The organism is Micromonospora sp. PRAS1 (assembly GCF_059553435.1).
This window is the reverse complement of record NZ_JCANNB010000001.1, coordinates 112,766-169,148: the sequence shown is the minus strand read 5'-3', so window position 1 is coordinate 169,148 and position 56,383 is coordinate 112,766. Positions and strand designations below refer to the sequence as shown.

The 56,383-nt window shown below is 72.1% G+C and carries 53 protein-coding genes and 1 pseudogene (2 of these 54 cut by a window edge); 30 read left to right on the top strand and 24 right to left on the bottom strand.

Annotated features, from left to right (window positions below):
• A protein-coding gene (locus tag AC507J_RS00775) for a glycosyltransferase family 9 protein (protein ID WP_496287077.1) crosses the window boundary here: on the top strand, positions 1 to 433 show its final stretch. It extends 674 nt beyond the left edge of the window; 433 of the gene's 1,107 nt are visible here — the last part of the coding sequence; its start codon lies off the left edge, out of view; it ends in the stop codon at positions 431 to 433.
• Between the two features lie 104 nt (positions 434 to 537).
• Here the strand turns inward: AC507J_RS00775 and AC507J_RS00770 are convergent, their stop codons facing one another.
• Entirely contained in the window at positions 538 to 1,416 is an 879-nt protein-coding gene (locus AC507J_RS00770) for a glycosyltransferase family 2 protein (RefSeq protein ID WP_496287076.1), read from the bottom strand.
• Positions 1,413 to 3,350 (bottom strand): D-glycero-beta-D-manno-heptose 1-phosphate adenylyltransferase, encoded by a 1,938-nt coding sequence (gene rfaE2, locus AC507J_RS00765; RefSeq protein ID WP_496287075.1) that lies wholly within the window; start codon positions 3,348 to 3,350, stop codon positions 1,413 to 1,415. Before rfaE2 ends, AC507J_RS00770 begins: the two co-directional genes overlap by 4 nt.
• Before the next feature lie 129 nt (positions 3,351 to 3,479).
• On the opposite strand from rfaE2, the gene AC507J_RS00760 reads away from it, so the two are divergent.
• Both AC507J_RS00760 and AC507J_RS00755 read left to right on the top strand, forming a co-directional pair.
• The gene (locus AC507J_RS00760) at positions 3,480 to 4,028 is read left to right on the top strand and encodes a type 1 glutamine amidotransferase domain-containing protein (RefSeq protein WP_496287074.1); all 549 of its coding nucleotides are present in this window, start codon (positions 3,480 to 3,482) and stop codon (positions 4,026 to 4,028) included.
• A gap of 162 nt (positions 4,029 to 4,190) precedes the next feature.
• Positions 4,191 to 5,864 (top strand): MDR family MFS transporter, encoded by a 1,674-nt coding sequence (locus tag AC507J_RS00755; protein WP_496287073.1) that lies wholly within the window; start codon positions 4,191 to 4,193, stop codon positions 5,862 to 5,864.
• A gap of 83 nt (positions 5,865 to 5,947) precedes the next feature.
• Here AC507J_RS00755 and AC507J_RS00750 read toward each other — a convergent pair whose 3' ends face one another.
• The 7 genes from AC507J_RS00750 to ku form a co-directional block, all read right to left on the bottom strand.
• Positions 5,948 to 6,439: an NUDIX domain-containing protein gene (locus AC507J_RS00750; protein WP_496287072.1), complete on the bottom strand. Its 492-nt coding sequence runs from the start codon at positions 6,437 to 6,439 to the stop codon at positions 5,948 to 5,950.
• Positions 6,440 to 6,691: 252 nt separating this feature from the next.
• The gene (locus AC507J_RS00745) at positions 6,692 to 7,702 is read right to left on the bottom strand and encodes an NADPH:quinone reductase (protein ID WP_496287071.1); all 1,011 of its coding nucleotides are present in this window, start codon (positions 7,700 to 7,702) and stop codon (positions 6,692 to 6,694) included.
• Positions 7,703 to 7,789: 87 nt separating this feature from the next.
• Complete coding sequence (locus AC507J_RS00740; protein ID WP_496287070.1) at positions 7,790 to 8,446, bottom strand: HAD family hydrolase; 657 nt, start codon at positions 8,444 to 8,446, stop codon at positions 7,790 to 7,792.
• An 81-nt stretch (positions 8,447 to 8,527) separates the two neighbouring features.
• Positions 8,528 to 9,355 (bottom strand): SCO6745 family protein, encoded by an 828-nt coding sequence (locus tag AC507J_RS00735; protein ID WP_496287357.1) that lies wholly within the window; start codon positions 9,353 to 9,355, stop codon positions 8,528 to 8,530.
• 48 nt (positions 9,356 to 9,403) lie between these two features.
• Positions 9,404 to 10,057 (bottom strand): FKBP-type peptidyl-prolyl cis-trans isomerase, encoded by a 654-nt coding sequence (locus AC507J_RS00730; RefSeq protein WP_496287069.1) that lies wholly within the window; start codon positions 10,055 to 10,057, stop codon positions 9,404 to 9,406.
• Between the two features lie 211 nt (positions 10,058 to 10,268).
• Positions 10,269 to 11,693: a M1 family metallopeptidase gene (locus AC507J_RS00725; protein WP_496287068.1), complete on the bottom strand. Its 1,425-nt coding sequence runs from the start codon at positions 11,691 to 11,693 to the stop codon at positions 10,269 to 10,271.
• A 78-nt stretch (positions 11,694 to 11,771) separates the two neighbouring features.
• On the bottom strand, positions 11,772 to 12,917 hold the full coding sequence (ku, locus tag AC507J_RS00720) for a non-homologous end joining protein Ku (RefSeq protein ID WP_496287067.1): 1,146 nt from the start codon (positions 12,915 to 12,917) through the stop codon (positions 11,772 to 11,774).
• Positions 12,918 to 13,002: 85 nt separating this feature from the next.
• On the opposite strand from ku, the gene ligD (AC507J_RS00715) reads away from it, so the two are divergent.
• Complete coding sequence (ligD, locus tag AC507J_RS00715; protein WP_496287066.1) at positions 13,003 to 13,944, top strand: non-homologous end-joining DNA ligase; 942 nt, start codon at positions 13,003 to 13,005, stop codon at positions 13,942 to 13,944.
• Positions 13,934 to 14,845 (top strand): non-homologous end-joining DNA ligase, encoded by a 912-nt coding sequence (gene ligD, locus AC507J_RS00710; protein WP_496287065.1) that lies wholly within the window; start codon positions 13,934 to 13,936, stop codon positions 14,843 to 14,845. Before ligD (AC507J_RS00715) ends, ligD (AC507J_RS00710) begins: the two co-directional genes overlap by 11 nt.
• Positions 14,846 to 14,857: 12 nt before the next feature.
• Here the strand turns inward: ligD (AC507J_RS00710) and AC507J_RS00705 are convergent, their stop codons facing one another.
• Entirely contained in the window at positions 14,858 to 15,904 is a 1,047-nt protein-coding gene (locus AC507J_RS00705) for a LacI family DNA-binding transcriptional regulator (RefSeq protein ID WP_496287064.1), read from the bottom strand.
• 31 nt (positions 15,905 to 15,935) lie between these two features.
• On the opposite strand from AC507J_RS00705, the gene AC507J_RS00700 reads away from it, so the two are divergent.
• Positions 15,936 to 17,186, top strand: a complete 1,251-nt coding sequence (locus AC507J_RS00700; protein WP_496287063.1) for an MFS transporter — start codon at positions 15,936 to 15,938, stop codon at positions 17,184 to 17,186.
• On the opposite strand, the gene AC507J_RS00695 is transcribed toward AC507J_RS00700, so the two are convergent.
• The gene (locus tag AC507J_RS00695) at positions 17,167 to 18,093 is read right to left on the bottom strand and encodes an aminoglycoside phosphotransferase family protein (protein ID WP_496287062.1); all 927 of its coding nucleotides are present in this window, start codon (positions 18,091 to 18,093) and stop codon (positions 17,167 to 17,169) included. The two genes, AC507J_RS00700 and AC507J_RS00695, sit on opposite strands and share 20 nt — an antisense overlap.
• Positions 18,094 to 18,201: 108 nt before the next feature.
• Between AC507J_RS00695 and AC507J_RS00690 the strand changes: the two genes are divergently transcribed.
• Positions 18,202 to 18,954, top strand: coding sequence for a TIGR03089 family protein (locus tag AC507J_RS00690; protein ID WP_496287061.1), 753 nt, complete (start codon positions 18,202 to 18,204; stop codon positions 18,952 to 18,954).
• Here the strand turns inward: AC507J_RS00690 and AC507J_RS00685 are convergent.
• Positions 18,938 to 19,231, bottom strand: coding sequence for a hypothetical protein (locus AC507J_RS00685; RefSeq protein WP_496287060.1), 294 nt, complete (start codon positions 19,229 to 19,231; stop codon positions 18,938 to 18,940). The genes AC507J_RS00690 and AC507J_RS00685 overlap by 17 nt on opposite strands.
• 427 nt (positions 19,232 to 19,658) lie before the next feature.
• On the opposite strand from AC507J_RS00685, the gene AC507J_RS00680 reads away from it, so the two are divergent.
• The 3 genes from AC507J_RS00680 to AC507J_RS00670 are packed head-to-tail and all read left to right on the top strand — an operon-like array spanning position 19,659 to position 22,293.
• Positions 19,659 to 19,856, top strand: coding sequence for a winged helix-turn-helix domain-containing protein (locus tag AC507J_RS00680; protein ID WP_496287356.1), 198 nt, complete (start codon positions 19,659 to 19,661; stop codon positions 19,854 to 19,856).
• Positions 19,857 to 19,895: 39 nt separating this feature from the next.
• On the top strand, positions 19,896 to 21,623 hold the full coding sequence (locus tag AC507J_RS00675; protein WP_496287059.1) for an Eco57I restriction-modification methylase domain-containing protein: 1,728 nt from the start codon (positions 19,896 to 19,898) through the stop codon (positions 21,621 to 21,623).
• The gene (locus AC507J_RS00670; protein ID WP_496287058.1) at positions 21,589 to 22,293 is read left to right on the top strand and encodes a PaeR7I family type II restriction endonuclease; all 705 of its coding nucleotides are present in this window, start codon (positions 21,589 to 21,591) and stop codon (positions 22,291 to 22,293) included. Before AC507J_RS00675 ends, AC507J_RS00670 begins: the two co-directional genes overlap by 35 nt.
• Before the next feature lie 757 nt (positions 22,294 to 23,050).
• On the opposite strand, the gene AC507J_RS00665 is transcribed toward AC507J_RS00670, so the two are convergent.
• Positions 23,051 to 24,730, bottom strand: coding sequence for a DNA repair helicase XPB (locus AC507J_RS00665; protein ID WP_496287057.1), 1,680 nt, complete (start codon positions 24,728 to 24,730; stop codon positions 23,051 to 23,053).
• A 461-nt stretch (positions 24,731 to 25,191) separates the two neighbouring features.
• Here AC507J_RS00665 and AC507J_RS00660 point away from each other — a divergent pair, with 461 nt between their 5' ends.
• Positions 25,192 to 25,422: a hypothetical protein gene (locus AC507J_RS00660; protein ID WP_496287056.1), complete on the top strand. Its 231-nt coding sequence runs from the start codon at positions 25,192 to 25,194 to the stop codon at positions 25,420 to 25,422.
• 37 nt (positions 25,423 to 25,459) lie between these two features.
• Here AC507J_RS00660 and AC507J_RS00655 read toward each other — a convergent pair whose 3' ends face one another.
• Positions 25,460 to 27,928 carry a helicase-associated domain-containing protein gene (locus AC507J_RS00655; protein WP_496287054.1) on the bottom strand — a complete coding sequence of 823 codons (2,469 nt, stop codon included), beginning with the start codon at positions 27,926 to 27,928 and terminating at the stop codon, positions 25,460 to 25,462.
• Between the two features lie 83 nt (positions 27,929 to 28,011).
• Here AC507J_RS00655 and AC507J_RS00650 point away from each other — a divergent pair.
• A pseudogene (locus AC507J_RS00650) lies at positions 28,012 to 28,634 on the top strand (HAD family hydrolase).
• A gap of 29 nt (positions 28,635 to 28,663) precedes the next feature.
• Complete coding sequence (locus AC507J_RS00645; RefSeq protein ID WP_013731110.1) at positions 28,664 to 29,050, top strand: cold-shock protein; 387 nt, start codon at positions 28,664 to 28,666, stop codon at positions 29,048 to 29,050.
• Here AC507J_RS00645 and AC507J_RS00640 read toward each other — a convergent pair.
• Positions 29,011 to 29,859 carry a 1,4-dihydroxy-6-naphtoate synthase gene (locus tag AC507J_RS00640; RefSeq protein WP_496287053.1) on the bottom strand — a complete coding sequence of 283 codons (849 nt, stop codon included), beginning with the start codon at positions 29,857 to 29,859 and terminating at the stop codon, positions 29,011 to 29,013. The two genes, AC507J_RS00645 and AC507J_RS00640, sit on opposite strands and share 40 nt — an antisense overlap.
• 516 nt (positions 29,860 to 30,375) lie before the next feature.
• Here AC507J_RS00640 and AC507J_RS00635 point away from each other — a divergent pair.
• Positions 30,376 to 31,260, top strand: a complete 885-nt coding sequence (locus AC507J_RS00635; protein WP_496287051.1) for a GNAT family N-acetyltransferase — start codon at positions 30,376 to 30,378, stop codon at positions 31,258 to 31,260.
• Positions 31,261 to 31,267: 7 nt separating this feature from the next.
• On the opposite strand, the gene AC507J_RS00630 is transcribed toward AC507J_RS00635, so the two are convergent.
• Together AC507J_RS00630 and AC507J_RS00625 are read right to left on the bottom strand one after the other, a co-directional pair.
• Positions 31,268 to 31,918, bottom strand: a complete 651-nt coding sequence (locus tag AC507J_RS00630; RefSeq protein WP_496287050.1) for a futalosine hydrolase — start codon at positions 31,916 to 31,918, stop codon at positions 31,268 to 31,270.
• Positions 31,915 to 33,591, bottom strand: a complete 1,677-nt coding sequence (locus AC507J_RS00625) for an MFS transporter (RefSeq protein ID WP_496287048.1) — start codon at positions 33,589 to 33,591, stop codon at positions 31,915 to 31,917. The genes AC507J_RS00630 and AC507J_RS00625 overlap by 4 nt, the downstream gene beginning before the upstream one ends.
• A gap of 88 nt (positions 33,592 to 33,679) precedes the next feature.
• Here AC507J_RS00625 and AC507J_RS00620 point away from each other — a divergent pair, with 88 nt between their 5' ends.
• Positions 33,680 to 34,507 carry a DUF3027 domain-containing protein gene (locus AC507J_RS00620; protein ID WP_496287047.1) on the top strand — a complete coding sequence of 276 codons (828 nt, stop codon included), beginning with the start codon at positions 33,680 to 33,682 and terminating at the stop codon, positions 34,505 to 34,507.
• Between the two features lie 2 nt (positions 34,508 to 34,509).
• Here the strand turns inward: AC507J_RS00620 and AC507J_RS00615 are convergent, their stop codons facing one another.
• Positions 34,510 to 34,752, bottom strand: a complete 243-nt coding sequence (locus AC507J_RS00615; RefSeq protein WP_496287045.1) for a DUF2530 domain-containing protein — start codon at positions 34,750 to 34,752, stop codon at positions 34,510 to 34,512.
• Positions 34,753 to 34,840: 88 nt separating this feature from the next.
• On the opposite strand from AC507J_RS00615, the gene AC507J_RS00610 reads away from it, so the two are divergent.
• From AC507J_RS00610 to AC507J_RS00590, 5 genes are all read left to right on the top strand, one after another.
• Positions 34,841 to 36,319 carry an NCS2 family permease gene (locus AC507J_RS00610; protein ID WP_496287044.1) on the top strand — a complete coding sequence of 493 codons (1,479 nt, stop codon included), beginning with the start codon at positions 34,841 to 34,843 and terminating at the stop codon, positions 36,317 to 36,319.
• A gap of 126 nt (positions 36,320 to 36,445) precedes the next feature.
• Complete coding sequence (locus AC507J_RS00605; protein WP_341718679.1) at positions 36,446 to 36,895, top strand: MarR family winged helix-turn-helix transcriptional regulator; 450 nt, start codon at positions 36,446 to 36,448, stop codon at positions 36,893 to 36,895.
• Between the two features lie 77 nt (positions 36,896 to 36,972).
• Positions 36,973 to 38,250 (top strand): MFS transporter, encoded by a 1,278-nt coding sequence (locus AC507J_RS00600; protein WP_496287042.1) that lies wholly within the window; start codon positions 36,973 to 36,975, stop codon positions 38,248 to 38,250.
• 100 nt (positions 38,251 to 38,350) lie between these two features.
• Positions 38,351 to 38,848, top strand: coding sequence for a hypothetical protein (locus tag AC507J_RS00595; RefSeq protein ID WP_496287041.1), 498 nt, complete (start codon positions 38,351 to 38,353; stop codon positions 38,846 to 38,848).
• 37 nt (positions 38,849 to 38,885) lie between these two features.
• Positions 38,886 to 39,536, top strand: coding sequence for a 2'-5' RNA ligase family protein (locus AC507J_RS00590; RefSeq protein WP_496287039.1), 651 nt, complete (start codon positions 38,886 to 38,888; stop codon positions 39,534 to 39,536).
• A gap of 6 nt (positions 39,537 to 39,542) precedes the next feature.
• Here AC507J_RS00590 and AC507J_RS00585 read toward each other — a convergent pair whose 3' ends face one another.
• The gene (locus AC507J_RS00585; RefSeq protein WP_496287038.1) at positions 39,543 to 40,211 is read right to left on the bottom strand and encodes a response regulator; all 669 of its coding nucleotides are present in this window, start codon (positions 40,209 to 40,211) and stop codon (positions 39,543 to 39,545) included.
• Positions 40,208 to 41,479, bottom strand: a complete 1,272-nt coding sequence (locus AC507J_RS00580; protein ID WP_496287037.1) for a sensor histidine kinase — start codon at positions 41,477 to 41,479, stop codon at positions 40,208 to 40,210. Before AC507J_RS00580 ends, AC507J_RS00585 begins: the two co-directional genes overlap by 4 nt.
• 197 nt (positions 41,480 to 41,676) lie before the next feature.
• Between AC507J_RS00580 and AC507J_RS00575 the strand changes: the two genes are divergently transcribed.
• Both AC507J_RS00575 and AC507J_RS00570 read left to right on the top strand, forming a co-directional pair.
• Positions 41,677 to 42,411 (top strand): ABC transporter ATP-binding protein, encoded by a 735-nt coding sequence (locus tag AC507J_RS00575; protein WP_496287036.1) that lies wholly within the window; start codon positions 41,677 to 41,679, stop codon positions 42,409 to 42,411.
• Positions 42,405 to 44,924 (top strand): ABC transporter permease, encoded by a 2,520-nt coding sequence (locus tag AC507J_RS00570; RefSeq protein WP_496287035.1) that lies wholly within the window; start codon positions 42,405 to 42,407, stop codon positions 44,922 to 44,924. Before AC507J_RS00575 ends, AC507J_RS00570 begins: the two co-directional genes overlap by 7 nt.
• A gap of 121 nt (positions 44,925 to 45,045) precedes the next feature.
• Here AC507J_RS00570 and AC507J_RS00565 read toward each other — a convergent pair whose 3' ends face one another.
• Positions 45,046 to 45,861, bottom strand: coding sequence for a hypothetical protein (locus AC507J_RS00565; protein ID WP_496287033.1), 816 nt, complete (start codon positions 45,859 to 45,861; stop codon positions 45,046 to 45,048).
• Positions 45,862 to 45,920: 59 nt separating this feature from the next.
• On the opposite strand from AC507J_RS00565, the gene AC507J_RS00560 reads away from it, so the two are divergent.
• On the top strand, positions 45,921 to 46,451 hold the full coding sequence (locus AC507J_RS00560) for a peptidylprolyl isomerase (protein ID WP_496287032.1): 531 nt from the start codon (positions 45,921 to 45,923) through the stop codon (positions 46,449 to 46,451).
• Positions 46,452 to 46,578: 127 nt separating this feature from the next.
• Positions 46,579 to 47,487: a rhomboid family intramembrane serine protease gene (locus tag AC507J_RS00555; RefSeq protein ID WP_496287031.1), complete on the top strand. Its 909-nt coding sequence runs from the start codon at positions 46,579 to 46,581 to the stop codon at positions 47,485 to 47,487.
• 61 nt (positions 47,488 to 47,548) lie between these two features.
• On the opposite strand, the gene AC507J_RS00550 is transcribed toward AC507J_RS00555, so the two are convergent.
• Complete coding sequence (locus AC507J_RS00550) at positions 47,549 to 47,983, bottom strand: PH domain-containing protein (RefSeq protein WP_496287030.1); 435 nt, start codon at positions 47,981 to 47,983, stop codon at positions 47,549 to 47,551.
• 159 nt (positions 47,984 to 48,142) lie between these two features.
• Here AC507J_RS00550 and AC507J_RS00545 point away from each other — a divergent pair, with 159 nt between their 5' ends.
• From AC507J_RS00545 to AC507J_RS00525, 5 genes are all read left to right on the top strand, one after another.
• The gene (locus tag AC507J_RS00545) at positions 48,143 to 49,315 is read left to right on the top strand and encodes a thiolase family protein (RefSeq protein WP_496287029.1); all 1,173 of its coding nucleotides are present in this window, start codon (positions 48,143 to 48,145) and stop codon (positions 49,313 to 49,315) included.
• A 131-nt stretch (positions 49,316 to 49,446) separates the two neighbouring features.
• A complete protein-coding gene (locus AC507J_RS00540) occupies positions 49,447 to 49,959 on the top strand; it encodes a hypothetical protein (protein ID WP_496287028.1) in 513 nt (170 codons plus the stop codon).
• 94 nt (positions 49,960 to 50,053) lie between these two features.
• Positions 50,054 to 50,746 carry a response regulator transcription factor gene (locus AC507J_RS00535; RefSeq protein WP_496287027.1) on the top strand — a complete coding sequence of 231 codons (693 nt, stop codon included), beginning with the start codon at positions 50,054 to 50,056 and terminating at the stop codon, positions 50,744 to 50,746.
• On the top strand, positions 50,739 to 52,127 hold the full coding sequence (locus AC507J_RS00530; protein WP_496287025.1) for a sensor histidine kinase: 1,389 nt from the start codon (positions 50,739 to 50,741) through the stop codon (positions 52,125 to 52,127). The genes AC507J_RS00535 and AC507J_RS00530 overlap by 8 nt, the downstream gene beginning before the upstream one ends.
• Positions 52,128 to 52,183: 56 nt before the next feature.
• Positions 52,184 to 52,807 (top strand): hypothetical protein, encoded by a 624-nt coding sequence (locus tag AC507J_RS00525; RefSeq protein WP_496287024.1) that lies wholly within the window; start codon positions 52,184 to 52,186, stop codon positions 52,805 to 52,807.
• A gap of 148 nt (positions 52,808 to 52,955) precedes the next feature.
• On the opposite strand, the gene AC507J_RS00520 is transcribed toward AC507J_RS00525, so the two are convergent.
• A complete protein-coding gene (locus AC507J_RS00520; RefSeq protein ID WP_496287023.1) occupies positions 52,956 to 55,319 on the bottom strand; it encodes a glycosyltransferase family protein in 2,364 nt (787 codons plus the stop codon).
• 124 nt (positions 55,320 to 55,443) lie between these two features.
• Between AC507J_RS00520 and AC507J_RS00515 the strand changes: the two genes are divergently transcribed.
• A complete protein-coding gene (locus AC507J_RS00515) occupies positions 55,444 to 56,148 on the top strand; it encodes a glycosyltransferase family 2 protein (RefSeq protein WP_496287022.1) in 705 nt (234 codons plus the stop codon).
• A gap of 100 nt (positions 56,149 to 56,248) precedes the next feature.
• Here AC507J_RS00515 and AC507J_RS00510 read toward each other — a convergent pair whose 3' ends face one another.
• Positions 56,249 to 56,383: the 3' portion of a transketolase family protein gene (locus AC507J_RS00510; protein WP_496287021.1), read on the bottom strand. It continues 756 nt past the right edge of the window; only the last 135 of its 891 coding nucleotides appear in the window; its start codon lies off the right edge, out of view — the gene reads right to left on this strand; the stop codon is at positions 56,249 to 56,251.

The following is a 56,383-nucleotide window of genomic DNA, read 5'->3' as shown; positions in this document are numbered from 1 at the left end:
CGGGTACGAGGTGCTGGTCACCGGCACCCCCGCCGAACAGGACGTGGTCGACGAGGTGGTGGGGGCCGCCGGGGTGCCGATCCGGCCGCTGGTGGGCACGCTCAGCCTGGGCGGGCTGGCGGCCTGCTACGCCGACTGCGCACTGGTGATCTCCAACGACACCGGCCCGCTGCACCTCGCCGCCGCCGTGGGTGCCCCCACGGTCGGCATCTTCTGGGTCGGCAACCTGATCACCACGGCCACCGCGCTACGCGGCCGGCACCGGCCGATCATCTCCTGGACGGTGCACTGCCCGGTCTGCGGCGTGGACTGCACACCCGGCGTCTATCCGCACCGACCCGGTGATGGCGAGTGCCCGCACCGCGACTCCTTCGTCACCGACGTCCCGCTGGCCGAAGTCCTCGAAGCCGCCCGCGAACTGCTCTTCGTTTGAAGGAAGGGCCCCTTGTTAACGCCTCCTGTATAGGAAGGGACCCCTCTTAACATCCGGCCCCGCGTTGACATCCGGCCCGCGTCGACATCCGGCCCGTGTTGACATCAGGCCCCGCGCCCGACCGGGTTGTCGGTGAGGACGACCTCCCAGGCCTCCACGTCGCGGTCGGTGACCGTGGTCGGTGACTCCAGGTGGTACGCGCCGCTGGGCAGGACGCCGGCGCCGCCGTGGCGCGCCAACACGGCGAGCTGGGCGGCGACGTCCTCGCCTTGGTGGGCCGCCGGCACCCGGCGCCAGAACTCGAAGCCACCGGAGTCGAGCAGCTTGGCGCGGTCGTACAGCACGCAGCCGCCGATCCAGGAGACCTTGTACGCCCGCCAACCACCCGGTGGCAGCGCCAGCGCCTCGGTGACGTGCAGCAGGTTCGCCGCGGAATGGATCTGCGCCCGGTCCCACTCGGGCGTGCCCGGTCGGATCCGTTCCGGCTCGGGCCGACCGGTCCACTCCTGGTAGTGCCGGTGCGTCTGGGGGCGTACGTCGTCCAGGTAGGAGAGCCCGTGCACCGCGTTGCCGACGAATCCGCAGCCCAGCTCCTCGATCGCGGCGACCAGCCGGCGCAGCGTCCCCGGTTCCAGCCAGACGTCGTCGTCGAGGCAGAGCACGTACCGGGCGGCGGAGGCGGCGAGCAGGGCGGCCCGGTGTTCGGCCAGGCCACGCCGGGGCAGTCGGCGGGTCAGCAGCACCGGGTGGCCCCGATGTCGCAAAGCCCGGACCATGGTGGCCGTGGCCGGGTGGGCGTACCCGGGTCCGCCGTCGGACTGGTCGCTGACCACCACCCCGAACCCCGGAACGCCCTCCTGAGCGGCGAGCCCGGCGAGCGTGACGGCCAGTTCGGCGGGCCGGTCGCGGGTCGGCACCAGCACGTCGAGCAGGCGGTCGGCACGGAAGTCGCGGTGCGTGCCACCGTCCAGCGGTCGGTTCACGGCGCCTTGCCGGTCAGCGGCGGCGTGGTCGTGCCGATCGGTGGTGTGGTCGTGCCGATCGGTGGCGCGGTCGCGTCGGGCGGCGGTTCGGTGGCGGCGGAGGGTGCCGCGTCGGGCGTCGGGCTACCGGCCCCGACCTCCACCGCGCCCTGCTGACCGTACGCCCGGATCCGCTCGATGATGGCGGAGGTGGACCGGTCCGGCACGTATCCGAGGGTGCGCACCTGGCCGCCCAGCCGCTGCACCAGCGGGGCCTCCGGCACCAGGTCCGGCGGGTAGTCGCCGCCCTTGACGTAGACGTCGGGACGGATGGCCTCGATCAGCTCGGTCGGCGAGTCCTCCTCGAAGACCACCACGTGGTCCACGCAGGAGAGCGCGGCGAGCAGGGCGGTGCGATCCTCTACGGGGTTGACCGGCCGGTCCGGCCCCTTGAGCCGCCGTACGCTGTCGTCGGAGTTGACCGCCACCACCAGCAGGTCGCCGAGGGCGCGGGCCTGTTCCAGGTAGCGCACGTGTCCCCGGTGCAGCACGTCGAAGCAGCCGTTTGTGAAGACGACGGAGCGGCCCGCACGGCGCTGCTCGTCGATGAGCGAGGTCAGTCCTTCGGCGCCGACCAGCACCTGCCGGCCATCGCTATCGGCTGGCGGTGCGCCCAGCGCGGCCAGCAGGTCCTCCTGATGACAGACGCAGGTACCGGTGCCGGCGACGGTGCTCGTCGCGGCGAGCTGCGCCAGCTGGGCGGCGGTCGACAACGGCGCGTCGGCGGCCAGCGCGAGCGTCATGGCCGCCAGGTACGCGTCCCCGGCGCCGACGGCGTGGCTGGCCGGCACCGGGGTGCTGTGGCTGCGGGCCGGCTGGCCGTCGGTCCCGCCGACCACTGCGCCATCGGTGTCCAGGGTCACCGCGACCACGTCCGCGCCGGTGTGCGCGCGCAACTCGGCCAGCCGGGACTCGGCCAGCACCGCCCGGTCCACCCCGGCGCCGGCGTCGGCGTTCACGGTCACGCCGGTGCCGGTCACGCTGAGCCCGTCCCAGGTCATCGCCACCCGCCCTTCGGCCGGAGTGGGCTCGCCGGTTGGCCCGTCGGTGCGCGGCAGTCCGGAGCCGCCGGGTGCGGCACCGACTGTCAACTCGGACGGGCCGTCGGCCGGGTCGATCTCCGGATGCTCCAGATGCAGGCGGCGGCCACCGCCGGCGCCGTCACCCTCCTGGCGGGCGCTGCCCTGGTCCTCACCGCTTGCGGCGGTGCCGGCGCGGGCGAGCAGCCGGGTCGCCTCCGCGAAACTCGGGGTCACCACGGTCGGGCTCAGGCCACGCCAGTCGGCGAGGTCGTGCGCGTCAAGCGCGACCATGGCGTACCGGGTGCGTTCGGCGACCAGCCAGGCGCGTACCGGCGCGGGCAGCGCACCCAGGCCGTAATCGCAGATCACCAGGGCCGGTGCGGCACCACCGGCGGCGGCCTGCAACTCCTCGGTCGCACATTCGAGCGCGGTCAGCAGGCAGTCCACCCCGAGATCGCTGAGCGGATCGTCCGGTTCGCCGGAGTCCTCCCGCAGCAGGATCTGGTCGCCAGCCAGCATCCGGCGCTTTATCGGGGTGGGACGGCCGGGCTGGCTGACCGTACGGTCCCAGACACCCGCCCGGTCCAGACAGTCGTGCAACTCGTCACCGGCGGCGTCCGCCCCGACCGGTGCCACCAGCACCGACCGCCCGCCCAGGGTGGCGATGTTGACGGCGGTGTTGGCCGCTCCACCCGCTGCGGAGATGCGGCGGCGCAGGGTGAGTACCGGTGCCGGGGCCTCCCGGCACAGCCGGTCCGAGTCGGCGAACCGCCATTCATCGAGCATGGCGTCACCGATAACCAGCACCGGGCGCCCACGCCAGCTCTGCACGACGTCGGCGAGTCGGAGATGGTCCGCTGCTGCTCGTGCCATGCCGGCGGATCCCCCGGGCCGGCGGGGTCAAACCTGCCGCCCGCGAGCGACGCGGACCACGCCAAGAGGTCGTTTCGGGCGTTTCGGGGTCGGGAACCGTTCTGGTGAACCCCGGAGAGGAGAAACAGCATGACAGCGACGTTGCAGGGCAAGCGAGTAGCCTTCCTGGCCACCGACGGCGTGGAGGAGGTCGAGTACGTCCAGCCGCGCCAGGCGGTCGAGCAGGCCGGCGCCACCGCCGAGCTGGTGTCGCTCAAGACTGGGAAGATCACCTCCTTCGAGCATCTGGACCAGTCGACGGCGTACGAGGTGGATGTGAGCGTGGCCGACGCGGACCCGGAGCGGTACGACGCGCTCGTGCTGCCGGGCGGGGTGGCCAACCCGGACTTCCTGCGCGCCGACCCGGACGCCGTACGGTTCGTGCGGTCGTTCTTCGACGCGCGCAAGCCGGTCGGGGTGATCTGCCACGGCCCGTGGACGCTTGTCGAGGCGGACGTGGTGCGCGGTCGGCGCCTGACGAGCTGGCCGAGCCTGCGTACCGACCTGGTCAACGCCGGTGCCGAGTGGGTCGACGAGCAGGTCGTGACCGACAACGGCCTGGTCAGCAGCCGAAACCCGGACGACCTGCCGGCCTTCTGCGCCAAGATCGTCGAGGAGTTCGCCGAGGGCCGACACTGACGCCCCGCCGCGCTCCGGTGACTTCGGTGTCAGCGAGAGCGGCAGCTCATCATTCGAGGATCGCGACCCTCGTCCCGCCACGGGCGAGGGTCGCGCCCTGTCCGGGGTGGTCGTTTCCGGCGCCGACCGGCATGTTTCCGGTGATCCGGGAATGTAGGCGCAATGACCACGGACGGCCCCGCACCGGTGTTGAACCGGGGACAGCTCCGCCTGCTGATGTTCGGTCTGATGACCGGGATGCTGCTGGCCGCGCTCGACCAGACCATCGTCGGCACCGCCCTGCCGACCATCGTCGGCGAACTCGGCGGCATCGACCACTACTCCTGGGTGGTCACGGCGTACCTGCTCGCCTCGACCGCCTCGACCCCGCTCTACGGCAAGATGGCCGACCTGTACGGGCGCCGGCCGGTCTTCCTCTTCTCCATCGGGACGTTCCTGCTCGGATCGCTGTTGGCCGGGTTGTCGCAGGACATGACCCAGCTGATCGTCACCCGGGGGGTGCAGGGCCTGGGTGCGGGCGGCCTCATCACCCTGGCCTTCACCATCATCTCGGACGTGGTGTCACCCCGCGAGCGTGGCCGCTACCAGGGCATCTTCGGGGCTGTGTTCGGGATCGCCTCGGTCGCCGGCCCACTGGCCGGTGGCTACTTCGCGGAGACCAACTGGCGGTGGATCTTCTACGTCAACGTGCCGTTGGCGATCCTCGCCATCGTGGTCTGCTCGCGGGTGCTGCGGTTGGTGCCGTTCACCCGCCGGAAGCACGCCATCGACTGGCTCGGCGCGATGCTGCTCGTCGCCGGGGTGAGCTGCCTGCTGCTCGCGCTGAGCTGGGGTGGCGGCACGTACCCGTGGGGGTCCGGGGTGGTCATCGGGCTGTTCGTGGCCGGCGCCGTGCTGGCGCTGCTCTTCGTGCTCCAGGAGCGTCGGGTCGCCGAGCCGATCCTGCCGCTGCGGCTGTTTCGCAGCGCCACCTTCGCCCTGGCCAACAGCGCCGGGTTCGTGCTGGGTCTGGTGATGTTCGGGTCGATCATCTTCATCCCGCTGTACCTCCAGATCGTCAAGGGCGCCTCACCGACCCGCAGCGGTCTGCTGATGCTGCCGATGATGGCCGGCATCATCGTCACCTCGGTGCTCACCGGCCGGGCGATGAGCCGGATCGGCCGGTACAAGTGGTTCCCGGTGGCCGGGGCGGCGACGCTGCTGGTCGGGATGCTGCTCTTCACCCGGTTGCGGGTGGAGACCTCGATCTGGGTGGCGTTCGGCTTCATGGTCGTCATCGGGGTGGGGCTGGGGCTGTGCATGCAGTCGCTGGTCCTGGCGGTGCAGAACGCCGTCTCCCTGCGTGACCTGGGTGCCGGCACCTCCTCGGCGACCTTCTTCCGCTCCCTCGGTGGCTCCTTCGGAGTGGCCATCCTCGGCGCGGTGCTCTCGTCGCGGCTCAGCGCCGAACTGGCCGACCGGCTACCCGCCGCGCTCGCCCAACTGACCCCCGAGCAGCGGGCCGCAACCGGCGCGACCGGCGGCGCGGGCGTCTCGGCCAACGATCCGGCGACCATCCTGGCCCTGCCCGATCCGGTACGCGCCGCCGTGCAGGCGGCGTTCGTCGAGTCGCTGCACCTGGTCTTCCTGACCACCGGCCTGATCGCCATCGTGGCGCTGCTGGTCACCCTGGCCCTACCGAACGAGAAGCTGCGTGGTGCCGGCCCGCAGGGGGCGACCGGCGGCACGGACGGGCTCGGTGGCGAGGCACCCGCCCCGGGCGGCAAGCCGCTGGACCGCGAGTCGAAGTCGCAGGCCGCCGCCGAGATGGAGGCGAAGTCGCAGACCATGCTCTGAGCGGGCCGCACAGCCGACCGGCCCTGCCTGCGCTGAGCGGGCCGCACAGCCGACCGGCCCTGCCTGCGCTGAGTTGGCCGGCCCTACTTCAGGATCAGGCGGTTGGTCTGCTCGAAGACGTCCAGGTCGGCGAGGGTCTCCGAGACGCTGGCGGAGAGCGGGTACGGCATCGCCTCGCGGTGGAAAAAACCGGCGTTGCTGGTCTCGTCGGTGACCCGGGCCAGCTGGCCGTCCCACTCCTCGACCCGGAACGCGGTGGTGAAGATCTGGTACGTGTGGCCGTACATGTTGGTGTGGGTGCGGTCCGGGCCGGTGTAGAGCGCGAAGGCGCTGACCCGTAGGGCGCGTAGGCCGGTCTCCTCGCGTACCTCCCGCACCGCGCAGTCGGCGATCGACTCGCCGAGTTCCATCGCCCCGGCGGGCATCGCCCACTGCCCGTTGTCGGAGCGACGGATCAGCAGGATCCGGGCCGCGTTGTCGCGGACCACGGCGCGGGCACCGACGAACATCAGCGTCCGGTCGCCGGCCAACGCGCGCAGCTGCCCGACGTACGAATCAGCCCAGGAGATGCTCACCCGGACAAATTTACGGTGGCTGCCCGCGTACGACTGGTCGGATCTGCGAAAACGGGCCCCGGCGTAACGTTTTTCAGCGCATCATCGCCATTAGGGACAGCGGCCTCGCACAGACCTCTCTCCCGGTGGGCGGCCCCGGCGTTCGCACCGCGCCGGGGCCGCCCTTTTCTTTGCGGGCGACCCGCACCGTCAGTATTGCGAAACTTGTTCGGCTGTGTCCCGCCGATGGGGAAATCTGCCCGCTACGGGCCGTTACTCGCTGGCGCTGACCAGCACCTTTCCCACCACCGAGTCCTCCACCGCCTGGTGCGCGGCGGCCGTGGCCGACAGCGGGTACCGGTGCAGCGGCAGGCCGGCCTCCTCGCCCACCCGGATGCCGCCCTGCGCGGCAGCCGCCGCGACGTCCACCACCGCCTGTGCCTTCGCCGCCTTCGGCAGCGTGTAGACAAGCACGAACTGCCAACGGGCGTTCGGCACCACGAGCGGGCCGATCGGCAGCGTCACCTCGCCGCCCCCGTCGTCGGCGTAGACACAGACCACCCCGCCGTGGTGCAGCAGTTGGACGTCGGTGGCCGCGTTGCGCGCGGGGGAGACCTCGACGATCGTGTGCACCCCGTCGGGCGCGACCTTGCGGACCTCCTCGACCACGTCCTGCTCCCGATAGTTGATCACCACCGAGGCGCCGGCCGCCGCCGCCAACTGCGCCTTCTCCGCGCTACTCACCGTCGCGATGACGCAGGCGTCGGCCCAGGCCGCGAGCTGGATCGCCGCGTTGCCCACCGCGCCCGCCCCGCCCTGCACCAGCACCGTGTGGTCGCTCAACGCGCCCGGACGCAGGCTGTCCGGCAGGTACTCCCCGGCGGTCAGGCACCGGTGCGCGGTCAGGAACGGGATGCCCAGGCAGGCGCCCAGCTCGAAGGAGGCGTCACCGAGGCGTACCGCCTGCCGGACCGGCACCACCGTGTACTCGGTGGCGGTGCCCCAGGTACGTTGCCAGGCCGCCTCCCAGAGCCACACCCGCTCGCCGATCAGGTCCCGGTCGACCCCCTCACCGACCGCCTCGACCACCCCGGCGCCGTCCTGCCCGGGGATCTGCCAGCCGGCCGACAGCGGAAACTGCCGGCGCATCTTCCAGTCCGACGGGTTGACCCCGGAGTACGCGACCCGCACCAGCACCTCGCCCCGGTCGGGTTCGGGCACCGGCCGGTCGACCAGTTCGAGCACCGAAGGGTCGCCCGTGCGCTCGTAAACGATCGCCTTCATCCCCGTCTCCTCCCGTCTACCGCCCCCGGTCGAGGGCGTTGATCCACCATCGACCGTAGGCGGGCCGGAGAACGTCCGGTAGAGATTTCAGCCGAGCCGCTCCACCACCTGCGGCGTCAACTCGTCGATCGAACCCAGCGTCGCCGCCACGAGCTGCTGCGCGTCCTCATCGAGCGGGTACGCCCCGTGCGGCACCGCCAGCACCGTCATCCCCGCGGCGGCGGCGGAGCGCACCCCGTTGGAGGAGTCCTCGACCGCCACGCAGCGCGCCGGGTCCACCCCGAGCCGTTGCGCCACGGTCAGGTAGACGTCCGGTGCCGGCTTGCCGCGCTCGGTCTGCTCGGTCGAGAGCGTGGCCCGGAACTCGTCGGTCAGCCCGGTGGCGGCCAGCGCCGCCGCGATCAGCCGGGTCGGCGAGGAACTGGCCAACCCCAGCGGCCACCGGGCGGCGATCCGGCGTACCACCTGGTCGGCCCCGTCGATAAGCGGTACGCGCTCCGCGTACCGCCGGGCCATCTCCTCGACCACCTCGGCGGCAACCTGCTCGGCGGTACGCCGTACGCCCAGTTCGCCGCTGAGGTAGCGGGCCCACTCCCCGGTACTCATCCCCATCAGCCGGCGCTGGGTGTCGTCCTGCCAGGTGCCGCCGTGCTCCGCCACGTACGCCCGCCGGACCTCCTCCCAGACCGGCTCGGAATCCACGATCACGCCATCAAGATCGAACACCACCGCATCCACCGTCACCCCGCCATCCTCCCAGGTGCAAGGAAGGGCCCCCTTTTAACGCCTCGTGTAGAGGAAGGGCCCCCTTTTAACACCGGGGTTTTAGCACCGAGGTTCGGGCAGGCCGATCGGGTTGTCCGCGGGGATGACGCGGTGGGCGGCGTTGGCCAGCGGCGCCAGGAGGGTACGGAGTCGCTCCACGGAGCCGGGGCCGAGAGCCTGCCAGGGGCGGGCGGCGCTGGCGTCGGTGGCGTCCTCGACAGCCTGGAAGCCGGCCCGGCCGTGCTCGGTGGGTTCGCCGGTAGCGGTGAGCCAGCCACGGGCGGCCAGCCGCTCGCGGGCCCTGACCCACTCCTGTTCCGACCAGCCCCGGCGCAGCAGGGGCTCCGGTGACATGCCGGTCGCGACCCGCCAGGCCAGCGTCTCCGGCGGGTCGAGGTCGGCGGCGACCAGCGCCGCCACGTGTCCGTCACCTCGATGCTCGCGCAGCGTCGTGCTGGCCTGCCAGAGCCGGGCCAGCGGGTACTCGCCGCGCGGCAGGGCGGCGTTGGCCGCGCCGAGCACCCGCCCGGGGGCGGTCCCGACCGCCTCGGCCGCGGCCTCCAGCAGGTCGGCGGTCTCCGCCAGATGCCGCTCCGGCAGCTCGTACGTCAGCTCGGCGAGCGCCTGCACCGCCCCGGTGAGCCGGGCCCGCAGCGCCTCCTCCGGGGTGGCCAGCTGCCACACGGCGGGCAGCGCCCTGGTCACCATGTGCGGGGCGAAGGTGTAGAAGGCGGCGATCACCGGCGCGGGACCGATCGGCCCGAGCGGGGCGGCCCGGCCCGCGAAGTAGCCCCGCCAGAACCCGCGCAGCCCGACCGCCTCGAAGGCGGCCCGGGCGCGCGGATGGAAGTAGGTGACGGCGTGCACCGGCTCGTAGCAGGTCCACATCAACCGGGCGAGCTGCCCGGGTTCGTCCACCGCCGTCACCGCGACCCCCTACTGAGCGGCGAGAACGTCCACCACGAAGCGCAGCGGACCGGCCGGGCGTCCGCCCGCGCCGTCGCCGTACGCCTGCTCGGCCGGGATGTCGAGTTGCACGCGGCTGCCCACGGTCACCCCGACCAGGCCCTTGTCCCAACCCTCGATGACCTGCCCGACGCCGATCGGGAAGGTGGCCGGCTGACCCCGCTCCCACGAGGAGTCGAACTCCTCACCGCTCTCGTAGAACACGCCCACGTAGTTGGTGGTGATCGCCTGGCCTGCCGTGACCTTCGGCCCGGTGCCCTCGATCAGCGGGGTGACGGTGAGCTTGGTCAGTTCACCCTCACCGGCGGCGACGGTCGGCTTGCTGCCCAGCGCCGGGTCGGCACCCTCCGGCAGCTGCGGCGCGGGCGGCGCGCCGGGGGCCGCCGGATCCACGTCGGTCGGCGACGCCGACGGGGTACCCGCCGCCTGCTCCGGGGAGTCGTCCCCACCGCGCTGCCCGATGATCACGAACACGGTGATCAGTACGCTGACCACGGCGACGGCGGCGAAGGCCCCGGCCCAGGCCTGCCGGCGGCGCTTGGCCTCGGCCGCCTTCTGCTCGGCCAACTGTTCGGCCAGTCGCCGCCGTGCCTTGCTCTCCTGCTCGCCCGCGTGCTCGCTCACGTCCTCGACTCCCTGATGAGAGATGGATGCGTCCGGCCACGGACGCCGTCGCCGACACACGGTACCTGGTGGTCGGCGTACTTCCGACGATCGATCGTGACCGGTGGGATTCCTGCGTCGGCTGGGACAGGAGTGCGGGGCCCGGAAACGAATCCGGGCCCCGCACCGATGCCGACTCCGAGCCCGCGCCACCTGCTGAGGACAGGGCGGTTCACCAGGACGTCGGCTTGCCCTTCTGGAACAACCACACGTCGAAGAAGGCGGTCAGGTCCTGCCCGGACTCCCGCTCGGCCAGCCCGATGAAATCGGCCGTGGCGGCGTGGCTGTACTTGTGGATCTCTGCCCACTGCCGCAGGATCCGCAGGAACGTCTCTTCACCGACCTTGCCGCGCAGCGCGTGCAGGGTCATCGCGCCCCGGTTGTACGGGATGCTGCTGAACATGTCCATCGGGCCGGGGTCGGCCAGGAGGACCTGCCAGAACGACGAGGAGGCGGCCCGCCCGTAGTTGCTGCTGCTGTTGAAGGTCTGGTCGACAGTCGCACCACCGTTGTACTCGGTGTACATCCACTGGCCGTAGGTGGCGAAGCCCTCGTTGAGCCAGATGTCCTTCCAGCGCTCCGGCGAGACACTGTTGCCGTACCACTGGTGGGCGATCTCGTGGGCCATGGTGCCGATGCTCGCCGTGTTCGAGAAGATCGGCTTGGTCTGGGTCTCCAGGGCGTAACCCACCTGCGGGGCGTAGTCGACGATCGCTCCCGTCGAGGCGAACGGGTACGGCCCGAACAGCCCGGTGAAGAACTCCATCATCTTCGGGATCTGCGACACCGCGTTGGCCGAGCCGGTGACCAGGCGAGGGTCGATCGCCACGTACGACGGGACGCCGCTGGGCGTGACCGACTCGGTGACCACGAACCGGCCGATGGTGATCGTCGCCAGGTAGGTCGCCATCGGTTCGGTGTTGTCCCAGACGTACGTGGTCCAGCCGTCGCTGGTCTGCTGGGAGAGGAGTTGGCCGTTGCCGACGGCGGTGAGGCCCTCCGGCACCTTCGCGGTGAAGCGGAAGGTCGCCTTGTCGGTCGGGGTGTCGTTGCTCGGCAGCCAGGCGGGGGTGCCCTGCGGCTCGCCGACGACGAAGGCGCCGTCGTCGGTCGGGATCCAGCCCTCGATCGACCCGTCCGGGTCGGTCACCGGGCCGGGCACCCCGGCGTACTTGACCACCACGGTGAACATCTGCCCGGTCTTCGGCTTCGGGCGTGGGCTGACGACCAGTTCCTGGCCGTCGCGGGTGAAGTCGTTCTTCTTCCCGTTCACGGTAAGCGAGGAGATCTCCGGTCCCCGGAAATCCAGGTTGAACTGATCGAGATCCTGGGTGGCCCGGGGGGTGATCGTCGCGGTGGCGTCCATGAAGCGGGTCGCCGGGTCGTATGAAAAGTCAAGATCATAGTGCTGGACGTCGTACCCGCCGTTGCCCTGGTCGGGGAAGTACGGGTCGCCGACGCTCGGTGCGCCGGGCGAGAAGCGGGGCGCACCGGGGTTGCCGGGTGCCGCGCCAGCCGTGCCCGGTGCGACCAGCGCACCGGCGGCCAGCAGACCGGCGGTGGCCAGCGCGGCACCACGCGAGCGAGGAAATCTCATGTGAATCCTCTCCATGGGGGTTGCCCGGGAGCGCGTAAGGATTCACGAATTACCTGGTCAATGGCCTAACGGCCACGATCAGGCGGTCTTGCGTGGCGCGGCCTTCTTCGCTGTCTTCGGCGCCTTCTTCTCGGTGGCCTTCTTGCCCGCCTGGGCCTTCTTGGCCGGCGTCTTCTTCTCGCCGGCGGCCTTCTTCGCGGTGCTGGCCTTCTTCTCGGCGGCCTTCTTCGCCGGGGCCTTCTTCGCGCCGGCCGCGGCCTTCTGCTGCGCGGAGCGCGCCGACGTGATCGGGGTCGGCTCGCCGGCACCACCACCGCCGGCACCACCACCGCCGGCACCACCACCGCCGGCACCACCACCGCCGGCACCACCACCGCCGGCACCACCGCCGGCACGACCACCACCACCGGCACGACCACCACCACCGGCTGCCGCGCCCGCCTCGCCGCGCGCCGCGCGGGCCCGCTCGACGGAGGCCTTGAGGGCGGCCATCAGGTCGACGGCGGCGGGCGGGGCCTCCTCGACCTCCTCCGGCTGGACCACCTCGCGGCCCTCCACCTTCGCGTCGATGACCTCCTGCAACGCGGCCCGGTAGTCGTCAGTGAACTCGTCCGGCTGGAAGTCGCCGGCCATCGAGTCGATGAGCGAGGTGGCCATGGCCAGTTCCGGCGGGCGGACCTTCAGATCCTCGTCGAGGAAGCCGAAGTCCGGCTTCCGGATCTCGTCGGGCCAGAGCATGGTGTTCAACAGCAGCACGCCCTCGCGGACCCGCAGGGTCGCCAACTGCTCCCGCTGACGCAGCGCCACCTTGACGATCGCCACCCGCTCGGAGTCGGTCAACGCGTCCCGCAACAGCAGGTACGGCTTGGTCGCGGCCCCCTCCGGCTCCAGGAAGTACGCCTTGTTGTAGAGGATCGGGTCGACCTGCTCGGCCGGGACGAACTCCAGCACGTCGATCGCGTGCGAGGTGCTCAGCGGCAGGTCGGCGAAGTCGGAGTCGGTGAGGATCACCATCTCCCCGCCGCCGATGTCGTAGCCCTTGGCGATGTCGTCGTAGCTGACCTCCTCGCCGCAGACCTGGCAGGTGCGCTTGTAGCGGATTCGCCCGCCGTCCTCCCGGTGCACCTGGTGGAACCGGATGTCCTTTTCCTCGGTCGCCGAGTAGAGCTTGACCCCGATTGAGACCAGCCCGAACGACACCGCTCCCTTCCAGATGGCCCGCATCCTGCGCCCCCTTCCCCGGTATCGACCATGCTCGCACCAGATGGAACCGGGCGCGAGGCGTTCTGCCTGGTACTACAGTCGGAACGTGCCCGGCGCGCCGCTCAAGCCGATGCTCGCGATGACCGGGCAACTCCCGGCCGGCGCGGGCTGGGCGTACGAGTTCAAGTGGGACGGCGTACGCGCGCTGGCCGACATCGCCGCCGGACGGCAGCGCCTCTACGCCCGCTCCGGCGCGGAGATCACCACCGCGTACCCCGAACTGATCCCGCTCGCCGAGCAGGTGGACGACGTCCTGCTCGACGGGGAGGTGGTCCTCTTCAACGAGGCCGGCCGACCCTCGTTCACCGCACTGGCCGAGCGGATGCACGTGCGGAATCCGGCCAAGGCGGCCCGGCTGGCGGCGACCGTCCCGGTCACGTACATGATCTTCGATCTGTTGCGGCTGCGCGACGCGGACCTGACCGGGTGGTCGTACGCCCGACGCCGGGAGGCCCTCGACGAACTGGGACTCGGCGCGGCGCGCTGGGCCGTGCCCCCGGTCTTCGCCGACGGCCCGGCCACCTACGCGGCGGCCGGTGAACACGGCCTGGAGGGGGTGATGGCCAAGCGGCTCGACTCGGCCTACCGGCCCGGGGTCCGCTCCCCGGACTGGCTCAAGGTCAAACTGGAGGTGACCGGCGACTTCGTGATCGGCGGCTGGCGGCCGGGCGCGCGGAAGATCGGCGGCCTGCTGGTCGGGGTGCCCGGTGCCGACGGGCGGCTCGTCTACCGGGGTCGGGTCGGCGGCGGGATCGGCGCGGCACTGGAACGGGAACTGCTGCGCGAGTTGGAGCCGCTGCGCACCGCCGCCTCGCCGTTCGCCGGTGACGTGCCCCGCGAGGATGCCCGGGGCGCGATCTGGGTAACGCCGCAGGTGGTGGTGGAGGTCAAGTACGGCCAGCGCACGCCGGACGGGCGGCTACGGTTTCCCCGGGTGCTGCGGCTGCGGCCGGACAAGCCGGCCGAGGAGGTCTCCGATGCCAGCTGAGCGGCTCCGGGTGGAGGTCGAGGGCCGCACCCTTGAGCTGTCCAATCTGGACAAGGTGCTCTACCCGCAGGCCGGCTTCACCAAGGGCGAAGTGATCGACTACTACACCCGGATCGCCCCGGTGCTCCTGCCGCACCTGGCGGACCGCGCGCTGACCCGGATCCGCTACCCGAACGGGGTGGAGGGGAACTCGTTCTTCGAGAAGAACGCGCCCGCCGCAACCCCCAACTGGGTACGCACCGAGAACCTGCCCGCCCCCGGGTCGAGCAAGGGCCGGGAGGCCATCGACTACGTGGTCGCCGACGACCTGCCCACCCTGGTCTGGCTGGCCAATCTCGCCGCCCTGGAACTGCACACGCCGCAGTGGAAGGTCGGCGAGCAGCCGGACATGATGGTCGTCGACCTGGACCCGGGCCCACCCGCCGGGCTGGAGGAGTGCTGCACGGTGGCGATCCTGATGCGGGACCGGCTCGCCGACGATCGCGTCGAGGCGTACCCGAAGACCTCCGGCAAGAAGGGCATGCAGCTCTGCTGCCCGATCGCCGGCACGCAGTCCGCCGACGACGTGTCGGCCTATGCGCGGCGGATCGCCCAGGAACTGGAGCGGGCGCACCCGAAGGTCATCGTGTCGAGGATGGCGAAGACCCTCCGGCCCGGCAAGGTCTTCATCGACTGGAGCCAGAACAACGCGGCGAAGACCACCGTCGCGCCGTACTCGTTGCGCGCCCAGGCGGTGCCGTCGGTGTCGACGCCGCTGACCTGGGCGGAGGTGGAGGCCGGCACGCGCGGGAAGCGACCCGCCGTCCGCCCGTTCACCGCCGCCGAGGTCCTGGCCCGGACCGAGGAGTACGGCGACCTGCTCGCCCCCCTCCTCGACGGCGGCCCGGAACTGCCGAACTGACGGGCTGTCGCCCTAGGGCCTGGTGGAGGTGCGGACCACGACGGACCAGGGCCAGCCGGTGGCCACCTCCGTACCGAGCGCGGCCCGGGCACACGCTGAGCCCTGTTCGCGCAGCGACTGGGCCACCGTGGTGAGCCCGAGCGGAGCAGCCAGCGCGCCGTCGTCCCAGCCGGTCACCGCCACCTCGTCGGGCACCCGCAGCCCGGCGGCGTGGACCGCCCGGAGCACCCCGGATGCCTGTTCGTCACTCATCGCGGCGATCGCATCGGGCGGCTCCGGCCGGGCGAGCAGGGCTGCGGTGACCTGTTCGGCCTCGGCTGCGTCGTTCCGGGCGCAGACCGCGACGGTGACGTCGGCCCAGGTGAAGCCGAGCGTCTCGGCGGCCGTCCGGTATCCGGCCAGCCGGTCCCGGGTGACCGGGAACCCGGCCCCAGCCGGTTCGATGCCGGTCGCCAGCGTGGTGACGCGGTTCCGAGAGAGCGGAAAGCTCACCACCGCCGGCCGGTGGGCAGCGTGGAACGCCAGCGTGCCGACCTCGCGGGCGGCCGCCTGGTTGTCGATGCCGACCAGGGCCAGCCCCGGGACGGCCGGACCGCCGTGCACCACCGCCGGACGCCCGATGGCCCGTACGGTGGCCAGGATCGGATCGTCGTCAGTGGTGGTCCAGACGACGAATCCGTCGACGGCGGCGGCCCGCAGTCGGGCGCTGTCGTCGTCGGTACCGGTGATCGGCACGATGGTCATGCCGTAGCCCTCGGTGGTGCAGACCTCGGCGATGCCGGAGAGGAAGGCGGTTGCCTGCGGATCGTCGAACGCGTAGCTGAGCCGCTCACCGAGCACCACGCCGAGGGTGTGGGTGCGGCCCCGGCGCAACGACCGGGCGCTGGGGTCGGGGCCGGCGTAACCGAGGCGGGTGGCGGCGGCGAGCACCTTGGCGCGGGCCTGCTCGGAGACCCGGCCGGGCTGGTTGTACGCGTAGGAGGCGGTCATCACCGAGACACCAGCCGCCTCGGCGACCTGGGTCAGGGTGATCCGCTTCCGACCCGCCGACGGCTTCATGGCGTCAGCCTACCTGTGTATCGTTACACACATGGTCATCCCCTCGCCCCGCCCGCTGGCGGCCACCGCCTTCGTGTCGTTCGCCGCCTTCGGCGCGTTCTGGGGAGTGTGGGGCGGCTCGGTGCCCCGGATCCAACAACAGGCCGGGGTGAGCGACGGTGAACTCGGCTTCGCGCTGCTCTTTGTCGGTGCCGCCGCCCTGCCTGCGATGCTGCTGGCCGGGCGGGCGCTGGACCGCTGGGGGCCACCGGTCGCCGCTGGCCTGATCGGCGCCCTCGGCCCAGTCGGTGCCGGCCTCGCCCTGACCGCGGTCGACCTACCCCGCCTCTGCGTCGGGCTCGCCCTCGTCGGGGCGGTCAGCGGAGCGGCCGACGTCGCGATCAACTCGCTGGCCGGGCAGGCCGAGAAGCTCACCGCACGGCCGGTCATCAGCCGCAGCCACGGCGTCTTCTCCAGCCTGGTCGTCCTCGCCAGCCTGCTGGCCGGGCTGGCCGCCACGGTGTCACTGCCGGCGTCGCTGCCGTTCATCGTGGTCGCCGCCTTCTCCCTGGCGGCCGGCCTCCTCCTGCACCGCAACCTGACACCCCGACGCCGGCTGGCCCCACCACCCGACGCCGATCCCGGGTACCGGCCTGAGGCCGGTACGCCCGCTGCAATGCCGTTACTGCTGATCGGGGTGCTGGGTGCGTTCGCGTTCGCCAGCGAGAATGCGCATCAGAGTTGGAGCGCCGTCTTCTTCCACCACGAACTGGGCGCCGGTGCGGGGCTGGCGGCGGTCGCACCGGCGATCTTCGCGGCCACGGTCGCCGTCACCCGGTTCGCGGCCGGTGGTCTCACCATCGCGTACCCCCGATGGGTGCTCCTCACCGGCGCGTCCGCCGCCGTCGTCGGCGCGACCGTGATCGCCGTCGCGCCGACGCTTGTCGTCGCCGCGTTGGGTCTTGCGCTGGCCGCTGCCGGAACCGCAGTGCTCTTTCCGACCGTGCTCGGGATCGTGTCGCGTAGCGTCGACGAAGCCCGCCGAGGCCGCGCCACCTCACTCGTCACCACGGTGTCCTACCTGGGATTCGTACTCAGCCCCGGCTACGTCGGGCTCTGGGCTGGCGCGGTGGGCCTGCGTGGCGCGATGATCGCGGTGGCCGCGCTCGCCGTCGTGCTGGTCGCGCTCACTCCGCTGCTGCTGCGCCTCAGCGGGCTGAACCAGCAACCATCGACCTCGGGACGGAAGCGCCCAGCCGAGCACGTTCCAGCGCCAGGATCCCTTACTCGGGACCGTCGTTGAGGACCTCGGCGATCACGTGCTGGTTGGCAGCGGCCAACTCGGGGGCGGTGTCGAGGTGCTGCTGCACCAGCAGCAACGCCTTCCACAGCGCCCAGCCGCGCGCCCGCGCCCAGGTGCCCTCGTCCTGACCGACCGCCTCCCGGAACGCCCGGCGACTCTCTCCGGAGAGCATCGTCCAGGCGATCACCAGGTCACAGGCCGGGTCACCCACCCCCGAGGTGCCGAAGTCGAGGACCGCGCTGAGCTTTCCTTCCGCGACCAGCAGGTTTCCCACCGCGATGTCACCGTGGAACCACACCGGCGCGCCGCGCCACTCGGCGGCCAGGGCCGCGTCCCAGACCGCGCCGGCCCGCGCGGTGTCGACGTGACTGGCCAACGCGACAAGCAACCGGCGAGTCTCCTCGTCGTAGTGGGCCGGTGGGGCACCCCGGAAGAAGCTGTGCTCCCCGGCGAGCGGCCCGCCGGTGGCGTCGCAAGCCTGGAGGGCACGGACGAACTCGGCCACCGAGATCGCGAATCCCGGCAGGTCGTCGATCCGCCCTTGGTCGGCCGTCTCGCCGGGCAGCCAGCCGCGTACCGACCACGGGAAGGGGTACCCCTCACCTGGCGCTCCCCGGCCGAGGACCGGCGGTACGGCGACCGGCAGGTGCGGGGCCAGCCGGGGAAGCCACTCGTTCTCCTTGTCCACGGCCGGCACGTACCCGGCCGCCGTGGGCAGGCGCACGCTCATCTCGTCGCCCAGCCGGTACGTCCGGTTGTCGTGCCCGTCCACCGGCACCGGCCGGACCGGCAGCTCACTCCACTGCGGAAACTGGGCCGCCACCAGTCGCTGCACCAGATCGGCGGTGATCCCGGCGCGACCGTCGAGCCCAGCCGGGCGGGTCTCGTCCTCGGTGGTCGAAGGCATGCGCCGATCCTCGGCCGACACCGTCCCGCCGGCAACACAGTTTCCCGGCCCGCGCTGGTCACCTCGACGGGCTCGACAGGCCGGGGCGGCAGGTAGTAGGACGTACCTATGCCTGCCGCCCTGCCCGTGCTCTCCGTCGTCGGCCTCACCGAGCGGGAGCAGCCGTTGCTCACCTACCTCGACCAGCGCACCGGGCAGCGCCAGCAGCTGACCGCCGCCGAGTTGGGCGACTGGTCGGCGCGGGCCGCCGGCCTGCTGCGGGACGGGTGCGGGCTGACGCCGGGCAGCCGGGTGGCGGCGCTGCTGCCGCCGCATCCGCGTACCGCTGCGGTTCTGCTCGGGGCCTGGTCGGTGGGGCTGGAGGTGTCGTTCCGGCCGCGCGCCACCGCCGGGCTGCCGGTGCTTGAGCCGGGCGGAGAGCGACCGTACGACGCGGTCCTCGTCACCCCGGAACGGCTCGACGACTGGCTGGAGGACGTGCCCGACGGCCTGCACCGCTACCTCGTCGGCACCGGGCCGGAGCCGCTGACCGACGTGCCGACCGGCTGGCTCGACTGGTCCGTGGAGCTGCTGCGGCATGGTGCCGCCCCGGCCGGTCGGCCCACCCTGCACGCCTCCGATCCGGCCACCCCGGACGGCACCAGCTACGCCGAATGGGGTCAGGTCGCCCGCGCCGTCGCCGAGCAGCTCGACCTGCGGGCCGGTGACCGCCTGCTGGTCGACGCCGCCGAGCACGACCACCCGTTGAAGTGGCTGCTCGCCCCGCTGGCGGCCGGTGCCACGGTGCTGCTCTGCGCCAACCTGGACCCGGCCCACCGGGACACGATCGCCGCCACCGAGCAGGTCACCCGCATCCTCTGAACCGGCGAGCAGTCCGGCGGTCGAGCCGCGCCGGGCGTGGCGAACAGGGCACGCTGTGATCCACCGCCAGCGCGCACCGCCCGCCGTCGGGCATCCGCTTGTCACAGAAGACCCAATGGCGTACGCACTGCTGGTCCTCGGCCGACACGGTCACCCCGCCCGGCTCGACCCGCGAGCTGAGCCGAGCCGCCACCCGAGCGACCGTACGGGCGAGTAGCCGCGCCCGGGTCAGGTCGGATGCGCTGACCGGCAGGTGGATCACCCAGCGCTCGCTCACCGGGGGCCGCTCGTCGTCGGTGGAAAGCTGATCTCGGCTTGCTGTCGGCTCCACGGGTTGCCGCCCTTCCTCGGATCACGTGAAGTGGAAGGGCGGCCTCCGCCACGGTGCCGGCGGCGGAGGCCGCCCCTGCCCTACCGCCGCAGCCTCGATCGGCGGTACGGCACCAGGGCCGCGCGGGGGAAACGCGCGACAGTGGGGTCTGTCGGGGCGACACGAGACAGGCACGAGAGGCGCCAACCGACCGCAACAGCCCGCATCACCGAGAGTCACGGTATTGCCACCGAGTCACCTATGTCAAGGATGTCTCTGAGTCAGCTACCCACCTGTGTCATCGGCGCTACGTGTGTTGCCTGCGTCTGGATTGCTGACTGATACTTGGGTCCGCCAACCGACCGCAGGGGACCCTGTGCCAATTCCGCCCACCATGGACGAGCTGCTCGATGCTCTCCTTGGCAAGATCGAGGACGGGACCTACCCGCCCGGCTCCCAGTTGCCCTCGGGGCGAAAGCTGGCTGCCGAGTATGACGTCTCGCAGTCCACGATCAGCCGCGCGGTCGCCACATTGCGGAAGCGGGGCGTGCTGGTCGGCCGTCCTGGTCGCGGCGTCTTCGTCGCGGAGTGACGCAGCCGCGTGAACGGGAAGCTGTCCTATGCTCGTCGGATGAAGGCGGTGTCAGGGCAGGTTGGGCAGCTCATGCTCGATGAGATGCTGTCGCCGTTGCCGGCGATTCCGGCGGAGTCGGTCGAGCATGGCGAGATCTTCACCCGCCGTTGGGTAGTTGATCTCATCCTCGACCTGGCCGGGTACACCGCTGACCGTGATCTTGCGGCGATGGTGGCGGTCGAGCCGGCGTGCGGAGGCGGGGCGTTCCTGGCCTCGATGGCGGCTCGGCTCAGCGCCTCGTGCCGAAAGCATGACCGCTCGCTGGTCGACGCCAAACCTGCCCTGCGCGCCTTTGACCTGCTCTCGGTCAATGTGAGGACCAGCCGCGAGCTGGTGCGGGACGTGCTGGTCGAGGAGGGTTGGTCGGCCGTTGAGGCTCACGAGGTGGCCAATACTTGGGTACGGCAGGGGGATTACCTGCTCGGTGCAGACGATGATGCGGGTGTCGACTTCGTCGTGGGTAATCCGCCGTACGTGCGGTTGGAAGACGTTCCGGCTGACCGGATGCTGGCCTATCGTGCTGCCTGCCCCACGATGGCCGGGCGTTCCGATCTCTATGTCGGCTTCTACGAGCGCGGCCTGCGTTCTCTCCGCTCGGGCGGGGTGCTGGCGTTCATCTGTGCCGACCGCTGGATGCGTAACCAGTACGGCCGGCGGCTGCGCGATCTCATCGCCGCCGACTACAGCGTCGACGTCGCTGTGACGATGCATGACGTCGACGCGTTCGAGGAGCAGGTCTCGGCCTATCCGGCAATCACCGTCCTGCGCCGGGCTCAACAGGGAGCGGCTGTCGTCGCGGAGACCCGACGAGGCTTTGGCTCCGAGCACGCTCCGGAACTGCTCGAATGGATTATGGGTGGCGAATCGGCACCTCAGGCTGATGGCCTGTACGAGATTGCCCGTCTGCCGCACTGGTTCGAGGGTGGCGAATCCTGGCCCTCCGGGCCCCCTGCGCGGCTGACTCTCATCGAGATGTTGAACGACCGGTTCGCGCCCTTGGAGGATGCGGAAACCGGCACCCGGGTCGGTATAGGCGTTGCGACGGGTGCCGATGGTGTCTTCATAACCAAGAGGGCGGATGTCGAGCCGAGGCGGCTGCTGCCGCTGGCGATGGTCAAGGACACGACATCGGGCACGCTGTTCTGGTCCGGGCACTATCTGGTGAACCCCTGGGACGCGGACGGGCTCGTGGATCTGGCCGCACTGCCGCGGCTGCGCGCGTATTTCCAGCAGCATGCCTCGGTGCTCAAGGCTCGCCACGTGGCAGGCAGGCGTCCCGCGCACTGGTACCGCACGATCGACAAGGTTGACCACTCCCTGATCGATCGCTCTAAACTGCTTTTTCCGGACATGAAGAGCACGATTCACCCTGTTTTGGACGAGGGTGGTTTTTACCCCCATCACAACCTTTACTACATCATCTCGGATGCGTGGGACTTGCGAGTCCTTGGTGGATTGTTGCTCTCGCGTGTCGCACAGGCCTTTGTGGAGGCATACGCCGTTAGGATGCGTGGCGGCACCCTTCGTTTCCAGGCTCAGTATCTGCGTCGGATCCGCGTCCCAAGCCCCGAAAGCATCCCGGCTGCCGATCGTGCTGCGCTTGCCGCAGCCTTCGATAAGCGGGACGCGCGAGCGGCGACGAAGGTTGCGCTGCGCGTGTACGGGATCGAGGACTTTGAGGAAGTGATCGGTGAATCCCCAGGCGTTCGAGGAGGCGGTTCGTAGCTCCTGGCTGGTTCGCGAGTCGCAGGCTGCCAAGAAGCTGCTCTCGGGGAAAACAGACACCGGAGGGCGAGGCGCGGTGACCGGCGGCGGGCATCTCGACGCGCTGACCGAACAGATGGCGAGTGTCTTCCTGGATGTTGGTTTTCCATCCGACGCCGTGCGCTGCAAATCCGGTGTTGAGCTGCCGGGATACTTCCGGCCGACAAAAAAGTGGGACCTGGTGGTGCTGCACAAGGGTGTCCTGGTTGCCGCCATCGAGCTCAAGTCGCACGTCGGGCCGTCGTTCGGAAACAATTTCAACAATCGCAGCGAAGAGGCGATCGGTAGCGCGGTCGACGTGTGGCAGGCGTACGAGCATGGCCAGCTCGGCAAGGTTCGACCATGGCTTGGCTACGTGCTTCTGGTGGAAGATGCGGAAAAATCGACTCGTAAGGGCCAGGTCCGCAGCGGCGCGCTGCCGGTCGATCAGATCTTCGCCAGCACGTCATATCTTGACCGTTACGCGATCCTTTGCAAGCGCCTGATGAGCGCCGGCCTGTACGACGCCACGTGTTTGATCACCTCGTCCCGAGAGCCTGACGCGCCGATTCGACAGCCCGACACGGCGGTCGGGTTCGCCGCCTTCGTCGGGGCGATCACCACCCGCATCGAGCAGGTCGGTCTTCTCTGAGTCGTTGAGATCGAGCTGACTGATCGGCATTCCGGACCCACCTGCCTGCGTAGTACCTCTTGAGGCGGGCACCGACAGCGAACCGCCCGCCAGGCACGTGGGAAGACTGGCGGCGGTCAGTGATGCGTCAGCGCGGGTCGGGCTTCTTGGTGAGGTGGTCGCCGTAGGCGTACCAGTTGGTGCCGAGCAGCGGACCTCACTCGACGACCAACGCCGACTTGGGCTCGTGCTTCGGATGCTGCAACGGGAGGCCCGAGTAGAGCAGCGGTTGCCACTCGACGGTCAGGAAACGCTCGCTCACGACCATGCCTCCTCGGCGATCAGCGGATCCTTCGACAGTTCTGGCGGCACGATCCCGTCGGTCGGCGCCATCCGCCGCGACTGCGGCGACGGTGCCGCAAAGATCGGGTCGGCGGGCGGCCTGGTGGTGCTCAGGGTGCCGGTCCCGGTAGTCCAGGGCGGCCTGGATCAGGCTCGGCTCCGAGAAGCGGGGACCCCAGAAGGCGGCAGTGCGTGTGCGGCGGCAATCCTCGCCGCTTCGGCGGACTCTTCAGCCTTCCGTAGGGCGCTGCGGGCCTCGCGGGCGCGGCTCACGTTTGTGGTAGCTCGGGCTGGACCTCGACATCGAACGTCGAGCATGAGGGCGATGGCTTCGCGCGCCATCTCTTCGACCTGTTGCGGTGTCGAGGTGGCTTGGAGGCCGCAACTTCGGCGGAACGGTGTTGATCAAGAGTGCGGGGTGGAGTTGATCAAGGGGTCAGTCGATGGTGGGGAGGGGTGGGCCTAGGACGTCGTCGGCGTCGACGATTGTGTACGCGTAGCCCTGCTCAGCCAGGAAGCGCTGGCGGTGGGCGGCGTACTCGGTGTCGATGGTGTCCCGGGAGACGACCGTGTAGAAGTGTGCCTGCCGGCCGTCGGCCTTGGGGCGGAGCACCCGGCCCAGGCGTTGCGCCTCCTCCTGACGGGAGCCGAAGGTGCCGGAGACCTGGATCGCCACCGCCGCCTCGGGCAGGTCGATGGAGAAGTTGCCGACCTTCGATATGACCAGCGTGCGGATCTCCCCGGAGCGGAACGCGTCGAAGAGGCGCTCCCGTTCCTTGTTAGTGGTCGAGCCTTGCACGATCGGCGCGTCCAGGTATTCGCCGAGCTGGTGCAGCTGGTCGATGTAGGCGCCGATGACAAGCGTCTGCTCGTCCGGGTGCCGGTCGACCAGGGCCTTGATCACCGGGAGCTTGGTGCGGGCGGTGGCCGCCATCCGGTAGCGCTCCTCGGCCTCGGCGGTCGCGTACGCCATCCGCTCGGCGTCGGTAAGGGTGACCCTGACCTCGATGCATTCGGCCGGGGCGATCCAGCCCTGCGACTCGATGTCCTTCCAGGGTGCGTCGTACCGCTTTGGGCCGATCAGGCTGAACACGTCGCCCTCCCGGCCGTCCTCGCGGACCAGGGTGGCGGTCAGGCCCAGCCGGCGGCGGGCCTGGAGGTCCGCGGTGAACCGGAAGATCGGCGCGGGCAGCAGGTGCACCTCGTCGTAGACGACAAGGCCCCAGTCGCGGGCCCCGAAGAGATCGAGGTGGGTGAAGGCGCCGCCGCGCCGCGAGGTGAGCACCTGGTACGTGGCGATGGTGACCGGGCGGATCTCCTTGCGCTCGCCTGAGTACTCGCCGATCTCCTCCTCGGTCAGCGAGGTGCGGGCGATCAGCTCCCGCTTCCACTGCCGCCCGGCGACCGTGTTGGTGACCAGGATCAGCGTGGTCGCCTTCGCCTCGGCCATCGCCGCCGCGCCGACAAGCGTCTTGCCGGCACCGCAGGGCAGCACCACCACGCCGGACCCGCCAGCCCAGAACGCCTCGACGGCCTCCCGCTGGTACGACCGCAGCGTCCACGGCTTGCGGCCGTCCTTGCCCGCCTCGGCCAGCTCGATCGGGTGCGCCTCGCCGTCGACGTACCCGGCCAGGTCCTCCGCCGGCCAGCCCAGTTTCAGCAGGGCCTGCTTGAGCCGGCCCCGCTCGGACGGGTGTACCGCGATGGTGTCGTCGTCGAGTTTCGCGCCGAGCATCCCGGCCAGCTTCTTGCTCTTGGCCACCTCGACCAGCACCACCCGGTCCAGGGCGCGCAGCACCAGGCCGTGCGCCGGATCGTTGGCGAGTTGGAGCCGGCCGTACCGGTCCATGGTCTCGGCCACGTCGACAAGCAGGGCGTGCGGCACCGGGTAGCGGGAGTACTTGATCAGCGCGTCCACCACGCTCTCGGCGTCGTGACCGGCGGCGCGGGCGTTCCAGAGCCCGAGCGGAGTCAACCGGTACGTGTGCACGTGCTCGGGGGAACGCTCCAGCTCGGCGAAGGGCGCGATGGCCATCCGGCAGGACTGCGCGTCCGGGTGGTCGATCTCCAACAGCAGCGTCTTGTCCGACTGCACGATCAGGGGTCCACCGCTCACGCCGAATCTCCTCCTCCGTACGGCTGATCCGGCCGCCACGGCAGGTGCCTGACCTGCCTCAGGGCGACCATCCAGTGTTGCACGCCGGAGCGGGTGGCGAGAAAGTCACGCACCACGCGCAACCAACCGGTGGCGCCCAGCCGTCTAGCAGGAAGGGGGCGAAGTATCGAGGGCGGCGCTCCATGCGGTCGCGTCGCCCTCGCGATCGTCCCGCCGGTCGGCACCGGTGCGTGTGCGTTCGACCGCGGTAGACGGGCCAGACGCGGGGGCCGCTCCCGTCATCGCGGATCAGCCAACGGGGGCGAGCGGCGCGCCCGGTCCGGCCGGCGAATCCCGCTCGGCCGTTTCGCCGCCGCCCGATGCCGGGTACCAGCTTGAAGATCAGTACGCGCTGGTGCTGGCCGGTTGCCGCCGTGGGTGACACTCTTGACGGCAGAGCCGGACCGTACGGGGGAGGGCAGATGTCTGTTGACCAGGAAGTGATCCCCGAACGAGAGCAGGCGGAACCCGTCTCCACCGCGACGGTGGTCGGGTACACGGCCTTCGGGGTTCTGCTGACTGGCTGGTTCCTCTTCATCTGGCTGGTGGTGCAGAAGGGTTTCGTGGACTCGGTCGGCGAGGTGGCCGGCATCGGGTTCGCCCTGTTGCTGCTCGTGGCGATCGTCGGGTCGGTACGACGCAACGGACGCTGACCGGGCTGCCCACCCCGGCATCCCGGTGCCCCCAGGCTCACTTCTCCAACACCGCAGCGGTGATCCGGTGCAGTGCGAAGGTGTGCAACATCTCCGTCCGCTCGTCCTCGGCGCGCAGGTAGCCCGCGCCGAGTGAGACGGGCCGGACCAGCCGGGACGCGGTCGCCCCGTGCGCGTCGACATAGCCGACCCAGACCAGCGCCTTGTCGCGTACCGCCTGCTGGAGCACGGCCAGCGCGTCGCTGTGACTGTGCGCGGGCACCGGCCCGGTCGGCGTCGCGCCGCGTACCGCCGCCGGGGCCCGCCGGGCCGCCCGGGCCGCCGCCTCGCCCCGCCGGATCTGCTCGACCACGCCGAGCAGGCGCGGCAGCGGCAGACGTGGAGTGGCCAGCGGGTCGAGCGCCCTGGTGGCCACCGAGACCCGCGCCGGTGCCCGCCGGGCCTTCGGCCGGGTGAGCATCGCCGAACCGGTGGCGTCCTCGGCCACCGGCGCGTAGCCGGCCTCCCGCAGCACGTTCAGCATCCGGCCGGCCTGGTACGGCGTGACCAGCACCGTCGGCGCGAGCCGGCGCAGCGACAACTCCGCCACCCGCCGGTCGGCCAGCACCTCGGCCAGCAGCGCCTCGTCGTCGCTGCGCAGGTACGCCCCGGCGGAACCGGCGCGCAGCCCGCCGTGCTTGCGGGCCACGTCGTCGACCAGGTAGGTCAACCCCTGCGGCACCGGCGTACGCGACCGGCGGCGGAAGAGTTCGTGCAGGTCGTCCGCGGAGTAGCCGGCGTCCAGGGCCCGGCGCACACTGCCGGCGGTGACCCGGTGCACGCTCGCCCCACCGGCCGACTCGGGCTCGGCGACCAGGTCGAGTTCGGTGGCGAGGGCCGGTTCCGGTGGCCCGGGTACCACCACGGTCAGGTCGGCCTGCACCAGGAAGTGGTCCACCGGGGCGGGCAGCAGCGCGTCCAGCGCCCGGACGGTGGTGCCGGCGTCGCCGTCGTCGGCCCGCAGCCCGAGCGGGTCGTCGCTGTCCCGCTCCTCGCTCGCGGTCGCCTCGGCCAGCAGAAGTCGCCCGTACGAGGTGAGCGCCCCCAGCCCGGTCACGCCCAGCGTGGCCGCCTCGGTGAGCACCTCCCGATGCGCCGCCTCCCGGCCCCGGCTGCGGCGCGGCGCCCGCCACTCCAGCAGCGCCTGCACCTCGTCGGCGGTGGGCGCGGTCGCCGGTTCCAGTTCGGCGAGCACGCCGAGCACGGCCCGCCGGGTGGCTGGCGCGCCGGCCCGCTCCGCCTCGGCGGAGAGCACCGTGATCGGCCGGTCCCGATCGTCGCGCTGGCCGACCAGCCCGGCCTGCCGGGTCATGGTCAGCCAGGCGCGGGCCAGCTGATCCCAGCGCTGGGCCAGTGAACCGGCCCGCCACAGCTCGTACCCGGCGGTGGGCAGCACCTGCTGGTCGGCGCCGTACCGGGCGGCGGCGCCGGGCAGCTCCACCTCGCCGGTGAGCCTGGCCGCGTACGCCACCTCCAGCAGCAGCGCGGCCGTCGACTCGTCCAGCCCGGTGACGCGGGCCAACCGGCGCAGATCGCGTACGCCGAGGCCGCCCGAGCGCAGCACCGGTGCCGGCTCGGCGGCCAGCTGGTCCAGCAGCGCCTCGGTGTGGCGTACCACCTCCATGGTCTGCCCGGCCCCGGCGGAGTCGACGGCCTTGGGTTCGCGGCCGGGGGCGGCCACCGGCGGCGGGCTGGTGCTCAGCGGGCCAAGCGGACCGCTGTCCCGGCGCAGCAGCAGCCCGATCTCCCGGGGCAGCTCGACCATGCCCGCGGTGCCGCCCTTGCCACCGGCGATCCGGACCAGCAGCCGCTGGTCGACAAGCCAGCGGATCGGCGAGCCGGTCGGTGCCCCGCCGTTGGTCTCGTCCGGGGGCAGCTCGTCCTCGGCGCCGGGCGCGGGGGCCTGCAACGCGCCGGGTGGCACGCTGCCGACCGGCGGGCCGGCCGCGAGCCGGTCCAGGATGGCCCGCGCCGACGGGGGCGCGGCCAGCAGCGTCCGCCGCAGCTTCGCCGGGTCCGCGCAGAGCGCGGCCGTGCGCGGGTCCAGCTCGGCGGCGGGTCGACCGAGCCCGGCGGGGTACGGGGCGATCTCGTCGATGCCACCTATCAGCTGCAACTGGTGGTCGGGTCCGTAGAGCAGGAGGCGGGCGCGCAGCCGGTCGACGGCGGCCCGGACGGAGGTCGGCGCGGGCGGGCGCGGGCCGGCAGTGGCCATCGCGAGGACCCCGTCGACCGAGGTGGTGCCGTCGGCCGGGTCACGGGTCAGCCGGGCGGCGTCCATGATCTGGAGGGTGAACTGGTCCAGCTCGTCCAGGGCACGCGACACCGAGACCCGGGACTGGGCCCGGATCGCGAGCGCGGCGATGTCGGCGGGAACCGGTACGACGAGGTCTGGCCGCTGCTGGAGCAGGGCGGCCAGCGACTCGTCGGGCAGCGACCGCAGGTGGTCGGCGAGTGAGGTGCTCATCGTCGTTCCACGCTAGCCCGCACCGGCCTGCTCCCGCCCATCGGACGACCGGGCCGGGTCGGGCGGCCGGGTAGCTTTCCAGCATGCCTCCATTGACGGTCGGCTTCGATCTCGACATGACCCTGCTCGACACGCGCCCCGGCATCGCCGCGGCCTTCCGTGCGTTGACCGAGCTGACCGGCGTACCCATCGACGCCGACGCGGCCGTGTCCCGGCTCGGCCCGCCGCTGCGGATGGAGATCGCCCGCTGGTTCCCGCCCGAGCAGGTCGAGGAGATGGTCCGGGTCTACCGCGAGCTCTACCCGGCGTACGCGATCACGCCGGCCGTCCCGCTGCCCGGCGCCGGGCGGCGATAGACGCGGTGCGGGAGCGGGGCGGGCGGGTGCTCGTCGTCACCGCGAAGCACGGCCGGCTGGCCCGGCTGCACCTGGAGCACCTGGGGCTGGTGGTGGACGAGGTGGCCGGGGACCTGTTCGCCGAGGAGAAGGCGACGGGTCTCGTAGCCCAGGGCGCGACCCACTATGTGGGAGATCACGTGGCGGACATGGTGGCCGCCCGGGCGGCCGACGTGCCCGGAATCGCGGTGGCCACCGGGCCGTGTTCGGCCGACGAGCTGCGGTCCGCCGGGGCGGCGGTGGTGCTGGCAGATCTCACCGGATTCCCAGCGGCGCTCGACGGCGTGATCCGGCTAGCCTTGAGGCAGTAGACGGCTCAACACGAAGCAGAGGTTCTCAGGTGCCTACGGGTCGAGTGAAGTGGTACGACGCGACCAAGGGATACGGGTTCGTCACCAGTGACGAGGGTGGCGACGTGTTCCTGCCGAAGGCCGCGCTACCGGCGGGTGTCACCGACCTCAAGGGCGGCCAGCGGATCGATTTCAGCGTGGTGGACAGCCGGCGGGGCACCCAGGCGATGGGCGTGAAGCTGCTGGAGGCGCCGCCGTCCGTGGCGGAGCTACGCCGCCGGCCGGCCGAGGAACTGCACGGCCTGGTGGAAGACATGATCAAGGTGCTGGAGGCGAAGGTCCAGCCCGATCTGCGCCGGGGTCGGTTCCCGGATCGCAAGACGGCCCAGAAGATCGCTCAGCTGGTCCACGCGGTCGCCCGCGAGCTGGAGGTCTGAGGCACGAGCCCGGCGTCGGCGGCCCGGCCGAGCAACGCCTCGACGGCGGCGAACCCCGACTCTCCCAGGTCGGCGGTGTACTCGTTTACGTAGAGGCCGATGTGCCGGTCCACCACGTCGGGCTCCATCTCCTGGGCGTGCGCCAGCACATAGTCCCGGCTCGCCGTCGGGTCGGCCCAGGCCCGTTGGACGGAGTCCCGGATCCAGCCGGCGGCCTGTTCCGGGTCGACCGCGCCACGCCGGGCCAGGATGGCGCCGAGCGGGATCGGCAGGCCGGTCTCCGCCTCCCACCATTCGCCCAGGTCCACCAGGGCGGTCAGGCCGTGCCGTGGATAGGTGAAGCGCGCCTCGTGGATCACCAGGCCGGCGTCGTACCGCCCAGCGGCGACACCGGGCATGATCTCGTGGAACGGCACCACCTCGATCCGCTCCGGCGTGCGGCCCGCCGCCCAGAGCCGGAAGAGCAGGTACGCCGTGGTCCGGTCGCCGGGCACCGCCACGGTCGCGCCGCGCAGGTCGGTGCGCTCGGGCCTGCCCGCGCGGTCGGTCCGGGTGAGCACCAGCGGCCCGCAGCCCCGCCCCAGCGCACCCCCACAGGGCAGCAGGTGGTAGTCGTCCAGCAGCCAGGGCAGCGCCGCGTAACTCACCTTCACCAGGTCGAACGCCCCCTGCTCGGCGGCCGTGTTCGTCACGTCGACGTCGGCGTAGGTCACCTCCACCGGCGGCGCACCGGGCACCCGCCCATGTACCAGCGCATGAAAAACGAACGTGTCATTGGGACACGGCGAGATCGCCAGCGAAACCACCACACCCCCACCGTAACCCCGCTCCCGATGACCGCTGCCCGGCAGGAAGGCTGTCACCGATGCTTCAGGAGACTGCTTGCCCATTCCATACCGTTTTGGGGCCCCAAACGCACTGACGCACCTGCACACCTCCGGCAAGGTAAGTCACTGATCGCCCCTGTCGAGCTGAGAGCGAAAACGGATCGGGCCCGACCAGCGCCGGACGCCCAGCGATGCCGACAGCTCGCAGGCGATTCAGGTTGACAGGGCGGTGGGGGCTTGTGGTGATAGCACCAGCGGCTCAGGTTGACAGGGCGGTGGGGGCTTGTGGTGATAGCACCAGCGGCTCAGGTCGACAGGGCGGTGGGGGCTTGTGGTGATAGCACCAGCGGCTCAGGTCGACAGGCAGCCGATGTGGGACCGCCGCCCGCCGTCGTCCTCGCCCGATCCGCTGACAGCTTCGACGCTTTGTCCACAGGTTTATCCACAGGCATGCGGGCGGGTTGAACGAGTGCGGGGTAACGGGGAAGCATCGACGGCATGGGGGAAGGGATTGGCTCCGGTGTCGGGATCGGCTCCGGTGTTTTGGAAGATCTGGGCTCGATGCTGCGGGCGTTGCGCCGGCAGGCCGACCTCAGCCAGCGGGAGTTGGCCGCGTTGTCCGGGGTGCCGCAATCCACCGTTGCGCGCATCGAGTCGGGACGAGCTGTCGATCCCCGGTTCCAGACCGTCCAGCGGCTCGTGCGAGCGGCCGGCGGGGCGCTGCGGCTGGTCTCCGCCAGCGACCCCGGTCCCACGTGCCCCGGCTCGGCCTGCCCGGGTCCGGCCTGGCTGGAGGATGGCGCGATTCCCGACGACACCCGCCGCGACGAGGCGGGCCGGCGCTATCCGGCGCACCTGGACGTGCGGAAGGTTCGCACGCTGAAGGACTGGTCGGGCGCCTGGTGGGCCCACTCGTACCCGCTGTCGCCCGACCGCTGGCCGTTGCGCGTACCCGAGGTGACGTACGACCTCGATCGTGATCGTCGGGACGAGCGGCGGCTGCGAGAGCGGCTCCGCGACGCGGTGCGCATCCGCCAGGTCACCGACGAGGTGCCGGCCGGGTGCTGGCGTCTGGTGGCCGAGCTGCCCGATGGGGATCTGGTCGGCGAGTTACGCGCCCACGAGCGCAGCCTCGACCTGCTGTACGGCGAGGATCTGGGTGACCGCCGCGAGGTGGTGCTGGAGGGTGTGCTGGTGGCGCCCCGGCTACGGTTGCTCGGCATCGGGCGTCGGCTGGTGACCCGGCTCGCCGAGGAAACCCGCCGCGCGGGTCTGTCCGCCGTCTGCGCCACGGCCGAGCATGACGGCATTCCCTTCCTGCTGGCCTGCGGCTACCGGATCGAGTGGAGCAGGCCGCAGGCACTACGCCTGCAACATCAATGACCGGCGGTCAGCGGAGAGCGGGGGCGGCGGTGGTCAGGGCGGTCAGGGCCTCGCGGAGGCGCCAGGCGGTTCGGTCGCGTGGGCCGATGGGGTTGGAGATGGTGCGCAGCTCGGCGAAGGGGACTCCGGCGTGACTTGCGGCGACGGCCACGCCGTACCCCTCCATGGCCTCGGCCACCGCGTCCGGGTGACGTCGGCGCAGCGCCTCGGTGCTGGGCGCGGTGCCGGTGACGGTGCTCACCGTGAGCACCGGTCCGACGGTGGCCTGCGGCAGCGCGGTACGCAGCGCGCCCAGCAGCCCCGGGTCGGCGGCGACCGCTGTGCCGCCACCGAGCAGCTCGGCGGGCATGCCCAGCTCGTCGACGGGGATGAAGCCGTCGGGCGACTCGGCCCCCAGGTCGGCGGCGACGGCCCGGGTGCCGAGCACGGTGCCGCCGACCGGCACCCGGTCCGGGAAACCGCCGGCCACGCCCGCGCTGACCACGCCCCGGTACGGCCGACCGGCGGCCTCGGCGAGCGCCAGCAGGCGGGCGGTTGCCGCGCCGGCCACGGCCGGACCCACACCCACGGGCACCACCGTCACGGTGGGGTCGGCGAGGCCGGCCTGGACCGCCTCCGCCTCGGCGGGAACCGCGGTGACCACGAGCAGGGCGGTCACGTGAGCGGCCCGGGAGAGCTGCGCCGGGTCTCGTCGTCGCTGCCGCCGGACCGGGTGACCGCGGACGACGGCCGGTAGATGTGAAAGCCCGGCGGCGCCAGATTCGGTTCCTCCGGTGCCGACCCACCCTGGACGGGAGCGGGGGAGGCGGGCGCGGGATCGGTCGCCTGCTCCGCGTCGACCTGCTGCTCGCCGGCCGCTACGTCACCGGGCCGAGCCGCGGCGGTCGGCGGGTCGGTGGTCGGTGGCTCGCCGTCCCGTTCCGCCGTGGTCAGTTCCTCGTCGGTGAGCGGACGACCGCACAGCCGCTCGGTCCGCAACCGACGGGCCATCACCAGGGCCCGCGCGGCGGCCAGCGCGCCGACGCCGGCCGCGACGGCGATCCCGATCCGACCGGTGAAGGGCACCAGTCCCAGCCCGCCACCGGCCACGAAGGCGAGCATCAGCACCGTCTCGGAGTGGGCGAAGGAACTGGCCCGTAGCCGCTCCGGGATCCGTTCCTGGATCGACGCGTCCACGGTGAGTTTGGCGATGCCGCTCATCATGGCCGCGACCACGCAGAGCAGGGCGACCATCGGCAGCGAGAAGCTGAGCGCGGCGAGGATCGCCACTCCGGCCACGATGACCATGCCGCTGGACTGGAGCGCGGCCGGTCGGTGGATGCGTAACCGGGTGCCGAGCGCGGTGGCCAGGAAGGTGCCGACGGCCAGCGCGGCACCGACCAGGCCCAGCGCCCCCTCGTCACCCAGGTCGCGACCGAACACCACAGTGGTCAGGTCACCCGCCTTGATGGTGAAGGCGAGGAAGAGCAGCAGGAAGCCGTAGATCGCGCGCAGGGTCGCCGCCCCGACCAGGTTCGAGATCACCAGCCGGCCGGCTGGACGCCCTCGGCCCAGCGGCCGGTCGCCGGTGCTTCGCCGCAGCGCCCGCAGCGGTCGGGGTACCCGCTCCGGCGGCTCGGAGTCGGCCCTCGGCGGCAGCCGCAGGGAGATGACCATGCCGATCAGGAAGATGACCGAGGCGACCCGCAGTGGCCACTGGGGCCCGAACCAGAACGCGGCCAGGCCGATCGGGGCGACCAGCGCCCCGGCGACCGTGCCGTAGACGCTGGCCCGGGCACCGACCTGGGACAGGCCGAGCCCCTCGGGTAACAGCCGGGGCACGGCCGCGGAGCGGGCCACGCCGTACGCCCGGGAGAGCGCCAGCACGCCGAAGGCCGCCGGATAGAGACCGAAGCCGTGGATGTAGTCGGAGATCAACCAGGCCAGGAACGCCCGGCCGAGCATGGTCGTGGCGAGGGCGTACCGCCGGCCGTGCCGGAAGTGGTCGAGCAGTGGGCCGACCACCGGGGCGAGCATGGCGAACGGCACCATGGTCACCAGCAGGTAGAGCGCGACCTTGCTCCGGGCCTCGCCGAGCGGCACGTTGAAGAAGATCGTCCCGGCCAGGCCGATGGCGATCAGGGTGTCCCCGGCGCAGGAGACCGCGTGCAGGTCGAAGAGGCGGACCATGCCGGTCTCACCGCCGGCGCCCCGGGCCCGGGCCCGGGCGGCGCTGCGGGTCACCCAGCGGCCACTGCTGAGCGAGCCGCGCAGCAGCAGCCGCGTGGCGCGGATTCCGGTGCCGACGGTCCGCCCGAGAAGGGACCGCTCGGAGCGGGAGAACAGCGGCATGGGACCCATCCTCACCCATCAGCCGGACAGATGGCGCGTCACCGCCGCAAGAACACCTCTGGGGAGTGCCTCGCGGCCGAAGCCACCGATGGGGAACAATGGTCGGGTGACCAGGCCCGCCTCCGCCCGTGCCGCCCGTCTCGACCAGGTCTGCGCCGCCGCCGTCGAGGTGGCGCGCGCCGCCGTGACCGAGGTGGAGCCCGACGATGTCGGCGACCACCTCCAGGTCGTGGCCGAAGGTGATCGACTCGTCACGCACTACTTCGAGTGCCGGCTGACCGGCTACCGGGGCTGGCGCTGGGCGGTCACGGTCACCCGGGTCCCGCGCAGCCGTAACGTGACGATCTGCGAGACCGTGCTGCTGCCCGGGCCGGACGCGCTGCTCGCCCCGGGCTGGCTGCCCTGGCAGGAGCGGCTCAAGCCGGGCGACCTCGGCCCGGGCGACCTGCTGCCGACGCCGCCGGACGACGAGCGGCTCCAGCCCGGCTACCTGCTCTCCGACGATCCCGCGGTCGAGGAGGCCGCCTGGGAGTTGGGGCTCGGCCGACCCCGCGTGATGTCGCGGGACGGGCGGCTCGAGGCGGCCCAGCGCTGGTACGACGGGGACCACGGCCCGTCGGCGCCCATCTCGGCCGCCGCACCGGCCGCCGCACGCTGCGGCACCTGCGGGTTCTACCTTCCGCTCGCCGGCCGGCTGCGGCAGTGCTTCGGCGTCTGCGGCAACTTCTACGCCCCGGACGACGGTCGGGTGGTCAGCGCCGACCACGGCTGCGGCGCCCACTCGGAGACGTTGGTCGAGACCGAGACGGCGGTGGACGAGATGCCCACCGTCTACGACGACAGCGCGGTGGAGCCGATGTCGGTCAGCCGTGCGCCGGGATCGGTCGAGCCGGCGGAGCTGTACGAACAGCCCTGAGGTCAGCGGGCGGCGCGGCGACGCCGCCGGTTCGCGTCGTGGCGCATCATCACGGCGAGACCGGGGAACCCCCACAGGAAACCGGCCAGGCAGATCCAGAGCCAGTTCTCGTGGCCGCTGTCGGCCAACCGGTCGCGGAAGAGCAGCAACACCAGGCCGACGACCGCCCAGGCGGCCATCCCGGCGAGCGCGAACGGCACCATCGGCGGGTCGAGCGGCTCGGGTCGGGGCGGCTGCTTCGGCACCCGGCCAGGGTACGCGATCGGCTTTGCCGTACGCCGGTCATCTGCGACGATGCGCCCGACGACCTGATCATTCGCTGCGAGGATCCCGATGGCAGTAGCGCCGCCCGAGAACGACACACCCCCCGACCCCAGTCGGCCGGTCAGCCGCTTCGACAGGTACTTCGAGGTCACCGCCCGAGGCTCGACGATGAGCCGGGAGGTGCGCGGTGGCCTGGCCACCTTCTTCACGATGGCGTACATCGTGGTGCTCAACCCGCTGATCCTCGGCAGTGCCGTCGACGCCGAGGGCAACAGCCTGCCGATCCCGGCGATCGCCGCCGCCACCGCCCTGGTCGCCGGTCTGATGACCATCCTGATGGGCGCGGTCGCCCGGTTCCCGCTGGCGCTCGCCGCAGGCCTGGGCATCAACGCCCTGGTGGCGTACGAGATCGCGCCGGAGATGACCTGGGCCGACGCGATGGGTCTGGTGGTCATCGAGGGCGTGATCATCGCGATCCTGGTGCTGACCGGCCTGCGTACCGCCGTGTTCCGCTCGGTGCCGACGCAGATGAAGACGGCCATCGGCGTCGGCATCGGCCTCTTCCTGACCATCATCGGCCTGGTGGACGCGGGCTTCGTCCGTCGGCTTCCGGATGAGGCGAACACCACCGTCCCGCTCGGCCTGGGCATCGGTGGTCGGCTGGTCAGCTGGCCGACGCTGGTCTTCGTGCTGGGCCTGCTGCTGACCCTGGTGCTTGTGGTACGCCGGGTCAAGGGCGCGATTCTGCTCGGCATCCTCGGTTCGACGGTGCTGGCGATGCTTGTAGAGGCGGTCGGCAACATCGGCCCGTCGGTGGCAAACGGCGTACCGAACCCGAAGGGGTGGTCGCTCAACGTCCCGACGCTGCCGACCAACCCGTTCGACGTACCGGACCTGTCGCTGCTCGGCAAGTTCAACGTGCTGGGCTCGTGGGAGAAGGCCGGCTGGCTGGTCGTGTTGATGTTCATCTTCACCCTGCTCATCACCGACTTCTTCGACACGATGGGCACGATGGTGGCCGTCGGCCAGGAGGGCGGCATGCTCGACGAGCAGGGCACCCCGCCCCGGGCGAAGGAGATTCTGCTTGTCGACTCGATCGGTGCCGCGGCCGGTGGTGCGGCAAGCGTCTCCAGCAACACCTCGTACATCGAGAGTGCCGCCGGTGTCGCGGAGGGGGCCCGGACCGGGGTGGCTAACCTGGTCACCGGCGTGCTGTTCCTGCTGGCCATGTTCCTGGCGCCGCTGGTGGTGATCGTGCCGTTCGAGGCGGCGTCCGTCGCGCTGGTGGTGGTCGGCTTCCTGATGATGACCGCGGTACGCGCAATCGACTGGTCCGACTACGAGATCGCCATCCCGGCGTTCCTCACCATCGTGCTGATGCCCTTCACCTACTCGATCTCCAACGGCATCGGTGCGGGTCTGATCGTGTACGTGGTGGTCAAGCTGGCCAAGGGCCGGTTCCGCGAGATCCATCCGCTGCTGTACGGGGTGGCCGGGCTCTTCGTGGTGTACTTCCTGCGCGGCCCGATCGAGGCGCTGCTGTTCTGATCTTCTGGCCGGGCGCGCAGATCCACGTCGAGTGGCTTCCGCGCGCCCGCCCGGGCAGCCAGGACACCGCGTGAGCATGGTCATATCGGCTGCGGCTGGGCCATAAAATTAGTTAGGCTAACTATCGTGACGGAGCGGACGGTGACGGCTCAGAGCATGCCACCGGCGCAGCTGGCCCATCAGCTGCGTGATGCGATCACCCGGCTGAACCGGCGGGTCCGCCAGGCCCGACCGGTCGGTGACCTGACGGTCACCCAGTTGTCCGCGCTCACCAGCATCCGGCTGGGGGGCGCGCTCACGCCGCGGGAACTCGCCGACGTCGAACGGGTGCAGCCACCGACGATGACCAAGATCGTCGCCAAGCTGGAGGAACGCGGCCTCGTGCAGCGCAGCCCTCACCCGACCGACGGCCGGCAGGTCATCCTCGCGGTGACCGAGGGGGGCCGGGCCGTGCTCGACCAGTTCGAGCGGGTCCGGGACGAATGGCTGGCCCGCAGGCTGGCCGAGCTGAACGACGTCGACCGGGAGACCCTGCACCACGCAGCGGAGATCCTCCAGCGAATCTCCCGCGCCTGACGCCGCACACCTGGTGTGCCCCGCGCCGCGCCGTCCGTCGTTGACGACGCGTACGACCGCGAGGAGGCGCACCGAGAGTGCAGGCACGGCTCAGCACGATGTTCCAGTCCCTACAGGTCCGCAATTATCGGCTATTCGCCTCCGGGCAGCTGATCAAGCTGCTCGGCGTCTGGATGATGTTCATCGCCCAGGACTGGCTGGTTCTCGAGCTCTCCGGCGACTCGGCCACCGCGCTCGGCGTGGTCGTCGCCCTTCAGTTCACCCCCGTCCTGCTGCTCACGCTGATCTCCGGCAGGCTCGCCGACCGGTACGACAAGCGGATGCTCCTCTTCGTCGCCAACGCCTTCTGGACCGTGCTGTCGCTGGCAATGAGCGTGCTCGTGCTCACCGGCATGGTCCGGCTCTGGCACGTCTTCGTCTTCGCCGCCCTGCTCGGCGTGGCCAACGCGGTGGAGACGCCGGTGCGGCAGGCGTTCGTCTCCGAACTGGTCGGCACCCGGTTGCTGCCCAACGCGCTCTCCCTCAACGCGGCCGTGTTCAACTCGGCCCGGATCGTCGGCCCGGCGGTCGCGGGACTCGCCATCGCCGCCTTCGACGTCGGCCCAGTCTTCCTGTTCACCGCGATCAGCTCGATCGCACCCCTGGCGACGGTGATCCAAATGCGCCCGGCCGAGCTGTACCGGGAGCCGTTGCCGCCGCTCGGCGAGCGAGCAGCGGCGACCGTGCTGGACGGGCTGCGCTACGTCGGCCGCCGCCCCGACCTGCTGCTGCCGATGGTGGTGATGTCGGTGATCGGGATGTCGCTGTTCAACTTCCAGCTCACCCTGGCGGCGCTGGCCAAGACCGTGTTCAACACCGGTGCCGCCTCGTTCGGCCTGTTCAGTACGACGCTCGCGGTCGGCGCGCTGATCGGTGCGCTGGCCGGTACCGGGCGGCGGAGCCGCCCCTCGGTCTGGTTGGTGCTCGGTGCCGCGATCGGCTGTGCGGTCTTCGGCACGCTCGTCGGGCTCGCGCCCGCGTACTGGATGGTCGTGGTGCTGTTGCCGCCGACCGGCTTCTTCATGGTCTACTTCGCCCAGGCGGCCAACCAGCGGGTCCAGCTCGGCACCGACGCCGCGTTCCGGGGACGGGTGATGGCGCTGTGGGTGCTGGTGTTCCTCGGCACCAACCCGGTCGGAGCGCCGATCATCGGCTGGGTCGCGGAGACCTTCGGTGCCGGCACCAGCATCTGGGCCGGTGGCCTGATCTCCCTGGCCACCGCGCTGTTGGCGCTGGCCTGGCAGCTCCGCCGCGACGGTGCCCGGCTGCGGTTCCGGGTGCTGCCGATGCCCCGCTTCTACGTCACCCCGCTCTAAGCGGGACCGGCCGGCCCCCGCTGAGCACATCAGCGGGGCCTGCGGGGCGGGATCGGGAAAATCGGTTACGTCACGGTGCGCTGCGGCATAGCTTCGGTGGGTGGAGGTCCTACGCTTGCTGATGCTCGCCCTGGCGCTGGCCGCCGTGGTGCTCCTGCCCGTGCTGATCGCGCTCGTGGTCTGCGCGGACGAGGTGGTGGACCGCCTCATCTGCCGATCCGCCGAGTGGCGGCAGCGGCGGCGGGAGCGACGACTGATCGCCCGGCTGAACCAGGCGGTGGAGGCGGACCAGCACGACCTCGCCGCCCTGGACCGGGCCGACCGGCGTCCCCTGGAACAGGTCGCCGCCGACCTGCGCTGCCTGCGCCGGGAGCGGGGCGGTGGAGGCGGCCCGGCGACGGTGTGGCACAGCAGCGTGCTCGACGCCTACGACGACCGGCTCCGGCTGGCCTGCCGGGCGCTCGGCATCACCGAGCACCTGGCCGAGCTGGCCGGCGTCGACCGGCAGATCGAACGGGTCCGGGTCGAGGGCGAGCTGGACGCCGCCGGCCTGCGCCTGCCGGCGACCAGACCCGGGCAACACGAGCCACGTCCCTAGCCAGCGTCATCCTCCCTCGACTGCGATCCTGTTTCGGGTGCGACTCTTCACCGCCGTCTACCCACCGGCCGAAGCGATCGAGCACCTGACCGCCCAGGTGGCCGGGTTGCGGGTGGCCGCAGCCGCGACCGCCGGAACGAACGTCCGGCTGGTGGAACCGGCCCGCGCCCATCTCACGCTCGCCTTTCTCGGTGAGGTCGACCCCGCCCGGGTGGCCGCCGTGCGACAGGCTCTCGGGCTCGCCGTGGCCACGGCTCGGGACCGCCTCGCCGTGGCCACGGCTCGGGACCGCCTCGCCGTGGCCACGGCTCGGGACCGCCCCGCCGTGGCCACGGCTTGGGACCGCCCCGCCGTGCTGCGGCTGGGCGGCGGCGGCCGGTTCGGCTGGGGCCGCAGCACCGTGCTCTGGGTCGACGTACGCGGCGACGTCGATCGCCTGCTGGCGCTGGCCGGCGTCGTCCGTGCCGCCCTGGTCACGGTGGGGGTGGCCGGCGACGACCGGCCGTTCCGGCCGCACCTGACCATCGCCCGCCCCGGTGACCGGATGCCGCACGCCGACCTCGAAGCCGACCTCGCCACGCTCGACGGCTACCTCGGCCCGCCCTGGCCGGCCGGTGAGCTGGTGCTGGTGCAGAGCCGACCCGGGCCGCCGGCAAGCTATCACCGGCTCGCCGCCTGGCCGCTCTGACCCTGGTCAGCCGGCGGGTACGACCAGCCCGCTCTCGTACGCGGCCACCACCAGCTGGGCCCGGTCCCGGGCGTGCAGCTTGGTCAACAGCCGGCCGACGTGGGTCTTGACCGTGGCCATGCTCAGATACAACTGCTCGGCGATCTCCGTGTTGGAGAGGCCGCGTCCGATGAGGGTAAGCACCTCACGCTCGCGCTGGGTGATCAGATCGAGCGCCCCGGAGGGGGCCTGTCCCGGGTGGGGGCGGCGGGTGAACTCGGCGATGAGCCGCCGGGTCACGCTCGGGGCGAGCAGCGCCTCGCCGCCGGAGACCACCCGGATCGCGGCGACCAGGTCGGTCGGCGCGGTGTCCTTGAGCAGGAAGCCGCTCGCCCCGGCCCGCAACGCACCGTAGACGTACTCGTCCAGGTCGAACATGGTCAGGATGAGCACCCGGGTCGCGGCCGTCTCCGGCGACCCGCAGATGTGCCGGGTCGCCTCGATGCCGTCCATCCTGGGCATCCGGACGTCCATCAGTACGACGTCCGGGCGCTCCCGGCGGGCCAGCGCGACCGCCTCGGCGCCGGTGCCGGCCTCACCGACCGCGGTCAACCCCTCGGTGTGGTCGATCAACAGCCGGAAACTTGCCCGCAGCAGGGCCTGGTCGTCGGCGACCAGCACCCGTACCGGGGTCATCCGGTCCGCCCGAGCGGAAGGGTGGCCCGGACCGTCCAGCCGCCCGCGTCGTCCGGGCCAGCGCGGAAGTCGCCCCGGTAGAGGGCCACCCGCTCGCGCATGCCCACCAGGCCCTGGCCGGGTCGTGCCGGGTCCTGACCGGATCGTGCCGGTTCCGGTGCCGGACGCGGGCCGGGTCGTGCCGGGGCCGGGGAGCGTCGCACCGGTTGGTGGGTGGGCTGCCGGCCGTCGTCGCGTACCTCGACGCGTACCTCTGCCGGATCGAGCACCACGTCGACCCGGCAGCGCGCCGGACCCGCGTGCTTCACCACGTTGGTCAGGGACTCCTGCACGATCCGGAACACCGACAGCCCGACGCCCTCCGGCGGGGTACCCGTGCCGTGCACGGCCAACTCCACCGGCACCCCCGCCGACCGGGTCCGCTCCACCAGCTCCGGCAGGTCGGCCAGCCCCGGCACGGGTTCGAGCGCCGGCTCCGGACGTAGCGTGCCGAGCACCCGGCGCAGCTCGGCCAAGGCGCCGCGACTGGTGGACTCGATGACCTGCAGCGACTCCCGAGCCTGCTGCGGGCGCTGCTCGGCGACGTGATTGCCGATCGCCGCCTGCACCGCGATCAGGCCCATGCCGTGCGCGACGATGTCGTGCACCTCGCGGGCGATCCGCAGCCGCTCCTCCTGAACCGCCCGCTCGGTCACCCGCTCGGCGACCCGGCCGGCCCAGGCGCGGCGCTCCCGTACCGTCCAGCCGACCGCCCACGCGGCGCCGAGCACCAGCGCGACGAAGACCACGCCCATCCAGCCGTACGACTCGCCGTTTGCGAAGGGCGAGCCCGGGTCGAACGGCGACCGGGCCACCGACAGGACGGCGACCGTGGTCACCACGACACACCCGGCGAGGGCGGCAGCGGAGTGACGGGTCGGCTCGGTCACGGCGACCGAGTAGAGCACCGCCCCCAGCGCGACCAACGGTGCCGCCACCGCGTAATCCGGGATGATGCCGGTGGCGAGGGTGAACGTCACCACGACCAGTACCACGGCCGTGGCGGCCCACGGGTACCACCGGCGCAGCGCCACCGGTACGCCGAGAGCCAGCCCGGCCAGCGCCGACTGCCAGGGCGGCTCGTGCAGGCCGCCGGCCGGCGGGAGCGGGACCTCCAGCGCCGCGTACCAGCCGATCGCGGTGACCACAGCGGCCAGCAGCAGCTCGGCCAGGAAGAGGCCGCTGCGGCTGAGGTGGCGCAGCCACGGCGGCGGCGCGACGGTGGTCACGGCATCGACAGTAGTGTCCGCTCCACCGGCCCGCGTCCGACCAGGGTCGGACGTTCCCTGGTCGGACCGGCCCGCGTCCGACCCTGGTCGGACGTTCCCGGGTCGGACCGGGACCGCCGGATCAACCTCGGGTGGGACGTCGATCTGTCCATCCCGGCCGGACGCTTTCCGCGCCGGTCGCGACGATCGTGTCAGTCATGACGACAGCCACGGTTTCCCTCCGCGACCTGCGGATGGTGTACGGCACCGGCGCACGCCGGGTGCATGCTCTGGACGGGATCACGGTCGACTTCCCACCGGCCACCTTCACCGCGATCATGGGCCCCTCCGGCTCCGGCAAGTCGACCCTGCTGCACTGTGCGGCCGGGCTGGAGCAGCCCAGCGGGGGCCGGGTCACCATCGCCGGCATCGACCTGGGCAGCCTGGACGAGACGAGCCTGACCCGGCTGCGTCGGGACCGGATCGGCTTCGTGTTCCAGGAGTTCAACCTGGTCTCCGCGCTGAGCGCCGCACAGAACGTGGCCCTGCCCGCCCGACTGGCCGGCCGCCGCCCGAGCCCCGTGGAGATCACCGCCGCGCTCGCCGAGGTGGGTCTCGCCGACCGGGCCAGCCACCGGCCGAGCGAACTCTCCGGCGGCCAGCAGCAGCGGGTGGCGATCGCCCGCGCACTGTTCAACCGGCCCGCCGTACTCTTCGCCGACGAGCCGACCGGCGCACTGGACAGCCGGGCCTCCCGGCAGGTGCTCGACCTGCTCCGGCGGCTCGTGGACGAGCACGGGCAGACCGTCGTCATGGTCACCCACGACCCGTTGGCGGCGGCCGGCGCCGACGAGATCGTGGTGCTCGCCGACGGCCGGCTGGTCGACCGGCTCACCGGTGTGAGCGCCGAGTCGATCGTCGGGCGGCTGGCGGCGCTGGAGCCGACGTGCTGACCCGACGCCGCCGGGCGGCCGCCGGGCTGACGCTGCTGCGCCGGGCCACCCCCGTGCGGGCCGGAGGGCGTCGGGCCGCCTCCGGGCTGCGTCGGGCCGCCTCCGGGCTGACCCGGGAACGGCTCGGTGGCGTCGTGCCGGTGCTGCTCGGCACCGCGATCGTGGCGGCGAGTCTGCTGCTCTTCGCCTCCGGTACGCCGCGCGTGCCGGACCGCTTCGCCGACGCGGCGGTCGTGGTACGCGGCCCCGACCTGAGCACCCCGGCCATCCCGTTCGCCGAGCCCCGGCCGTGGTCCGCCGCCCAGACCGCCGACCTGGTCCGGCGACTGGCGCCGCTGGACGGGGTGACGGCGGTGGTGCCGGACCACACCTTCTACGCCCAGCCGGTACGCGACGGACACGCGGTCGGCGGGCTGACCGAGGGCCAGGGCTGGGCGAGCGCCGCGCTGGCGCCGTACCGGCTCGTCGCCGGTGCCCCGCCAGTGCACGAGCGTGAGGTCGTCGTGGACCGGGCACTGGGCGTACCGGTCGGGGGCGAACTCACCGTGCTCACCGCGACCGGACCGGCGAGCTGGACCGTCAGCGGCCTGGTCGACGCCATGGCGCTCTACGTCTCGGACGCCACCGCCCGCCGGCTGGCGCCCGGGGTACGCGCGATCGGCCTGCTCGGGAAGCCGGACGTCGACGCGGTGGGCGACGTGGTGGGTGCTGCCGGCACGGTGCTGGCCGGCGCGGAGCGGGGACTGCTCGAACCTCGGGCCGACGCCCGCACCCGGTGGATCGGCATGCAGGTACTCACCGGGGTGTCCGCGTTGGCCACCTTCGCCTGCGTCTTCGTGGTCGGTGCCACCTTCGCGTTCACGGTCAACCAACGACGGCGGGAACTCGGGCTGCTTCGCGCGGTCGGCGCGACGCCCAGCCAGATACGCCGGACGGTCTACCGGGAGGCGCTCATCGTCGGGGTGCCGGCGGCGTTGGGCGGCGTGCTGCTCGGGGCGGCGGTCGCCGTACCGGTCGGTGCCCTGCTTGTCGACGCCGGTTTCCAGCCGCCCGGCTTCGAGGTCAGGTGGCAGGCCTGGCCGCTGCTCGCGGGACTCGGAGTGGGTCCGCTGGTGGCGCTGCTCGGCGCGGGTGCCGCAGCCCGCCGCGCCGGCCGGGTCCGACCGCTGGAGGCCCTGCGTACCGCCGAGGTGGAGCAGCGGCCGATGAGCCGCACCCGTTGGGTCGCGGGATCGGCGGCGGTGGCCGCCACCGGGGTCGCCGGCCTGGCCGCGCTCGCCACCGACGACCTGGCCGACCTGGCGACGGCCGCGCTGCTCGGCACGATGGCCCTGGTCGCGGCGATGGCCCTGCTCGCGCCGGCGGTGGTACCGCTGCTGGTCCGGGTGCTCGGTCGGGTGCTGCCCGGCGTGCTCGGCGAGGTTGTCCGGGGCAGCGCCGGGGCGGCGACGCGCCGGACCGCCGCCACCGCCGCGCCGGTGCTGCTGACCGTCACCTTCGCGCTCTTCATCTTCGGCTACGTGCAGACCACCACCGGCGCGTACGCCGCCGCCCGGGAGGCGTCCGTCCGGGCCGGAGCGGTGCTGATGCCGGCCGGCACGCCGGGGCTGACCGACGCGGCGCTGGCCAGCGTGGCCGGTGCGGCGCTGCTGACCACCGAGGCGTACGCGGCCGACACGGTGCTCACCGCCGTCGGCACCGACGCGGCGCGGCTCGACTCGGTGGCGGCTCGGCTGTCGGTGCTCTCCGGCGCCCCCGCCGCCCTCACCGAACCGGACACGATGGCGATCACCCGCGCCACGGCGGACCGGTTCGGCTGGTCGACCGGGGAGATAGTGCCGGTGACCTTCGCCGACGGTGAGCCGGCCCGGCTGCGGGTGGTCGCGCTGGTCGCCGACGGCGGCTTCCCCGGTGACCTGCTGCTGGACCGCAGCCTGCTGCGGCAACGGGACCCGTCCGTGCTCGCCTCGGCGATGCTGCTGACCGGACCGCCGCCGCAGCAGACGCCACCCGGGGCGGAGGTGGTGGACGTCGCCACGTACGCGGCTCGCGCCGACGCAGAGGAGGATCGGCTGGTGTGGCTGGCGACGCTGCTCATGGTCGGCGTCTCCGCCGGGTACGGCGCGCTCGCGGTGGCCAGCACGCTGGCACTGGCCACCGTGACGCGGGGCCGGGATCTGCGGTTGCTGCGACTGGCTGGCGCGACCCGCCGTCAGGTGCTGCTCGCCGTGGCGGCCGAGTCGGCACTTGTGGTGGCGATCGGCGCGCTGCTCGGCGGGGTGGCGGCCCTGCTGGCACTGCTCGGCTCGCTCGGCGCACTGGCCGAGCAGGCCGGTGCGGACATCGACCTGGTCATGCCCTGGCCCGCTGCAACCGCAGTGGTGACCCTCTGCCTGACCCTGGCCGTCCTCGCCAGCACCCTCCCCGCCCTCTCCACCCTCCCCACTCTCTCCGCCCTGCCCGCCCTCCGCCCACGCCGCCCACCCCGTCGATCTTGCACTTCTGGTCGCTGAAATGTCAGCTGTCGGGGCTTTTGCCCGGACCGAAAGTGCAAGATCGACGGCGGATCAGGGAGGTGGGGCGGGTGGGTGGGTGGGTGGGTGGGGCGGGGTGGGGTGGGTGGGTTGGGGGATGTTAGGCGCGGGTGTTGGAGTTGTTGGTGGACTTGTTCAGGGCCTTGTCGATGTTGTCGGCGGGGCGGCCACTTGTGGTGCGGGCGCCCTCGGCCACCGAGGGGACCTTGCTGTTCGGGGTGACCTTGCCGCCGGGGGTGGTCGCCGGGGGAGTGGTGGAGGCGCTGTCGCCACCGGTCACCGTCGAGCTACCCGCTCCGGTCGCCGCGACCGACGCCTTGCTGCCGCTGGCCGGACCGGCCGTACGCACCTCGATGGTCTCCACCTCCTCGCGCATCGGCTCCAGCGACGCGGTCGTGTCGTACTCGCTCCACACCTGCTGCTCCCGGTAGCGCCGCAGGGCAATCGCGCCGGCCAACCCGGCCACCGTGCCCGCGGCGAGCAGACCGGCCATGGTGAGCCCGTTGCGGCGGGACTTCTTCTTCGTCCTCATCTTCTTCGCCTTCCTGGTGACCGCGGCCTGCTTGGCGGCGGCCTTCCCGACGACGGCCTTGCCGGCCGCCTCGATCCGCGCCTGGCGCACGGCCACGGCCAGCGGTGCGAGCGCGGCGGTCGTCGTCGCGAAACCGCTCGACGCCCGGTCCCGGACCACCACGGCGGCCGGCGCAACCGCACCCCGGGCCGCGTGGACCCGCGGGCCGACCGTCGCGCCGGCACCCTTCGCCGCATGCGTGGCGGCCAGTCGCAGGTGATCGATGCCACGGTTCAGTTCGGCCCGGGCCAGTTGCCCCTCAGTCTTGCGCCGCCCGATTCCAAACACGGTCCCACCTCCTGGGAGTAGCTCTGTCTCATCCTCCACCTTCGGATGCCTCCGCATGTCCAGATCGGGCACATGGGAGGATCCGCATGGAACTGACCAACGAGTGAGGAGTACCCGTGGCCGAGGCTGTCTACGCCACCCTGCACACCAACGCCGGCCCGATCCGGCTGGAGCTCTTCCCCAACCACGCACCGAAGACCGTCCGCAACTTCGTCGAGTTGGCCGAGGGCACCCGCGAGTACACCGACCCGCGGACCGGCCAGCCGGGCAGCGGCCCCTACTACAACGGCACCATCTCGCACCGGGTGATCAGCGGGTTCATGGTCCAGATGGGCGACCCGACCGGCACCGGTCGCGGCGGCCCGGGCTACACCTTCGCCGACGAGTTCCACCCCGAGCTGCGCTTCGACCGGCCGTACCTGCTGGCGATGGCGAACGCCGGGCCCGGCACCAACGGCTCGCAGTTCTTCATCACCGTCTCGCCGACGCCGCACCTGAACAACCGGCACACCATCTTCGGGCAGGTGGCCGACGAGCAGTCCGCGAAGGTCGTCGACACGATCGCCAACACCCCGACCGGCCCGAGCGACCGGCCGCTTCAGGACGTCGTCATCGAGCGCGTCGAGATCGAGCGCCAGTCCGCCTGACCCGCGCCGGAGCCCCTTCCGCCGGCCGGGCCTGGGCACGGCGGTCGGGGTACGGCGATGTCACCTGATCGGTGGCGCGAGGTACCTTTGCTCGCATGACTGAGCGCTCGGGCACCTGGGGCCAGCGGTGAGTGAATCCCCGGCGACCACCCCGGCCTGTTACCGCCACCCGGGCCGCGAGACGTACGTCCGATGCACCCGGTGCGACCGGTCGATCTGCCCGGACTGCATGCGCGAGGCATCGGTCGGGTTCCAGTGCCCGGAGTGCGTGGCAGAGGGACGCCGCAGCGTACGGCCGGCGCGTACCGCCTTCGGTGGCGGTACCGCCGGCCGGCACGGCTACGTGACCAAGGTCCTGATCGGCCTGAACCTCCTGGTGATGCTGGTTTCCATCGGCTCCGACCGGGGTGGCGACGCGGCGGCCGGCGGCACCGGCTTCGGTGGCCTGATGGGTGGCAGCACCCCGCTCACCGAGTGGGGCGCGGTGCTCGGCCGGGCGATGTTCCCCGACGGTCACATCGGCGGAGTCGCCGAGGGCGAGTGGTACCGGCTGATCACCGCCATGTTCCTGCACTACGGCGTGCTGCACCTGCTGCTCAACATGTGGGCGCTCTGGGTGCTCGGGCGGTCGCTGGAGGCGGTGCTCGGTCCGCTGCGCTTCGCCGCGCTCTACTTCATCGCCGGCTTCGGCGGCAACGTCGCGGTGTACGTCTTCAGCGCGCCCAACCAGATGTCGGCCGGTGCATCCACCGCGATCTTCGGTCTCTTCGCGGCGATATTCGTGATCATGCGACGGCTGGGCCGGGACACCTCGGCCATCCTGCCGATCCTGGTGATCAACTTGATCTTCACCTTCACCGTGCCGCAGATCTCGATCGCCGGACACCTGGGCGGTCTGGTGTTCGGCGCGCTGATGGCCCTGGTGCTGGCCTACGCTCCCCGCTCGCACCGCACGCTGGTGCAGGCCGTCGGTGGCGGGCTGATCCTGGTGGCGCTGCTCGGGCTGGTCCTGATCCGGACCGCCGCGCTGCTTTAGCGCTGACCGGACCGCCGCGCTGCTTTGGCGCTGACCGGACCGCCGCGCTGCTCCAGCAGGATCAACCAGCGTGCGGCGGTCGGGCGGCGCGGAGCGCGTCGGCGACCTCGGCGGGGTCGGCGTCGAGGTCGAGCCGGCTGAACAGGTGCAGCGAGTCGCCGGCATCGATCTCAAGCGCCGGCCCGGTGAGTCCGCGCCCGGAGCGACGGTCCGTCCGGATCGTCTCCACAGCTGACCAGGGCAGGTGCCGGCGACCCAGCCAGCCGGCCGGCACGGTGATGCCGTCGGCGGCCACCGCCAGCCGCACCGGCGCGATCAGGTCCCGGGCCGCCCAGCCGGCCAGCAGCGCACCGGCCAGCCCGCCGAGCACCGGTCGGAGCAGGTCGCCCTCGGCGAGCAGGAATCCCAGCGCGAGCAGACCGGCCGCCCCGGCCAGCTTTACCACCGGTAGGGCCGGGGGCACCCGCCACTGTCTCGGCACCGTCTCGAAGGACATGCCGACCAGCATGCCAGCGGCGTGGCGGAGCAGGCATGCCAGCGGCGACCGGATCATGCATACCAGCGGCGAACGGGGCATGTGCTGCGGCGGCGTGGTCGGCCGTGGTGCCGGGCGTGCGCGTAGGATCGGAGACAGCCAAGTTACCGGGGAGTAAATATGAGTGACGCGGTCATCGTCGGTGCGGTGCGTACCCCGGTCGGGCGGCGCAAGGGCAGCCTGGCCACGGTGCACCCGGTGGATCTGTCCGCGCATGTGCTGCGCGCCCTCGCTGAACGTACCGGCATCGATCCGGTCCAGGTCGACGACGTGGTGTGGGGCTGCGTCTCCCAGGTCGGCGAGCAGTCGTGGAACGTCGCCCGCAACGCCGTGCTGGCCGCGGGTTGGCCCGAGTCGGTGCCCGGCACGACCGTGGACCGGCAGTGCGGCTCCAGCCAGCAGGCCCTGCACTTCGCCGCCGCGAGCGTGCTCTCCGGCCAGGCCGATCTGGTCGTCGCCGGTGGCGTGGAGTCGATGACCCGGGTCCCGATGGGCTCCAGTGTGGCCGGTGGGCAGCCGTTCAGCGAGCAGATCCTGGCCCGCTACCGGGGCGTGGATGGCGTCGCCGAGGACTCGTCGCTGCCGTTCAACCAGGGCGTCGGTGCGGAGCTGATCGCCCAGCGCTGGCGGCTCTCCCGTAGCCAGCTCGACGAGTTCGCCCTGGCCAGCCACGTCAAGGCCGCCGCCGCCCAGGACGCGGGGGCGTTCGAGGGCGAGCTGGCCCCGGTCGTGCTCGCCGACGGCGGCAAGTTCGCCGCGGACGAGGGCATCCGCCGGGACACCTCGCTGGAGAAGCTGGGAGAACTCGCCACCCCGTTCCGCCCCGACGGCGTGGTCACCGCCGGTTCCGCCTCGCAGATCTCCGACGGCGCCGCCGCGCTCGCGGTCACCACGAGCGAGTGGGCCGGCCGGCACGGTCTGCGACCGCTGGCCCGGATCCACACCGCCGTGGTCGCCGCCGACGATCCGGTCGCCATGCTCACCGCGCCCATCCCGGCCACCGCGAAGGCGCTGCGCCGCGCGGGGCTGGGCATCGAGGAGATCGGGGTGTACGAGGTGAACGAGGCGTTCGCCCCGGTGCCGCTGGCCTGGTTGGCGGAGACCGAGGCGGACCCGGAGCGACTCAACCCGCGGGGCGGCGCGATCGCCCTCGGGCATCCGCTCGGCGGATCCGGTGCCCGGATCATGACCACGATGCTCGCCCACATGCGCGACAACGGCATCCGGTACGGCCTGCAGAGCATGTGCGAGGGCGGCGGGATGGCCAACGCGACAATCGTCGAACTGCTCTGATTCCGCAGTGCGCTAACCCGGGCGGGTGCGTCGCGTAAACGCGGCGGCGCACCCGCTGCCGGCGGCGTGGAATTTGCAGAAAGCAGGTGCGGGAGGCATGTCACCCAACGAGCATCGTCGTTGGACAGGGCATGGACGTCTTCTCCCGAACGTTCCTTCCGGCCGCCACCGAGGCCGGGCTTGCGGTGCAGACCGCGAGCCGGCACATGCCGGTTTTCCGGCGTTGCGTGGGCTCCGGCGAAGCCACCATTCTCGTCACCAGGTGCAGCCGGCCCGACCGCCCGATGTCCGGGGACTATCTCCTGCTGCTCACCCACCGGCGGCTGGTGGTCACCCGGCAGACCCGGATCCTGCACCGGCTGCGACTGCACCTCAACACCGACCTGCGCGAGCTGAGCCACGTCACCTGGAGTCCCGATCCCCGGCTGCAATCGGTCGAGCTGGCGGCCACCGCCATCGACGGCATCCGGGAGCGGTTCCTGATCCGCACCCAGCACCCGAAGCGGGTGTGGCAGCTCGACGCGTTGCTCAACCACGCCTTCCGCACCCGGGTACGCAGCACCCGGCCCCGGCTCCTCGCCACCGTCTCCGAGTCGCCCACCCGCACCCGATCCACCCCGTTCCAGCCCGCCGTGGCCAGCTGACCGAGGGGCGGGCCCCGAAGCTGCCGCTGAATCCTTACCAAACCCGAACAGCGCCCGACGCAGCCACACCGCCCTGATCGGCAATCATGACCCGGTGACCGTCGACAACCCGCGACGTGGGCTGGTGCTGGTGGTGGAGGATGAGCCGAGCATCGCCGACCTGGTCCGGCTCTATCTGAGCCGGGACGGTTTCGGCGTACACGTCGAACATGATGGCGCGGCCGGGCTGGCGGCGGCCCGCCGGCTGCGCCCGGTGGCGTGTGTGCTCGACATCGCGTTACCGGGCCTGCCCGGCACCGAGGTCTGTCGGCGGCTGCGGGCGGCCGGCGACTGGACTCCGGTCATCTTCCTCACCGCCCGGGACGACGAGGTGGACCGGATCGTCGGCCTTGAACTGGGTGCCGACGACTACGTCACCAAACCGTTCAGCCCGCGCGAACTCGTCGCCCGGGTCCGGGCCGTGTTGCGGCGCACCGCCGGACCGGCGGATCCGGCGGGGCAACCTGTGGTGTCGGGCCGGGTCACCCTCGACCCCGGCCGCCGGTCGGTCACCGTCGATGGTGCGCCGGTGCAGTTGACCTCGACCGAGTTCGACCTGCTGGCGTACCTGATGAGTCGGCCGGGGCGGGTCTTCACCCGGGAGGAACTGCTGGCCGGGGTGTGGGGGTACGCGGCGCACGCCGGTACCCGCACGGTTGACGTGCACGTGGCGCAGGTCCGGGCCAAGCTCGGCGGGGCGAGTGTGATCCGTACCCACCGGGGCGTCGGGTACGCCGCCGATGGCTGACCGTCCGGTGCGTACGCTGACCGCCCGCGCGGTGCTGGTTACCTGCGCGGTCGCCCTGGTGTCGGTGCTGGTCACAGCGGTGGTGGCGGTGCCGCTTGCGGTCCGGTCCGCCGAGCGTCGCGACCAGCAGGCGCTCGCCACGCAGGCGCAGCTCGCCGCCGACCTGCTGCGGGCCCGGCCCGGCCGGATCCGGGATCTGACCGGTGGCCGCCTGGTCCGCCAGTTCGGCAATCAGGGCATCACCATCTACCTCGTCTCCGACGGCGTCGTCGACCGGCCGGGGCTGCCGGCCCAACTGGTCACCAGGGTGGCCAACGGGCGGGACGTCTCCGGGCGGCGGATGGTCGCCGGGCAGCGGGCGCTCGTCGAGGGGCGGGCCCTGCCCGGCGGCGACGGCGTGATCCTGACCAGGTCGGCCGGGGCGGGGGTGTGGCGTCAGGTGCTGCGCGGTCTCTGGCTGCCGCTGCTGGCCGGGCTGGCCGCCGGGGCGGTGGCCGGGGCGCTGCTCGCCCAGCGCCTGGCCCGACCCATCCGGCGGGCGGCCACCGCCGCCGCCCGGTTGCGTGCCGGCGACCGGACCGTCCGGGTGCCGGTCGAGTCGCCCGCCGAGGTGGCCGACCTGGCGTACGCGCTCAACGGCCTGGCCACGGCGCTGGCGACCAGCGAGGACCGGCAGCGGGAGTTCCTGCTCTCCGTCTCGCACGAACTGCGTACTCCGTTGACCGCCATCCGGGGTTACGCCGAGGCGCTCGCCGACGGGGTGGTCGCGCCGGAGTCGGCCGCCGACACCGGCCGAACCATGCTGGCCGAGGCGGAACACCTGGACCGGCTGGTCGCCGATCTGCTGGCGCTGGCCCGGCTGGAGGCGGTCGACTTCCCGCTGGAACCGGTGCCGGTCGACCTGTCCCGGTTGGCCGCCGACGCCGCCCGGACCTGGGCCGACCGGTGCGCCAGGGCCGGGTTGCCGTTCCGGAGCGAGGTACCCGATCGGCCGGTGCCGGCGTACACGGATCCGGGGCGGATCCGGCAGGTGATGGACGGGTTGCTGGAGAACGCGCTGCGGGTCGTACCGCCGGGTGCGCCGGTGGTGCTGGCGGTCCGGCCGGCGGGCGGCGACCCGGCCTCCGGTGGGGTCTTCGAGATCCGCGACGGCGGGCCCGGCCTGACCGACGACGACGTGGCGGTGGCCTTCGAACGTGGTGCGTTGCACCGGCGCTACCAGGGGGTGCGCAAGGTCGGCAGCGGGCTCGGGTTGGCGCTCGCCGCCGGCCTGGTCCGGCGCCTCGGCGGGGAGATCGTCGCCGGGCACGCCCCGGAGGGTGGGGCCGCCTTTACCGTCCGGCTGCCGCCGGATCCTTACCTGACCCGAACGTCGGCCTGACCGACCGCTCATCCGGCTCAGCGACGCTGACGGGACCACGGACGAGAGGACGAGACATGACACGCAGGGGATCCGTCACCGCCGCGCTGCTCGTGGCGGTCGCGCTGGGCGCCACCGGCTGCGGTGCGGCCCAGACCGGCCGGGACGCCGCGCCGGAGGCCGGCGTCGAGGTGGTAGCGGCGATGGGTGCCGAGGGCCAAGCGCTCGCCGCCCTCGGGCTGGACCCCGCCGAGTTGGAGCCGGACCCCACGGCCGCAGACTCCACGGCCGCCGACCCCACGGCCGCCGGGTCTTCGGCCGCCGACGCGCCGGAGGCGAGCGGTGGAAAGAGCCGGCCGGAGCGGGCCGAGGAGTGGCGCAAGCGCCGCACGGCCCGGGTGCTGCTGCGCGACAACCGGCTGCACGGCGAGGCCGTGGTGCGGACCAGGGACGGCGGTACGAAGACGGTGGTGGTGCAGCGCGGCGAGGTGACCGCAGTCGACGGCGACACCATGACCGTCAGGTCGGCCGACGGCTTCACCCAGACCTGGACCTTCGCCGACGACCTGCGGGTGGTCGAGCGGCGCCGGACGATCCGCTCCACCGACATCAGGATCGGTACGAAGCTCGGCGTGGCCGGCGCCAGGACCGGCGAAACCTCGACCGCCCGCCTGGTCGTCGTCCCCCTCAAGCAGGACTGACATCGACATCAGCGGTACGCGGGTGGGGCCTGCCGCTGCCCCACCCGCTGGTAGACGCGGGATCCGATGAAGTCGTCGTAGCCGTACCCAGGGGTTGGGCGTACGAGCGGGGAATGTGTTCCCGCCCCGCCCGCCTCGTGCGGCCCGGTCAGCGCTCGGCGGGCAGGGCGTAGCCGACGTGGTCGCGGAACTCGAACCGCCAGCCGGGCGGCACGAGATCCGCGCAGAGCTTGCGGCTGTTCACGCAGACGATCGCGTCCAGCGACGCCGGATCGGCCGGCGGCCGGTCGTCCAGCACCGACTGGAGCGCCATCAACTCGGGCGGCCGGCCGTCGGCATCGCGCAGCAGCAACCACCAGGGATACTCCCAGTCGTCGTTGCGCTGCGACAGGCCGATCCGGCGGGCGTCGGTGGCCCGTACCGCCTCGGCGGCCCAGCGGTACTCCTCCGCCCACTGGGGACGCCGCAGGAAGCGCTGCTCCCACTCGCCCGTGGTGAAGACCGAGCCAGCGCCGACCAGCCGGCGCGGGAAGCCGTACGACACCGCCAGCACGCCGGCCAGCGCGCAGGTGGCCAGCACCGTCACCGCGAGCGTCGCGGCGATCGGCCGCCGACCACGCCCCGCCCCGCTGCCGGTGACGGTGCGGCGGGAGCGGCGGAAGAGGGCGTCGAGCCAGAGGCCGGCCAACGGCACCGAGGCCGCCAGGGCGTAGAGCACCAGCCGGTTGCCCCACGGCTGCCACTTGATCATCGCCGTGTGCAGCCCCACCGCAAACACCATGACCAGCGCGTACGCCCGCAACGTCCCGGCCGTGCCGGGACTGATCCGGGCCGGCCGGAACAGCGCCGCCCCGGCGCCGATCAGCGCCAACACCCCGGCCAGCGGGAAGGCCACCCGGTCCTCGTCGGGGTACCAGGACGGCACCGGGAAGATCTCCTGACCGAAGGTGGTGGCGCGGTCCTGCGGATCGACCCCGATCAGGTCGGCCAGGCCGACGATCGCGTCGGCGGTGGCGTTGCGCAGCGGTGCCAGCGGGGTGTCCAGCGCGGTGTGCCCGATGCGTAGCGCGTTCACCAGCACCGACGGCGGGTCGTACCGCTCCATCGGGACCGACTCGCGCAGCCGGTCCGGCCCGAGCGGGTGGCTGAACTCCGCGTACACCCGGCCCAGGAACGGGCCGACCACCAGGGCGGCCACGATCATGATCAACGTCGAGGCGCCGACCGTACCGGCGAACCCGCCGACCGGGGCCCGGCGGCGCGCGGCCGGCCGATCCGCGTACGCCAGGCGCAGCTGGCCCAACCCCCAGAGCACCAGCAGCGGACCCACCGCGAGCAACCCGCTGGTCTTGGTCAGCGCGGTCAACCCGGTGGCCGCGCCGAGGGCGAGCAGCTCGCCCAGGCCGGCCCGCCGGCGCAGCCCGTCCAGGGCGAGGGTCGCCGCGCACGCGACCCAGGCGGCGCAGACCAGGTCGGTCTGGGTGCTGGTCGCCTGAAGGGTCACCATCGGCGTGGTGGCCAGTACGAACGCGGTGAGCAGCTGAGCCCGTCGGCTGCCGCCGAGCTGGGCCGTCACCCGGGCCACCGCCAGCAGGCAGCCCACCCCACCGGCCCACTGGACCAGGTTGTACAGCGCGTCGCCGCCAGTGAACAGGCGCAGATGCAGCAGCAGGTACTCCGCGCCCGGCGGGATGGTCACCTGCCGGTGGATCGCGGTGGCCCAGAAGGACAGGTCACCCTGAGCCACCCAACGCTCCACCTTCGGCAGGTGGTACGTCTGCGAGTCGAAGTTGTTCGGCGCGGCCAGCAGGGCGATCAGCAACTCGACCAGGAGCAGCCCGCCGATCGTGCCGGCGAGCAGCCGTTCGCCCCGGCTCGCCGTACGCCAGAAGCCGCTGATCGTGCCTCGCCAGCCGGCGGCGGACCCACCCGCGTCGCTGCTCGGAGCCGGAGCCGGAGCCGGGCCGTCGGCCCCGGCACCCGGCGCACCGATTCCGCCGCCGGTCGGAGTGCCCGTGGTCGGGTCGGTCGTCGTCCCGGGGGCCACCGACAGCGGTGTGCCGGCCGGGGCGGCGAGCAGAGCGTGCGGCGACCGGGTCGCCGCACGTACGACCTCGGACGCCGCTGCTCCGGCGGCATCGCGCCCGGCGGTCGAGCCAGCCACGGCATCGCGCCCGGCGGTCGAGCCAGCCACGGCATCGCGCCCGGCGGTCGAGCCAGCGACGGCCCCGGGCCGGGTCGCCGCGTCCAGCCGGCGCCGCCAGCCGACCGCCACCGCGCAACCCGCCACGAAGAGCAGCCAGGCCACGCCGAACGCGACAGGTGTCAGCAGCCGCAGCACGCCCAGCACCTCGACGGTGAGCACCGCGAAGACGCCGGTGGCCAGCGCCGCCCTGAGCACCGCCAGCCGCCGGGGCGCCACGGTGTCCGCGACCCGTGGCCGTAACGCCATGGTGAGCAGTACGACGGTGGCGAGGGGGGCGAGGACGAGCAGGAAGCCGGCGACCGACATGGCCGGAAGTAAACACCATCAGCCTGGATGCCCGACTACGGATCTCCAATGACGGTCGGCAGCGTCCGGCCGGGCTGCCAGGCTAGGCTATGGCCGATACGCCGCCGCCCTCGTGGAGAATCCCGTGAAGCTGTCGATCCTCATGCCGGTCTACAACGAGGAAGAACGCATCGCGGACGCCCTGAAGCAGGCGTTGGCGGTCGAATATCCGTGCGAGATCGAGCTTGTGGTGGTCGATGACGGCAGCCGTGACGGCACCGCCGAGGTCCTCGGTCGGGTCGACGACGCCCGGTTGCGCGTGATCACCCATCAGCGCAACGCGGGCAAGGGCGCAGCCATCAAGACGGCGGTCGCCAACGCCGACGGTGAATACATGGTCATCCTCGACGCCGACCTGGAGTACGACCCGCAGGACATTCCCACGCTGCTCGCCCCGGTGCTCGACGGGCGGGCCACGGTGGTCTACGGCAACCGCACCTTCGGCAGCCACAGCGCCTACAGCTTCTGGTACGTGATGGGCAACAAGGGCGTCACCATGGCGGCCAACGTGCTGTTCAACTCCTACATCGGCGACCTGGAGACCTGCTTCAAGCTGATGCCGGTCGAGCTGTACCGCTCGCTGGATGTCCGCTCCCGCGGCTTCGGCATGGAGGCCGAGGTGACCGGCAAGCTCCTGCGCCGCCGGATCCGCCCGTTCGAGGTGCCGATCAGCTACCGGGCCCGGGGCCGCGAGGAAGGAAAGAAGATCACCTGGCGGGACGGCGTCGAGGCGCTCTGGATCCTCGGCCGCGAACGCGCCCGCCGCCGCCCCGCCCGCACTCAGCCGTAGCCCGCTGGCCCAGCGCCGGGGTGCCCGCTGGCCCAGCGCCGGGGTGCCCGCTGGCCCAGCGCCGGGGGCGCCCGCTGGCCCAGCCTGGGGTGTGTCCGCGCTAGACCAGCGCCGGGGCGAGAAAGTCGGTAAGCGAGCGGCGCAGCCCGGTCGCGTCCAGCCCGTGCCAGCGGTCGTGATCCTCGGCCGAGCCGTAACGGCGTAGCTCCTCCCGTCCCACCCCGAGCGCGAGCAG

Bases quoted from the DNA above. Each gene is read 5' to 3' on its own strand.
- rfaE2 (WP_496287075.1), bottom strand. From the start codon at position 3,350: ATGGCACGAGCAGCAGCGGACCATCTCCGACTCGCCGACGTCGTGCAG.
- AC507J_RS00760 (WP_496287074.1), top strand. From the start codon at position 3,480: ATGACAGCGACGTTGCAGGGCAAGCGAGTAGCCTTCCTGGCCACCGAC.
- AC507J_RS00755 (WP_496287073.1), top strand. From the start codon at position 4,191: ATGACCACGGACGGCCCCGCACCGGTGTTGAACCGGGGACAGCTCCGC.
- AC507J_RS00745 (WP_496287071.1), bottom strand. From the start codon at position 7,702: ATGAAGGCGATCGTTTACGAGCGCACGGGCGACCCTTCGGTGCTCGAA.
- AC507J_RS00735 (WP_496287357.1), bottom strand. From the start codon at position 9,355: ATGTGGACCTGCTACGAGCCGGTGCACGCCGTCACCTACTTCCATCCG.
- AC507J_RS00725 (WP_496287068.1), bottom strand. From the start codon at position 11,693: ATGAGATTTCCTCGCTCGCGTGGTGCCGCGCTGGCCACCGCCGGTCTG.
- ku (WP_496287067.1), bottom strand. From the start codon at position 12,917: ATGCGGGCCATCTGGAAGGGAGCGGTGTCGTTCGGGCTGGTCTCAATC.
- ligD (WP_496287065.1), top strand. From the start codon at position 13,934: ATGCCAGCTGAGCGGCTCCGGGTGGAGGTCGAGGGCCGCACCCTTGAG.
- AC507J_RS00705 (WP_496287064.1), bottom strand. From the start codon at position 15,904: ATGAAGCCGTCGGCGGGTCGGAAGCGGATCACCCTGACCCAGGTCGCC.
- AC507J_RS00700 (WP_496287063.1), top strand. From the start codon at position 15,936: ATGGTCATCCCCTCGCCCCGCCCGCTGGCGGCCACCGCCTTCGTGTCG.
- AC507J_RS00695 (WP_496287062.1), bottom strand. From the start codon at position 18,093: ATGCCTTCGACCACCGAGGACGAGACCCGCCCGGCTGGGCTCGACGGT.
- AC507J_RS00690 (WP_496287061.1), top strand. From the start codon at position 18,202: ATGCCTGCCGCCCTGCCCGTGCTCTCCGTCGTCGGCCTCACCGAGCGG.
- AC507J_RS00680 (WP_496287356.1), top strand. From the start codon at position 19,659: ATGGACGAGCTGCTCGATGCTCTCCTTGGCAAGATCGAGGACGGGACC.
- AC507J_RS00675 (WP_496287059.1), top strand. From the start codon at position 19,896: ATGAAGGCGGTGTCAGGGCAGGTTGGGCAGCTCATGCTCGATGAGATG.
- AC507J_RS00660 (WP_496287056.1), top strand. From the start codon at position 25,192: ATGTCTGTTGACCAGGAAGTGATCCCCGAACGAGAGCAGGCGGAACCC.
- AC507J_RS00655 (WP_496287054.1), bottom strand. From the start codon at position 27,928: ATGAGCACCTCACTCGCCGACCACCTGCGGTCGCTGCCCGACGAGTCG.
- AC507J_RS00635 (WP_496287051.1), top strand. From the start codon at position 30,376: ATGGGGGAAGGGATTGGCTCCGGTGTCGGGATCGGCTCCGGTGTTTTG.
- AC507J_RS00625 (WP_496287048.1), bottom strand. From the start codon at position 33,591: ATGCCGCTGTTCTCCCGCTCCGAGCGGTCCCTTCTCGGGCGGACCGTC.
- AC507J_RS00620 (WP_496287047.1), top strand. From the start codon at position 33,680: ATGGGGAACAATGGTCGGGTGACCAGGCCCGCCTCCGCCCGTGCCGCC.
- AC507J_RS00610 (WP_496287044.1), top strand. From the start codon at position 34,841: ATGGCAGTAGCGCCGCCCGAGAACGACACACCCCCCGACCCCAGTCGG.
- AC507J_RS00585 (WP_496287038.1), bottom strand. From the start codon at position 40,211: ATGACCCCGGTACGGGTGCTGGTCGCCGACGACCAGGCCCTGCTGCGG.
- AC507J_RS00575 (WP_496287036.1), top strand. From the start codon at position 41,677: ATGACGACAGCCACGGTTTCCCTCCGCGACCTGCGGATGGTGTACGGC.
- AC507J_RS00565 (WP_496287033.1), bottom strand. From the start codon at position 45,861: ATGCGGAGGCATCCGAAGGTGGAGGATGAGACAGAGCTACTCCCAGGA.
- AC507J_RS00550 (WP_496287030.1), bottom strand. From the start codon at position 47,983: ATGTCCTTCGAGACGGTGCCGAGACAGTGGCGGGTGCCCCCGGCCCTA.
- AC507J_RS00545 (WP_496287029.1), top strand. From the start codon at position 48,143: ATGAGTGACGCGGTCATCGTCGGTGCGGTGCGTACCCCGGTCGGGCGG.
- AC507J_RS00540 (WP_496287028.1), top strand. From the start codon at position 49,447: ATGGACGTCTTCTCCCGAACGTTCCTTCCGGCCGCCACCGAGGCCGGG.
- AC507J_RS00530 (WP_496287025.1), top strand. From the start codon at position 50,739: ATGGCTGACCGTCCGGTGCGTACGCTGACCGCCCGCGCGGTGCTGGTT.
- AC507J_RS00525 (WP_496287024.1), top strand. From the start codon at position 52,184: ATGACACGCAGGGGATCCGTCACCGCCGCGCTGCTCGTGGCGGTCGCG.
- AC507J_RS00520 (WP_496287023.1), bottom strand. From the start codon at position 55,319: ATGTCGGTCGCCGGCTTCCTGCTCGTCCTCGCCCCCCTCGCCACCGTC.